Source organism: Acidovorax sp. SUPP3334, assembly GCF_030159055.1.
Lineage (GTDB): Bacteria > Pseudomonadota > Gammaproteobacteria > Burkholderiales > Burkholderiaceae_C > Paracidovorax.
In genome coordinates this window covers 53522-108612 of record NZ_BQXQ01000008.1, presented here as the reverse complement: position 1 = coordinate 108612, position 55091 = coordinate 53522, and the positions used below count along the sequence as shown (strand labels likewise).

The following is a 55091-nucleotide window of genomic DNA, read 5'->3' as shown; positions in this document are numbered from 1 at the left end:
CCGTGGCCCAGGCCCTCTCGGGCATCCAGGATGGCGCCACCGTGCTCATCGGCGGCTTCGGCACGGCCGGCATTCCCGGCGAACTGATCGATGGTTTGATCGAGCAGGGCGCACGCGACCTCACCGTGGTGAACAACAACGCCGGCAACGCCGACACGGGCCTGGCGGCGCTGCTCAAGGCGGGCCGGGTGCGCAAGATCATCTGCAGCTTTCCACGCCAGGTGGACAGCCACGTGTTCGACGGGCTGTACCGGTCCGGCCAACTGGAGCTGGAACTGGTGCCGCAGGGCAACCTGGCCGAGCGCCTGCGCGCGGCCGGGGCCGGCATCGGCGCCTTCTTCTGTCCGACCGGCTACGGCACCGAGCTCGCCAAGGGCAAGGAGTCGCGCGAGATCGGTGGCAGGCACTACGTGCTGGAGTACCCCATCCACGGCGATGTGGCGCTGATCAAGGCCGAGCGGGGCGACCGCTGGGGCAATCTCACCTACCGCATGTCCGCCCGCAACTTCGGTCCGGTGATGGCCACGGCCGCCAAGCGCACCGTGGCGACGGTGCACGACGTGGTGGAACTGGGCGCGCTCGACCCCGAGGCCATCGTCACGCCGGGCATCTACGTGAGCCATGTGGTGCGGATCGAGCGCGTCGCGACGCAGGCCGGTGGCTTCAAGAAATCGGCATGAAAATGGCATCCAGCGCAACAGTAGAAAGCGTGAATGGCTATCAAAAGCGTAGCAAAGATGAATTGGCCGCCCGCGTGGCGCAAGACATCCACGACGGCGCCTACGTCAACCTGGGCATCGGCCAGCCCACCCTGGTGGCCAACCACATTCCCGCCGGCCGCGAAGTCATCCTGCAAAGCGAGAACGGCATCCTTGGCATGGGCCCCGCGCCCACCCCGGGCCAGGAGGACTACGACCTCATCAACGCCGGCAAGCAGCCCGTGAGCCTGCTGCCGGGCGGCGCGTACTTCCACCATGCCGACAGCTTCGCCATGATGCGCGGCGGCCATCTGGACATCTGCGTCCTGGGGGCCTTTCAGGTGTCCGCCACGGGTGATCTGGCCAACTGGAGCACGGGCGAGCCCGGCGCCATTCCGGCCGTGGGCGGGGCCATGGACCTGGCCATCGGCGCCAAGCAGACGTGGGTGATGATGGATCTGCTCACCAAGCAGGGGCAGTCCAAGATCGTCGCTCAGTGCATCTATCCGCTCACCGGCATCGGCTGCGTCAAGCGCATCTACAGCGACCTGGCCACGCTGGCCTGCACGCCCGAGGGCCTGGTGCTCATCGACGCGGTGCCGGGCCTGGACCACGCCGAACTCGAACGCCTCGTGGGCCTGCCCATCCGGCCGGCACAAGCCTGACACCGGCCGCCGCAGCGCCTTTCCCGACACACACCCTGGAGACAACACCATGACGCAAGCCTTCATCTGCGACGCTATCCGCACGCCCTTCGGCCGTTACGCAGGCGCGCTGTCCAGCGTGCGCACCGACGACCTGGGCGCCATTCCCATCAAGGCGCTGATGGCGCGCAACCCCGGCGTGGACTGGGCGGTGGTGACCGACGTGCTCTACGGCTGCGCCAACCAGGCTGGCGAGGACAACCGCAACGTGGCCCGCATGGCCGCGCTGCTGGCCGGCCTGCCGATCGACGTGCCCGGCGCCACCATCAACCGCCTGTGCGGCTCTGGGCTGGACGCGGTGGGCACCGCCGCGCGCGCCATCAAGGCGGGCGAGGCGGGCCTGATGATCGCGGGCGGCGTGGAGAGCATGAGCCGCGCGCCGTTCGTCATGCCGAAGGCAGAAACCGCCTTCAGCCGCACCAATGCGGTGTACGACACCACCATCGGCTGGCGCTTCGTCAACAAGCTGATGAAGGCGCAGTACGGCGTCGATTCCATGCCCGAAACCGCCGAGAACGTGGCCGACGACTACCGCATCGAGCGCGAGGCGCAAGACCGCATGGCCCTTGCCAGCCAGTTGAAGGCCGTGGCCGCGCAGCAGGCCGGCCACCTGGTCCGCGAGATCACGCCCGTGCACGTGCCGCAGAAGAAGGGTGACCCCATCGTCGTCGACAAGGACGAGCACCCGCGTGAAACCAGCCTGGAGGCGCTGGCCAGCCTCAAGCCCGTGGTGCGCGAAGGCGGCACGGTCACGGCCGGCAACGCCAGCGGCGTGAACGACGGGGCCTGTGCGCTGCTGCTGGCCGATGAGGCCAGAGCCGCCAGGCACGGCCTGACCCCGAAGGCCCGCGTGGTCGGCATGGCCACCGCTGGCGTGGAGCCGCGCGTGATGGGCATCGGCCCGGCACCCGCCACGCAAAAAGTGCTGCAGCTCACCGGCCTCACGCTGGCGCAGATGGACGTGATCGAGCTGAACGAAGCCTTCGCCGCGCAAGGCATCGCCGTGTTGCGCCAGCTGGGCCTGCAGGACGAGGACGAGCGCGTCAACGCCTGGGGCGGCGCCATCGCCCTGGGCCACCCGCTGGGCGCCAGCGGTGCCCGCCTGGCCACCACGGCGGTCAACCGCCTGCACGCCACGGGCGGCCGCTACGCGCTGGCCACCATGTGCATCGGCGTGGGGCAGGGCATTGCCGTCGTGCTGGAACGCGTTTGACGGCGCTGGCCGATACCTTCAAGGAAGCCCTGTGTCCCTCTCTACCGTAACCACTGCCGCTGGCGCCTTCCGTGTGTGCATCGAAGGCCCTGAAGACGCTCCCGCGCTGGTGTTCTCCAACTCGCTGGGCACCACGCTGGACATGTGGGACGCTCAGGCAGCGCAGTTCTCCCGCACGCACCGCGTGCTGCGCTACGACACGCGGGGCCATGGCGGCTCTGCGGTGCCCCAGGGCCCTTACCGGATCGATCAGTTGGGCGGCGATGTCCTGGCCCTGCTGGACGCGCTGGGCATCGAGCGCGCAAGCTTCTGCGGCATCTCCATGGGCGGGCTGACCGGCCTTTGGCTGGGGGTGAACGCACCTGGCCGGCTGAGCGGTCTGGCCGTGGCCAACAGCGCGGCGAAGATCGGCGCGGCCGACGGATGGCTGGCCCGCGCCGCCCTGGTGCGCGAGAAGGGTTCGGCAGGCATGGCCGAACTGGCCGCATCGTCGCCCGCCCGGTGGTTCACGCAGGCCTTCGTCGCCGCGCAGCCCGAGGCGGTGCGCCGCGCGCAAGGCTGGATCGCCGGCATCGCCCCCGAAGGCTATGCCGCGTGCTGCGAAGCCCTGGCGCATGCCGACCTGCGCAGTGCCATCGGTGCCATCGACGTGCCCACGTTGCTGATCGCGGGGGCGTCCGATCCGGTGACCACCGTGGCCGACGCGCAAGCGATGCAGGCCGCGATCCCCGGCGCGCAGCGGGCGGACCTGCCTGCCTCGCACCTTTCCAACCTGGAGGCGCCCGAAGCCTTCGATGCCGCCCTGGCGGCCTTCCTGGCCGCCTGAGCCGATTGCCGCGCGAGACACCCTCCATGGATCAACAGCCTACGAATCCCCGCTGGCGGCACCGCCCCGAAGGCTCCACCTGGGGCGACTTCGGCCCCGACGATCAGTTGGGCCGCCTGAACCTGCTCACGCCCGAGAAGGTGCGCCAGGGCGTGGCCGAAGTGCATGAGGGACTGGCTTTCGCGCTGAGCCTGCCGCTGGACTACCCTGGCGGCAACGCCCTCAACCCCAACCGCTACCCGCCCGTGCTGCGGCCCACGCTGCGCAAGGGCCGCGTCAACTTCAACTGCCTGATGGGCGAGCTGGAGCCCGGCCGCACCGATGTGCTGTCGGACGACCTGGCCATTCTGTATCTGCAGTACTCCACCCAGTGGGACAGCCTGGCCCACGCCGGCTCGATGTTCGATGCCAACGGCGATGGCCTGCCCGAAGCGCTGTACTACAACGGCTACGCGGCGGGGCGCCACATCGTCGGCCCGCACGACGTGCGCGACACGGGCGTGCCGGCCTCGCCCGGTGCGCCGGGGGCGGCCACCAGCACTTCGGCCGCGCATGCCCTGGGCATCGAGGGCATGGCGCGCACGGGCGTGCAGGGCCGCGGCGTGATGATCGATCTGCGCGCGCACCTGGGCGACGCCCGCACGCTCGTCGGCTACGACACGCTGATGCGCGTGATGGATGCCGACGGCGTCACGGTGGAGGCGGGCGACATCGTCTGCCTGCACTCGGGTTTTGCCGACGTGCTGCTGGGCATGCGCCGCAACCCCGAGCCGGCCGTCATGGCGGGTGCCTGCGCCGTGCTGGACGGGCGCGACGAGCGGCTGCTGCAGTGGATCACCGACAGCCAGCTGGCCGCGATCGCCGCCGACAACTACGCGGTGGAGGCGCACCCGGCGCGCCCCGGCCCCGACTGCTGCGCGGCGTTGCCGCTGCACGAGCACTGCCTGTTCAAGCTCGGGGTTCACCTGGGCGAGTTGTGGCATCTCACACCGCTGGCCGAGTGGCTGCGCGCTCGCGGGCGCCACCGGTTCCTGCTGACGGCGCCGCCGCTGAATCTTCCCGGTGCCGTGGGTTCGCCCGTGACGCCGGTCGCCACGGTCTGAGCGCCGACGTTCGTTCCCGGTCACGGTTCGCTGGCGGCGCGCACCGCCCGGGAATCCAACACCGACCCCGCCGGGCGACCGGCATTTGCAATGTGCCGGCCCGCCTGGCACACGGAGACTGCTGTGCCTTTCATCATCGAAACCTTCGACAAGCCTCATCACCAGTCCGTGCGCCAGGCCACGCGCGCAGCGCACCTGGCGTTCCTGGACGAGCACAAGGCCTTGCTGCTGGCCTGCGGCGCCAAGCTCGCTGACGACGGCACCGACCTGGGCGGTGGCCTGTACGTGGTGGACCTGGACACGCGCGAGCAGGCGCAGCGCTTCATCGAGTCCGACCCGTTCCACGCTGCCGGCCTGTTCGAGCGCGTAGTGCTCACGCGCTGGCGCAAAGCCTACGTGGGCGGCGAGTGCCATCTCTGAGCGCCGGCCACTACACCTGCCGTGGCACGTGCCGTTGCGCATGTTCTCGCACCTGCCCGTGCGGTTCCGTTTTTCGATCCATCGCCTTTCGTTTTTCCCGGAGTGACCTTCCATGACCGCCATTTCATCGCGTGAGCGCGTTCTCATCACGGGCGGCGGCGCCGGCATCGGTGCCGCCACGGCCGAGCGGTGCCGCGCCGACGGCTTCGAGCCCGTCATCATCGACCGCGTGGTGGACCACGTGCCGGGCGGCATCCAGGCCGACCTGTCCAACACCGCCGACACCGCGCGGGCGCTGCAGCAGGCGCTGGCGGGTGGGCCCATCACGCGCCTGGTGAACAACGTGGGCATCGTGGTGCCCGCCGAAGCCGCCGAGCAGACCCTGGAGCAGTTCGATCTGGCCGTGGCGCTCAACCTGCGCTGCAGCCTGCAATGCATGCAGGCGCTGCTGCCGGGCATGCAGGCAGCGGGCTTCGGCCGCATCGTGAACATGTCCTCGCGCGCTGCTTTGGGCAAGGAACTGCGCACCGCGTACTCGGCCACCAAGGCCGGCCTGATCGGCATGACCCGCGTGTGGGCGCTGGAACTGGGCCGCCACGGCATCACGGCCAACGCCATCGGCCCCGGGCCCATCCGCACCGATCTGTTCGACCGCGCCAACCCGCCCGACGCGCCGCGCACCCAGGCCATCATCGATTCGGTGCCCGTCAAGCGCGTGGGAACGCCGGACGACGTGGCGCATGCCGTCGCCTATCTGCTCGATGCGCGCAGCGGCTTCGTCACCGGCCAGGTGCTGTACGTCTGCGGCGGCATGACCGTGGGCGTGGCGGGCCTGTAGCGCGCGGCCCCTTCCTTTCGTTTCTCTCCAAACCACACAATAAAGCAAAGAGACAGTCCCGATGTCGAAAATCACAGCCTTCTTCACCGAACTGATGCGGCGCTACCTGCCCGATCCGTTCGTCTTCGCGATCATGCTCACGCTGCTGACGATGGCGCTGGCCTTCGGGGTCGAAAACCGCCCGATCAACGACGTGGTGCAGGACTGGGGTAAGGGCTTTTGGAGCCTGCTGGCCTTCACCACGCAGATGGCGGTGATCCTGGTGATGGGCTACGTGCTGGCGGCCGCGCCCATCGTGGACCGGTTCCTGGACCGCATCGCCTCGCGGGTGCAGACGCCGCGCCAGGCCATCATCGTGGCCACCATCGTCGGCTGCGTGGGCAGCTACCTCAACTGGGGCTTCGGCCTCGTGATCGGCGGCATCATGGCGCGCAAGCTCGCGCTCAAGGTGAAGGGCGTGCACTACCCGCTGATCATCGCGGCGGCGTACACGGGCTTCACCATGTACAGCCTGGGATTTTCGGCGACCATTCCCGTGCTGATCTCGACCAAGGGCCACGCCTTCGAGGGCACCATGGGGCTGATCCCGCTCACGCAGACGATCTTCTCCGCGCCCATCCTGCTGACCAGCCTGGCCGTGCTGATCGCGCTGCCGCTGCTCAACGCCACCATGCACCCCAAGAAGGGCGAGCCCGTCGTCGAACTGGACCCGGCCACCGTGGCCGATGCCAGGCCCGCCGGCGCAGAAGGCCTGCTGGGCGACCAGAAGACGCTGGCCTGGCGCCTGAACAACAGCCGCGTGCTGAGCCTGCTGATCGGCCTGTGCGGCATGGCGTACGTGGCCATGCATTTCATGAAGGGCGGCAACCTCGACCTGAACATGATCAACTTCTTCATCCTGTTCCTCGGGGTGCTGCTGCTGGGCACGCCGATGAAGTACGTGGAGAAGGTCAACGAGGGCGTGAAGACCATCGGCGGGATCATCCTGCAGTTCCCGTTCTACGCCGGGATCATGGCGATCATGCATGGCTCGGGCCTGGTGGAGTCGATCGCGCACATGTTCGTGAGCGTGTCCACCGCCGACACGCTGCCGCTGTGGGGCCTGGTCAGCTCGTTCGTCATCAACTTCTTCGCGCCTTCGGGCGGTGGCCACTGGGTGCTGCAGGGCCCCTTCATGATCAACGCGGCCACCACGCTCGGCGCCTCGCAGGCGCAGACGGCCATGTCGGTGATGCTGGGCAACGGCTGGAACGATCTGGTGCAGCCGTTCTGGATCCTGCCGGCGCTGGCGCTGTCCAAGCTGAAGCTGAAAGACATCATGGGCTACACGGTGGTGTCCATGCTGCTGGTGGGCGCCATCTACGCCGTGACCATGCTGGTCTGGCCGCACCTCTGATCGCCGTGCTGTGGGCATCTTCCCTTCTTTTTTCCATTCCGTTTTCAAGGAGCAACCCATGCTGTTCATGGCTGAAATGACCGTGCAGATCCCGTCCACGCTGGCCCCGGAAGTGGCCGACGAGATCAAGCGCAAGGAAAAGGAATATTCGCAGCAGCTGCAGCGCAGCGGCAAGTGGCGCCACCTGTGGCGCGTCGTGGGCGAATACGCCAACGTGAGCATCTTCGACGTGGCCAGCAACGACGAGCTGCACGCCATCCTGAGCGGCCTGCCGCTGTTTCCGTACATGCAGATCAAGGTGACGCCGCTGGCCAACCACCCGTCGTCTGTCGTGCAGGAATAGACAGGCACGCTGCCGTTCCACCGCCGCAGGCGCACGACCGAGGAAACAAGACATGACCCCGTTCCGTTCGACCCCCCTTTCCGCCGCCCCTTTCCGCCGCCCCGTCCCGATCGGGTTCGCGCCGCGCGCTGCTGGCCGCCGCCGCTGGGGCCGCAGTGCCTGCCAGCGCCTTCGCGCAGGCGTTCCCGAACAAGCCCATCACCATCATCGTGCCGTTCGCGGCCGGGGGCACCACCGACATCCTGGCGCGCGTGATCGGCCAGGGCCTGTCCGCCGAACTGGGCCAGTCGGTGGTGGTGGACAACCGCGCCGGCGCAGGCGGCAACATCGGCGGGCAGATGGCCGCACGCGCGCCGGCCGACGGCTACACGCTCTTCATGGGCACGGCGGGCACGCACGCCATCAACGCCGCGCTGTACAAGAAGATGCCGTTCGATCCGGTGAAGGACTTCGCGCCGCTCACGCGCGTGGCCAACGTGCCCAATCTGCTGGTGGCCAACCCCAACCAGCCCTACAAGACGGTGCAGGAGCTGATCGCCTATGCCAAGGCCAATCCGGGCAAGGTGAACTTCGGTTCGTCCGGCAGCGGCAGCTCCATCCACCTGTCGGGCGAGCTGTGCAAGAGCCTGGCCAAGGTGGACATGCGGCACGTGCCCTACAAGGGCAGCGCCCCGGCCGTGACCGACCTGCTGGGCAACCAGATCGGCATCATGTTCGACAACATGCCCTCGGCCATCCAGCACGTGCGTTCCGGCAAGCTGCGCCCCATCGCCGTGACCACGGCCAAACGCTCGCCCGAGCTGCCCGATGTGCCGACCATCGCCGAGGCCGGGGTGCCCGGCTACGAGGCCACGTCGTGGTTCGGCATGTTCGCGCCGGCGGGCACGCCCGCGCCCATCGTGGCGCAGCTGAACAAGGCGCTGGTCAAGGTGCTGTCGCAGGCCGAAACGAAGAAGAAGCTGGCCGACCAGGGCGCCGAGCCGGTGAGCGAGACACCCGAGCAGTTCGCTGCCTTCATCCAGGCCGAAAGCGCCAAGTGGGGCAAGGTGGTGAAGGAATCCGGCGCCAGCGTGGATTGATCTGGCGTCCTCTCGGTTGCTATTGTTTTTATAGCTATATGCCTTAGTGGATATTGTGGTGGAGGCATATTTGACCAATATGCTTGTGCCGCGCTACTGCCAGGTTCAGCAGAACGCCTGGCGCTGGGATTTCAGCGCGTTGCGGTCGATGCTGGCGTGCAGCAGCTCCATGTCCTGCGCGCCCACGCCCCGCTCGGCGAAATGCTGCGGCCACCGGTCCACGGTGCGGGCCACTGTCTGGATCAGTTCCACAGCCCGGGCGCGCGTGAGGCCGAACTCGCTGAGATCGGTCAGCGCGTTTTCGAGGGTCGATTCCGCGCCGTGCCGGCCCACCCCCATGGCCTGGTAGCCCATGTTCTGCAGCGCAGGCACCACGTCGAACGCGGGTGACAGCTCGTAGTAACCGTCGAAGCCCAGCCGCAGGCAGTGGTTGCGCTCGTGGTCGTCCGTGTTGTCCATGAGGATGTTGAACACCATGCGCTGGAACAGCTCTTCGCGCTGGGCTTTGTGCCGGTCCGGGTGGGCCTGGCGCAGCAGCACCGTGGCCAGCGCACCGTAGCTTTCACCCAGGCCCGCCGCTGCCAGCGCGGTCTTGGCCGAAATGCAGTGCAGCCGCAGATTCAAGGTGCCGGTATCGAGCCGGTCGAAGCGCTGGATGGTCAACGCGTGGCGCGGTTTGCCGTGCGCATGCCGCGATGGCAGCGGCAGCACGCCGGTGGCGGCGACGCGGATGCCGGCCTGGGCTGCCAGCGTCATGGTGGCGTGCTCGATCAGCGGCGTGTCCACGGGGTCGTCCAGTTCGCTGAACTTGATCACGCAGGGGCCGCCATCGGTCTGCAGCAGGGCCTTGGGCCTTGCGCCGCCCAGCGTGACGCCGGGTTGTACCAGGCGCTGGATGTCCGGCGTGATGGGCGCTTGCGTCTGCACGTCTTCCACGGCCCGAACCAGCGACGGCAGGTCGCGCAACTGCGGATACGGCCCGATGCGCCGGGGAATGTAGCGTTCTGCCGAGGTCGAGAGGCCCAGAGCGCCGAACCGGTCGTCGCCCGCGAACAGCAGCATTTCCAGAATCGACAGGCGCGCGGGCCGGTCCACATGGCGGATGATGCGTTCGCCCCAGCGGTCCGGGCGGGCATCGTCGATGGCACCAGGGGCGCTGTCTTTTTGGCCTGCACTGAAGGTTTGCCCGGCAATGAGGGGAAGGTCTTCGCTCAGCGCGAACTCCCACCAATCCGCGGCATAGCTGAAGGTGGCGCAGTTGGGCACCAGGGCCGACAACGCGACGGAGCCCGTCAGCACGGGTGCGGCCGGGTTGACCAGCGTCCAGACGTGCAGAGTGTCTTGCGGAACATAAGAGCGCGGCAGCACTGAGGGCGCGCTCATGAACGGGCCTTCTTGTGCCCGGCGATCAAAGCCAGCAGGCCTGCGGCCGTGCTGTTGGCCGGGCGTTCCGCGGGGCTTGGCGGAACGGCCGGTTCGGAGCTTGCGCCCGCCGCGGTGCCATGGCGCGCGAAGACCGGTTCCGCTTCCCGGACGCTGGGTGCTCCCAGGGCCGGGTCGGCCTGCGGCACCGCCCCTTTCTCTGGAGTCTTGGCGATAGAGGCGATAGAGGCGATAGAGGCGATAGGGGCGATAGGGGCGATAGGGGCGATAGGGGCGATAGGGGCGATAGGGGCGATAGGGGCGCGGGGTGCGCGCGGGCGCGTTCTGGCGACCTCACGTTCCAGCGAGGCAAGGTCGTTCTGCGGCGCAATCAACTCGGCCAGGCCCTGTGCCTGGTTGATGAGCCACATGCACATCACATACGACGCCATCGCCACGGACGGGTCCCCCCGCTCTATGCGGGCCATGGTCGGCTGCGAGACGCCCAGCCGCTGGGCCCATTGCGCCTGCGTTTCCTTGCGGCGCTTGCGGGCGATGACGATGTTTTGCGCCAGTTGCTCGATCTGCTCCAGCACGGCCCGGGGGTAGGCTGCTGGCGGGGTGTTCTGTCTTGGCATTCATAGATGTTATTGAAAATGCCAAAAAATAGAAACCTATGAATTAGGTATTGGTCTGAATTCAAACAGGAATGCGTAAAAAATTCACATAGATAGGAAATAACGAAAATATTAAACATCTATGAATATAAAAAGCCAATTCGACTTTGTTGATGTCGGCAGACCGATGTAGCGCAGCGCAGGCGATCCGAGTGCGCTGGCTGGGCGCCAAAAGTGTCGGCGCCTCGCCCGTTTGGTGGCTATCGGCAGTTCATCACGCCTGCCGCCGGTTTTCAGAAGAAGTACGTCAGGCCCACGCTGAAGCTGCGCGGCAGGGCGGGCGACACCACGTTGGCGTTGATCGCGCCGTCGTAGTAGGCCTTGTCGAACACGTTCTTCACGCCCGCGGTGATGCGGTAGTTGGCGCCGGCATAGCCGATCGACAGGTCCGCCACGGTGTAGGCGGGCAGGGTGAAGGGGTACGAGCCGATCTGCTCGCTCACGTAGCGGGCACCGGCCCCCAGGGTGATCTGCGGCATCTGCGGCAGCTTGTAGGTGGCCCACAAAGCCAGCGTGTGGCGCGGCGTGAGGTTCAGCGGCAGGCCGACGATGGCGGCGTTGTTGTCGCGCGTGACCTTGGTGTCGGTGTCGGTGTCGGTGTCGGTGTAGGTGTCGGTGTAGGTGTAGGTGTAGGTGTAGGTGTAGGTGTAGGTGTAGGTGTAGGTGCCCGTCAGCTTCAGGCTGCGCAGCAGTTCGGCGCCCACTTCCAGCTCCAGCCCGCGCGCGCGTTGTTCGCCGGTCTGCACGCTGAAGCCGGTGTTGGCCGGGTCTGCCGTGGTGACGTTGCGGCGCTTGAGGTCGAAGAGCGCGAGGGCACCGGTCAAGCCCCCGTTCGGCGCCTCGTATTTGAGGCCCGCCTCCCACTGCTTGCCGGTCTCCGGCGCGAAGGGCGAGCCGCCGAAGCTGGTGCCCGACACGGGCAGGAACGATTCGCCGTAGCTGGTGTAGGCTGCCCAGCCGGGCGTGAACTCGTACACCAGCCCGGCCGACAAAGTGGTGGCGGAATCCTTCTGGCGCGTCTGCCGGTTGGCCAGGCGGTCGTCGATCTGGTTGTCGGACCAGTCGCGGCGCAGGCCGACCAGGGCGGTCCACTGCGGGTTGAGCTTGATCTGGTCCTGCGCATAAAGGCCCATCACGCTGAGCTTTTCAGGCGCGTTGCTCGTATAGGCCGCCGGGCAGGAAGTGGCCACGCCGTACACCGGGTTGAACACGTCGAGCGCGCCGATGGTGCAGCGCCGCTGGCCCTGCCAGCTGTGGCTGGTGCGTGCGTCCAGCCCGGTCACCAGGCGGTGCTGCACACCCAGGGCGGCGAACTGCGACAGCAGCGAGGTGTCGGTGGCCAGCATGTCGTCGTCCAGGTACTGGCGCGTGGCCTGGCGGTTCTGCAGGCGCTGGTTGGACTGCAGCGCCAGGTTGGAGACGAAGTTGCCGTTCCCCTTTTCGGATTCGTAGCGCACGTTCTGGCGCAGCGTCAGCTGTGGCGAGATGCGGTGCTCCAGCGCATAGCCGACCGAAGTGCTTTCGATGTCGTAGCCGCCGAAGCCCGGATCGCCCGTGTACAGGGTCGTGCGCACCGGGCCGTTGCGGTTGGGTCGCACCGTGCCGTAGGGCGTCATGCCCTGCTGGCGCAGCCAGTTGCTCTGGCTGTAGGTGGCGAAAAGCACCAGGTCGGTCTGCGGGCCCAGGTCCAGCGACAGCGACAGCGACAGCGAGGGCGAGGGCGCGATCCATCGGTCGCGCCGGTACACGAAGTCGGTCGGGTCGCCACTGTTCGACACCTGGGCGTTGATGCGGAACGCCGCCTTGCCCGATGCGTTCAACGGGCGGTTGATGTCGGCCTGCAACGTGCGCTGGGCGGCGAGTCCATGCGCCTGGCCAGCGCCATCGTCCGCACCGAGGTCAGCCGGGCGTTTGCGGTGGCCGGCCAGGAGCGCCTGGTGCAGGCCGCGCCCCTGGTGCCGGGCCCGGGCAAGCAGTGGCGCCGCAGCGGGAAGATTCACAGCCGCTGGAACCATGACCTGATGGACGGCCAGGTCGTTGACGCGGGTCAGCCGTTCAAGGTGCCCAATCCAGGCGGGTGCTTTGACCTGATGCAGTGCCCCCACGATCCCAAGGCGCCGCCCGAGCAGGTCATCCAGTGCGGGTGCGTGGCGCTGCCGTGGCTCAAGGGCTGGACGGTGATGACGGCGGGTGCCAAGCCCTTTACGGAGCGCGAGCTGCAGCTGGATGGGCGCAAGGCTGCACTCGACCAGGCGGCCAAGAAAGCGGGCCGGCGCAAGGAATGAAAACGCCCCGATCCGGCCGGCCGCGACAGCCGCTTGAACCCGATCCACTGCGGCACCCCCCCGGAAATCTCCCGAACGCCCCCCTGCTGGCCCGGTTAAAGCCCGGTTAAACACCTTGTTGCATCCTGGCCCCGTTTCCGCCTGAGGTTAGCATTCGCCCCCAACAAAAAACACGATCTCAAGGGAGATTGAATGAGTGCAGAACTTGCGGCCACGTTCTTCAACGTCGGCTACGGGCAGACCTTGGCCCAGTCCATGGACAAGAACCAGGTGGACGTCCTGGTGCTGACGCAGATTCAGTACATGAGCATCCTGCAGGACAAGGCCAGAAACAACGCGGCCCTGGAATTCAACCTGCGCAAGATGTTGTCCCAGTCCACGTTCGGGCAGTACTGGCAGAAGACCTTCAGCCCGAATGCCAGCGAGCCATGGGTCGGGCCGGTGGCGCAAGGCGCCAATGATGCGCTGGCCATTACCAAGACGCTGAATGCCATCGGCATGGCCGGGATCGGCAGCTACATCAAGACTACCGCGACCGGAACGTACATCATCATCAAAGGGTACTCGGCCCAGCGCAGCAGTGCTCTGCAGGGGACGCGGTATCTGGCGACCAACCCGAAAATGCTTCAGCTCGGTTTGGGCATGAAGAGCTTGCAGGGGATCGCCAAGGGCGGCTTCATTCTGGGCTTGGTCGTGTCCACAGGCCTGGAGGTAATGGACTTCATGTTCAACGACGAGAAGACCATGTACGACCTGGTGGGCGGTATCGGCGTGGAGGCCGTCAAGGGCGGGTTAGGCGCACTGGTGGCCTACGGAGCGGCTGCGTTTGTAGGCGCTTCGATGACTGCGGTTGCAGTGGTCCCTCTGGGTTTTATGGCGGTGGTTGCTCTTGGCACCGGGATCGGCCTCAACGTACTGGATCGTCGCTACAGCATCAAAGAGAAAGTGATCACAGCCCTCAAAATGCTGCCGGAACAGACGGCTCAGGGCATGTACTACATAGACACAACAGCCCAGTCATGGCAAGACGATCTGCGCAACGCCATCGAGCAAAAGAAGGTGGAGGCAGGGCGTGCCATCGACCGCAGCGTCCGGGACTGGCTTTGCCGAATCTCCTGCGGTAGATACTAGAAATGCCTGCTGGCAGGACCACGATCAAATGAACGACATTCACCAAATCCGCAAGAGTCTGCTGTGGGGCGTGCCGCTGTATTTGGGGTTAATTGCCGGCGCCTACCTGCTGACAGCCCATGAAATCCTGCCCACCATTGAGGCGATCACTTCCCAAGCGCCAGTGGTCCGAATTGCGCCTTCGCTCCAATTGATCCCGTTTATCGGCATCGCTTGCATCCTGGGCATTCTGGTTGCCAGCACCAGGGCCATTCCTTTGAGCGACAAGACCATCAAGCGCTTTGAACGTGCATTCATCGCCGCTGTCGCGGTGTGTGTAGCCGCTATGGTCTTGATACCCGTGACGTCTGTACTCCAACGCGTCTATATGCCCCGCAACGGGTATTCGATATGCACCGAGTTGAAAGACAACCCCACGCTGTGGTTCACCGACTGGGTGCGCGATCCAGCCTGGTGTGTCAAAGGCAAGAGCATGGATTGGGTGAACGAACAGGCGTCAACGCCGCACGTCAAGCCGTAGCCGCCTTGGCGCGCTTGGGTCGTTGGGGCGGCTGCCACCAAGGCGACAACCCGGCCGCCAGCGCGGCGCAGGCCAGTGCCATCTGCAGGGGTGGCTCCCCCACCAGGTGGCGCTTGTAGGTCGCCCAGGAGATGCCCAACTGCTGCGCGCGTGAGATATTGAGATTCCTTAATCCGATCCAGCTGTCTATGTTCGATGTCCAAAAAATCCGCAAAACCCTGGTGTGGGGTGTGCCGCTGTACCTGGGGTTGACGGTGGGATCTGTCTTGATGGTGGTCCACATGATCGTGCCCGCCATTGAGGGAGTCGCACAAAGGGTGCCTGCCGTTCGCATCTCCCCTTCCGCGCAGGTCGCGCCTTTTATCGGTATCTGCTGTGTCCTCGGAATCGTGGTCGCATCAATGCGCGCGGTGCCCTTCAGCGATGCACGGATCAAACCGTTTGAGCGGGCATTCATTGCCTCCATTGTGGCGGGCGGTCTTTCCATGTTGTTGATTCCCGTGACCGCAGCGGTGGTGCGTTTCAACATGCCGAGCCTGGGCTACTCAATATGCAGTGATCTCCAGGGGCATCCCACTCTCTGGTTCACCGATTGGGTGCGCGATCCAGCCTGGTGTGTCAAAGGCAAGAGCCTGGATTGGGTCAACGAGCAGGCGTCAACGCCGCACGTCAAGCCGTAGCCGCCTTGGCGCGCTTGGGTCGTTGGGGCGGCTGCCACCAAGGCGACAACCCGGCCGCCAGCGCGGCGCAGGCCAGTGCCATCTGCAGGGGCGGCGCCCCCACCAGGTGGCGCTTGTATGTCGCCCAGGAGATGCCCAACTGCTGCGCCGCTTCCTGCTGCGTGTAGCCCATGGCGGTCTGCCACGCGCGCAGATCGTCTGCAGTCATTTCTCAGCCAGGGCACCGCCCGGCGCCAGATAGTCGCGTTCGCCCGGCTGGGTGCCGTAGCGGTACGCATTGATCTGCCTGTTGTCGCGCGACATCAGCAAGAGGTGCGCTCCATCGAAGGGCTGACCGTAGAGCGCCCAGAACGCCGCCGCTGCAAAAGAGGGAGTCTGCGTGCGGGTATCGGGAAGCACCTCGCTGCCCCCGGTGCGTTGTTTGATGACATAGACACGGAAATCGATGTGCGGACGGCCGAGCCGGAAAGAGGTGCCGGCATTCGCGGGCTTTCAGCCGGCATTCGGCCTGCGTGCACCCGACGCGCGCGCACCCGCTGGCACGCGCGCAGTCTCGCGGCCGCCCTAGCCGCCTTGTGCCTGAAGCAGCAGTACCAGCGTTGAGAGCGCTGCCAGCAGCGGCCCGCGGTCGGCAGACCTCAGGTGGCTCCCAAGGCTTTCGAGCAGCGCGGCGCTGCGGTCCAGGCCGCTTTGCCGCAGCTGCAGCGCCTGGGATTGCGCGCGCGCGTCCAGCCCACCCGTCTGGTGACGCAGGCCCTGTCGCAGCCACTGGGCCAGCGATTGCAGGGTTTCGTCGAGCAGGGCCTGCAGGGGCGTGGGCGCGTCGGCGCAGGTGCGCAGCGCGAGCGGCTGGGCGGCTGGCGGCTCGATCTGCGGCACCACGGCGCGCTGGTGGGTGAGCAGGGCCAGCGGCTGCATGACCGCCTCGCCGCCGCGCAGCGCCACCGGCCCGGCCACCGCGCGCAGCGGCCCCCATTCGCCGGCCAGCGCGCGGGCCAGCGCGTCCACGGCGCCCGGCGCGGCCGCACGGTGCGGCAGCGCGAGGTGCAGTGCCGGCCCGGCGTCTTCCTGCTGCGGGTCCGCGATGCGCGCATGCAGCACCTGCGCAGCCGCATCCCACTCGCAGCCGTGCACCTGCATGCCGCCTTCCAGCGCCACCACATGCAGCGCGCCCGAAGCCCCGCTGGCAGCACCCGTGGCGGCCTGGCGCGGCTGCACGAAATCGGGAAGCGCGGCGCGCAGGCGATCGCGCAGCGATTGCACGCTGGCCTGGCGCAAGGGCGGGGCCAGTTCGTCCCAGGCAGTGGGCGAGAGCGGCATCACCCCGGTCTGGCGCGCCCCGGCGGTGATGTCGATGAGGCCGTTGGCGCGGCGCGTGGCGGTCTTGGTGATGACCTGCCCCGCCGCGATCTGCCGCAGCGGAAACCCCGCCACGCGCCGCCCGGCGAGGGCCTGCGCGGGGGCGTTGTCGCCTTCGCCGCGTGGCCACTGGCGTTCCAGCACCGTTACGGTCTGCGTGTCCGGATCGGCGAAGAGCACGTTGGCGCCTTCTGCGGCTGCGTCGGACCACAGCGCGGCGCCCAGCGAGACGAGCTTGATGTGGTCCAGCGCGACCTCGCCCTTCACGCCCGCGCCCAGGATCTGGCTGGCATGCAGCGCGGGGCGTGCGGCCCCCGTCCTGTCCGTGGCGGTGGCCTCGGCATGGGCTGCGGCGCGCGGGCGCGCCCACAGCTCGGCCGCTACGGCCAGCAGGCGCGCCGGGTCGTGCCGGCTGCTGCGGGCCTGCAGCGACTGCAGCTGCAGCCACAGCTCTGCGATGCCGTCGTCCACCCAGCGCCAGCCCAGGGCCTGCGCCTGCGCCCGCAAGGCCTCGAAGCGCGCGGCGAGGGCCATCGCGGGTTGGGCCGATCCGTCGAGCCACAGCGACAGCAGCACCGCATCGAGCGCCTCGCGCAGGCGCAGCGCTTCGGGGGACTGCAGGTGCGCGGGTGCCGCTGCCGTGTCGCTGCCGGCACCGGTTCCGGCACCGGCCTGGGCCGTGCCCGCGCGCGGTGGCACTTCCACCATGGCTTCTTCGCTGCCTGCGGGCAGATCGCCTGCGGCTCGGAAAGCCCACAGCGCCACCACGACATGCGCGCAGCCGCTGCCCTGCTGGCAGTCGCAGCGCGCATGCACGAGCGAGCTGCGCGAGAAGAACCGCACGGTGCACATCGGCAACCGGGCCGTGGGCGGTGCGGCGTGGCCCTGCCACGGCTGCACCGCCACCACGGGGCGCGAGGCCGCCAGCCGCGCGGCCTGATCCAGCACCGAGGGTGCCACGCTGGCCGCCACTGCCGCGTCGTCGAAATGCGCGGGGCTCCAGGGGCCTCCCGGGTCCGAGGGCTGCGCCGCGGCCGTGGACGCATCGGCCGCCGGGGTGCTCGCCGTGCCGTTCAGTCGTTGATAGGCCAGCACCAGCATGACGCGGTGGCGGCACATGCCGCTTGCGGCGCAGGTGCAGGCGGCATCGCGCAGCGTGCGGCCTGGCGGCAGGCGCGTGCGTGCGCCGTCGTCGAATTCCGCGCGCACGGTGCCGTCGGGCTCGGTCTCCAGCCGCGGCAGCACCCCGGCGGCCACGTCCTTTTGCGCGCGCTTGACGAAGCCCGCGTTGGCCAGCGCCATCAGCGCCTCGGGGGTGAGTTCGAGCAGGTCGGCCCGCAGCGGCGCGTTCATGCCTGCACCTTCTCGGCCAGCCAGCCCGCGAGCTGGCCCGGGGTCATGGCGCCGACCTGCGCGCCTTCTTTCACGAGGCGCGCGGCCATTTCTCGGTCGTAGGCGGGCTCGGCCTGCGCGTCCAGCGCGGCCAGGCCCAGCACCTTCGCGCCCGCGCCGGTCAGCGCCTTCACGCGGCGCACGAGTTCTCCGGGGTCGCCGCCTTCGTAGAAATCGCTGACCAGCACGACGATGGTGCGGGCCGGGTTGGCGACGAGCGATTGCGCATAGGCCACGGCCCGGGCGATGTCGGTGCCCCCGCCGAGCTGCACTTTCATGAGCAGCTCCACCGGGTCGGAGACATCGGCCGTGAGGTCCACCACCTGCGTGTCGAAGGCCACCAGCCGCGTGCGCATGCCGGGCAGCTGCCAAAGGCATGCGGCCATCACCGCGCTGTGGATGACGGAGTCCACCATCGAGCCGCTCTGGTCGATGAGCAGCACGATGTCCCACGGCTCGGCATGCCGGCGCGAGCGGCTGATGAAGACCGGCCGCTCCACATAGAGCTTGCCCCGGGCAGGGTCCCAGCGCCGCAGATTGGACTGCAGGGTGCGCCGGAAGTCGAAGTTGCGCGCCACTTTCATGCGCGAGCGGCGGCGCCGGTCGCGGCTGCCGCTGAAGGCCTGGCGCACTTCGGTGGCGAGCTTTTCCATGATGCGCCGCACCACCTCGGCCACGAGCCGGCGGGCGGCGGCCAGCACCTGCGGGTTCATGAGGTGCTTGGTGTGCAGCACCGCGCGCAGCAGCGATTCGGACGGCTCGATGCGCTCCAGCACCTCCAGGTTGGTCACCACTTCGTCGATGCCGTAGCGCTCCACCGCATCGCGTTCCAGGCGCTCGATCACTTCCTTGGGAAAGAGCGTGTGGATGGCGTTGATCCAGTCCGGCGTGCTGAGGGCCGAGGGCCCCAGGCCGGCGCTGCGCTCGCCGCGTTCGGTGCGGTCGCTGTCGCGGCCGTACAGCCATTCGAGCGCCGCATCGGCCGCCTGCGCGGCATCGCCGAGCGCGCCGCAAGCGGGTTCCGCCGGTTCGCCGAGCAAAAGGCGCCAGCGCTGCAGTGGGTCGGGAATGGTCAGCCGTGTCATGAAAGGGCTCCGGTGCCGGTGGCAATGCCCCACGCGGCCAGCCGCGCCGCCGCCGCGGCTTCGCCGGCGCGCGCGCGGGCCATCGCTTCGGGGGGCAGTGCGCCCTGGGGCGCGGCCGTGAGGGTGCGGCGCGGCAGGTGCTGCGCGCCGTGCAGCGACAGCACCTGCCCGGCCAGTTGGCCCCGCTCGCGCGGCGGCAGCCAGGCGAAGGCGGCCCGCAGCGCCGGCAGGGCCTGCACGAAGTCTTCGTCGTCCAGCGCCCGGATGCGGCGGTCCATGCCGGCTGCGAAGGCGGGTTCGGTGGCGAGCGCCTCGCGCGCCAGCGCCAGCAGGCCGGCGAGGGCGTCGCCCAGCGTGGCGGCGGTCATGGCGGCGAGCAGGTCCATGGCTTGCTCCACGCCGGCCTCGGGGGTGGCGGCATCGCCGCCCTGCGCGCCACCGCCCAGGCGGCCCGACAGCGCCAGCACCGCGCCGAGCGCCGCGCCGCGGCTGACCGGCGCCGCCTGCGGGTCAGCCGCCTTGCGCTGCCATACCGCTAGGGCGCGCGCGGGTTCCAGCGCGAGCGGATCGGGCGCACCGTCTTCCAGGTCGGCCAGCGTGTCGGCGACGATGCGCTGCAGCGCGCGGTGGCCGCGCAGATGGTCTTCGGTGTCGGCGGTGGCCACCGCGGCGGGGGCTTCGAGCAGCCAGAGCGCGCGGTCGAAGCCGGCCTCCACCGCGACGCGCAGCACGGGCGCACCGGCCATGCCGAGCATCTGGCCATGGCGCAGCAGCGTGTGCAGCAGGCCCAGCGCGGGGGCCAGCGCCTCGAACCGCGCCTCTTGCGCGATGGCGTCGCCGATGTCCCGCAGCAGTCCGCCGCTCAGCGCCGCGAGGCCCGCCCAGGCCGCGCGGTTCAGGCCCTCGGCCAGCGGCTCGATGCGCCCGCGTGCCTGGCGCAGGCGGTCTTCCAGGCGCGCCCGCGCGGCGTCTTCCAGCGTGGCGCCCCAGGCGCCCGCCTCAATGAGCGCCGCCTGCTGCTCCAGCGGTTCGCTGAGGCTCCAGCCCTCCGCGCGTTCGCCCGACAGCGCCAGCGCCGGGCCGCGCGTACGCACCACGCCCGGCAGTTGCAGCAGGGCGAGCCGGTGCAGCACGCGGCTGCGGGCGCGGTCGCCTTCCTGCAGCAGGTCGAGCGTGACGGTGCCGCGCAGCGGCAGGCCCTGCGCGGCCAGCTCGGCACGCACGGACGCGACCAGCGGTGGCTGCGGCGTGCCCGGTGCGAGGCGGCCCGCCGTGTCGCCGGCCAGCACGTCCATCGCCTGCACCAGCACCGGGTCGGTGCCGGCGCGCAGCGGGCCGCGGTAGGTCCAGGGCAGGGGGGCGTCGAGCGCCTCTTTCACCAGGGCGCCCGCCAATGCGTCCAGCCAGTCCGAGCGCAGCGGCTGCCGGTGCCCGCGCAGCCGCGCCAGCCCCAGTGCGCGCGCATGCACGGCCATCAGGTCGGCGGTGGAAGCGCTCAGCTGGCGCTCGCGCAGGCGCTGCATCACGCCGCGCAGCGCCTCGCGGGCCGCGCCCTCGGCCCCGTGTTCCCAGAGCCATTGGTAGTACTGCGGCGATGGCATGCCCGAGGCATAGCCTGCGAAGGCATCGAGCCGCCGGAAGGTGTAGGGCACGATGTAAGAGCCAAATCGTGCCGATGCCCTAGTGGTAATTGGGTGGTTTGCTATATTTTTTATAGTGCCTTCAGGGCCTTCCTCGGGCCGCGGCGTTTCCGGCTCGCTGGCTGGCATGTTGCGCCAGAGCCGCGAGAGCGCGGGGGCGTGGTAGCCGCCGCACACCACCAGCACCGGGCCCTGGTCCTGCGCCATGGCCCAGGCGATCCAGCGCGCCATCATCTGTTCGCGCGCCTGGTTGCCCAGCGAGCCCGTTTCCCCCTCGCCGCGCAGGTGGCCGAAGTACGTGGACAGGCGCAGCGCAAGCTCTTCGCCTTCCAACCCGGCCTGCGCATCCACCGGCCCCGCGTCTTCGAAGAGGTGGTCCCAGAGCGCGTCGCGGCCCTGCACCGAAAGATTCTCCGCCAGCGCGCGCTCATACGCCTCGGCCCGCGCCTGGTGCTCGGCATCGGCCGCATCGGCGTAGCGGTTTTCGAGATGGGCGAACGCGTCGTGCCAAGCGGGCAGGTCGATGAAGCGCACCTGCGCGCCGGCCTCCCGCCCGGCCTGCAGCGCCTGCCATTCGGGCGAGTGCTCGGCGAAGGGCGTCCACGATCCGCGGTGCGTATCGCCGCGTCCCAGGTAGCTGTAGATCGCGACCGGCAGGCGGTGCGGCAGGTAGAGCTCGTCCAGCCGGGCGTTGAAATCCGCGGGCCCCTCGATCAGCACGAACGCCGGCCGCAGCGCCCGGATGCGCGCCGCCACCAGCCGCGCACAGGCGGGGCTGTGGTGGCGCACGCCCAGGATGACGGGGTCGGCGTGCGGCGCCATGCCGGCCTTCACGGCAGCCGGTGGCGCGCTTCGTAGTACGCGCGCCAGTGCCCGCCCGTGCGCTTGGCGGCCTTTTGCTCGAAATAGCGGCGCAGCTTGGCGCGGTCGTCGGCGTTGTCCTTGACGATGGTGCCGGCGATGCAGTCCACGAGGTCGGCGGGCGAGCCCTCACGCTGCTCCAGGAACCAGGCGCGCACGCCCACCGCGTGGGCCACGTTCACGGCCTCGGCGGTGGACATCACGGCGCTGAGCCGGTCCATGGCCGCATCGGGCGGGGCCCCGCGCTGGCCGTCGGCCGGTGCGCCGCGCAGGTCGCGGAAGGTGGATACGAGCAGCTCCAGCACCGGCGCCGGCACGGCGTGCGGGATGCCGCTCTGCGCGAGCAATCGCGCGCTGGCGTCCTGCACGAGCGACAGCTCGCGGTCGAAGTCGAGGATCGGGAAGACGGTCTCGAAGTCGAAGCGGCGCTTGAGCGCGGCGCTCATCTCGTTCACGCCGCGGTCGCGCGTGTTCGCCGTGGCGATGATGTTGAAGCCCTCGCGGGCGTAGAGCATGGCGTGTTCGCCTGCCAGCTCGGGCACCGCCATCACGCGGTCCGAGAGCATGCCGAGCAGGCAGTCCTGCACCTCCAGCGGCGCGCGCGTGATCTCCTCGAACCGCACGATGCGCCCCTGCTGCATGCCCTGGTAGAGCGGCGCGGGCACGAGGGCGCGGGGGCTGGGGCCTTCGTTGATGAGCAGGGCGTAGTTCCAGCCGTACTTGATCTGGTCCTCGGTGGTCGAGGCGCCGCCCTGGATGGTCAGCGTGGACACGCCCGAAACGGCTGTGGCGAGCAGCTCCGACAGCAGCGACTTGGCCGTGCCGGGCTCGCCCACGAGCATCAGCCCGCGGCCCGTGGCCAGTGTCACCAGCATGCGCTCGATGCTTGCCACCGGCGCGACGATCTTGGGGGCGATGCCCAGCGCCGCATCGCCCAGGATGAAGGCCCGCGCGGCGCGCAGGCCCAGCGACCAGCCGGGCGGGCGCGGGTCGGCGTCCTGGGCGCGCAGGCGCTCCAGCTCTGCGGCATGGAGGATTTCGGAGGGCGGCCGCTGCAGCGGGACACCCGCGGTTGCGGCTTCGCCGGGAGGTGTTGTCTTGCGGGAGAGGGCCATGGGTGCGATCGGTCAGGGATGGGAATGCAGGGGGCAGCGATGCGTTGGCCGGTCAGGCGCGCAGTCCCTCCATGTCGCGGATCAGCTCGCTGGCGGAGATGGCGTCCAGGCGGCCGATGGGCTCGGCATTCTGCAACTCGCCCCAGGCCGATGGCTTGCCCACCTGCACGTCGCCCAGTTCCTGCTCGGGGTATTCATCCACCATGCCCACGATGATGCCGGGGTCCAGGTGCAGCTCGATCACGTGGGCGGCCCCGAGCGGCTTGGTGAAGTACCAGATGCCGCCGCCATCCTGCGCCTGCCCGCGGCGCCAGCCCTTGTTGACCAGGCCCAGCACGCGGCCCGTGGGCACCTTGGCCTTGGTCCAGCGCGATAGCTTGATGTCCGCCTTCTCCGCCTCGGTCAGCGTGTAGGTGTCGCGGCCGATCTGCGCGAATGGTTGCAGCAGCTCGTAGTCCGCGAAGATCTGGCCGAAGGCCGCGGCGTCTTCGGGCGACAGTTCCAGCGCATGCGGCACGCCGATGCGCACCTGGGCGCCCTCCGGGATGTCGAACGGATCGTCCTCGGCCGTGGTGGTGCTGCCGTCCTCCGCCACGCGAAAGCAGGCTGCAAGCCGGCCGCCGTAGCTGCCGCCATCCGGTACCTCGTACACGCCCCAGACCAGGCGCTGAACGATGTGGCGCACCAGCGGGTGGCCGGCCAGGAAGGTGCGGAACACCTGCGGCGTCCAGCGCCTGCGAGCGCACATGGCCACCTCCAGGCGCAGCAACTGCTGGCTGGCGATGGTGCGCGCATCCTTCTTGAGCAGCTTGAAGCGCTCCACCGCCTCCGACGAGAGCGCGGGGTCGTCGGTCTTCTTCGGCTTGGGCAGGTCCGGCAGGCGCGCGCCATCGCCGCCGTCCGCCGAGACCTCGCGCACATAGGGTTTCAGCGTCTCGTCGAAACCCACCTTGAAGGCCCGTGGGCCGAAGTCGAGCCGCAGCGTGCCCTGCGCATCCAGGCCCAGGTCGGGCGCGAGGCGGTCTTCCAGTTCCTCGGGGCTCAGGCCCCGCGCCTCGGCGATGGCGGCGATCTTCTCGCGCGCCTTGTCCTGCAGGCCCTTGAACTTGATCTTCTGCGCGATGCCGTTGAGCAGCATCAGCGCGACGTCGGTGCCGATCTGCGCGAGCACGTCCAGCCCCGTGACGGCGCGCGCATGGGCCGATTCGCCGGGCCAGGCGCGGATGAAGGGCGTGAGCCGGCGGGCGGTGTCGTCGGTGCCCAGCAGGCCCAGCGCGGTCAGCGCCCAGCCGTCCTTCGACGGGCCGCCCGCTTCGAGCCAGGCGCCGAACGCATCCCATGCGAAGTCGGCCAGCGAATCGGGCGTGCAGGCCTCGCGCACCAACGCGATGCCGGCATATACCTCTTCGCTCGTGGGGAAGGTCAGCATCTGGCCGAGCGCGTCGAGCGCTTCGTCGGGCAGCGCCTTGCCGCGGCCCGGGCCGTCCTGCAGCACCGGGCGCCGCCAGCCGCGCGGCTGCCAGAACTCGGGCAACTTGGCGCGCTTGGTCGGGAAGCGGTCCAGCGGGCTTTCGTCGAGCACGGTGCGCAGCGCCTGCAGGACCGCATCGTCACCGTAGCGGCCGGCCACCTCCAGCAGCATCGCCCCGTGGCCCTGCGCCTGCAGCAGCCGCAGGGCAGCGCCTGCGCAGTCGCGCGCCTCGCCGGCCTTGCCCAGGGCCGGCGCGATGAGCGCGCAGGCTGCGTGTTCGGGGTACTTCAGCAGCCAGGCGCGGCCGGTGTCGCGCGCGGTCTTGAGCTTGGCGAACGCGCGCGCGGCCGTGGGCGCGATCTCCACCGCACCGTAGTGCATCGCCCAGGCCAGGTTCTCGGCCGGTTTCGCGCGCACCATGGCGGCGAGCGCCGGCAGCGCGGGCAGGCCCAGCTTGGCGATGGCATGGCCCACGCCGTAGCCTTCGGCCTCGCCCGCCACGGCATTCCAGAACGGTACGGCCAGTGCCGGAGGCAGCGTGGCCACGGCCACGCAGTCGAAGGAATACCAGTAGTAGCGCTCGCGCTTGCGCTCGGCCAGCATGGCGCGCCACGCCGCGATCAGCGCATCCGCGTCTCCCGCCCGGATGGCGCGAGCGGCCTCTTCGCCCATCGTGGCGAGCTGTTTTTTCTTGTTCGCATCGAAGCCCAGCAGATCCACCATCTCCAGCACGTCCTGCGCCGCTTTGGCGAAGCGGTGGACCTGCCACGAGTTGAGACGCAGCGCCTCTTCGCGTTCGCCGGCCGCCCATTCCTCGACCGGGGCGAGCGGCAGCGGCTCCAGCGACAGCACCGCCGCGGCCTTGCGCGCGGTCTTGGCGAGCCAGGGCGGATCGGCAAGCACGGTCGGCAATTCTTCCCGTGCGGCCACCTCGGCGGGGCCGGTGAGCAGGGCCAGCTGCCGGTCCACGGCGGCCTGCGCGGCGGCATCCAGCCAGGGGCGCAGCATCGGTACGCTCTGCCCGTGCGCGCGCAGCAGGCGCGAGAGCATGGGCGTGAGCAGGCCGGCGTCCTTGCCGTCCGCGGCCACCAGCCGCGAGAGGGCCGCGATCGCCGCGAGCGGCCAGCGGTCCGCCGCCAGGGACAGACGAGCCAGTGCGCCCTTGGAGCTGCTGGCGGCCTTGGCCAGCGCATGCAAGGCCTCGGGCGTGCCGAGCGCGGCCAGCGCTTCGCCGGCAGCCTCCTCGGCGGCCCCACGTTCCAGCACCGCCACCGCGCCGGTGCCGCGTTCGCGCACGGCCGTCGCCACCATGCGCGTGTTGCCCCAAAAGCCTTCCGAATAGCCCAGCCGCGTCTTCGCGGCCAGCGCAAGCGCGGCGGGGTCGGTGGCCGTGAGCAGCAGCCAGTGCAGGGTGTCGGGCACTTCCTTATCGGCGGCGAGCCGGTGCGCGAGCGCGTCGGACACCGCAGGCCGGTCGGGCAGCAGCAGCGCCATCGCAGGCTGCCGGCTCGGATGCAGCGAGGGCAGGGCGGCTTCGATGCGGTCGGCACACGCTTCCCACTCGGCGTGCGGTGCGGCCGCGAGATGGCGGCGGAAGGCTTCCTCGCCCTGGCCCAGCGGCCCGCGCCATCCGTTGCTCATCGCGCGGGTGACGGTGGTGGACAGGTGCGCGCGGCGCTTCTTGGCAGTCGAGTCGTAATCGTTGGTCGTCTCCAGGCGCTGGGATGCCATCAGGATATCGACGGCCCCCGGCAGCCCGTACTGCGCCACGAGGTAGTTCACGATGGCGGCAGCCGGTTCGTTCTCGCCGTAGTAGCCCGAACTGGCCAGGGCCAGCGCGAGGAGTGCCGTGTCGGCCTCCGCATCGGCTTCGGCCGTGGGCCGGCTGAGGCGGTCGATGGTGCGCTGCAGCGGATCGCGCAGGGCCGCATCGGTGCTGGTCAGGTCGATGTGGAAGTCGCAGCTGCTGCGCACTTGCTGCCACGCCTGGGGCAGTGCAGCGGTTTTCACTGCCTGGGGGAAACGGCGCGAGGCGTAGGCCTCGCGCTCCATCTGGGGCGACAGGCGCACGGGGTCGCCCTGGGCCAGCCAGGGCGGCACCGCGCCGGTCTCGCCGTCACCGGCCGGGGCATCGGTGGGCGCTGCGGATGCTGCTGACGGCGCGGCCGCCACAGCCACAGCCGCCGCCGCTTCGGCGAGCAGGGCCTGGGCACGGGCCGGCGCTCGCTTGCCGACCTGCGCGGTCGAGCCCCAGCCCGTCAGCAGGCCTTCGGATTTCAGGCGCTCGAACGCCATCGATGCGCCCTGGTCGCTCACGCCGTGCTGGCGCTTGAGCACCGCGGCCGAGAACACGTCTTCCACCTTCACCGTGCCCTCGGCCAATTGCTTGCAAAAGGCCGCAAAAGCACGGTCGCACTGCGCGTCCAGGCTTTCTGGCGGTGCGGATGCCGGTGCAAAGCCGCTGGCAGCGGCGGCGGGCGCGGCACCGTCCGCCGCTGCCTGCCTGGAGGCGGCTTTTGGCGCGGCCGCCTTGGCAGGTGCTGGCGAGGCGCCGATGGCGGCACCCGGCGCCACGCCGACTTCGCTGTAGCCCTTGCCCGTTTTCTCGGTGACCAGCTTGGTCAGCGCCGCTGCAGCCTTCGCGGCGTCGGCGAACGATTTGGTCTGGCTCTGGCCGGCCGTGCCGATGCGGCCCCACCGGATGTTCAGGTCCGAGCCGGAGGGCTCGATCTCCCAGAATTTGCTGGAGTTTCCTTCGATCAGTTCGAAACGTCGCATGGGGTCGAGTGTCCTTTCGCAAACGGGTCTTTGGGGAATGGGCTGGCGGCTGCGGCATGGGCCTCGGCGCCGGTCGAAAAAAGGTCAGGCGCTGCCCGGTGGCAGGCCGGCGCGCTGCGTGGGCGGGGCATGGCCTTCGGCGTCTGCGGGGGTGTCCGCATCCGCTGCGGCGGATGCGGCTTCCTGCCGCTCCTTGGCCATCTGCTCCACCAGTTGCTGGCGGCCCTGCCGCCCTACGGCGATGAACTTCTCTTGGTCCTTGTGGTGCGGATACATGCGGTTGGCCAGGTCGATGTTGTGTTCGCGGAACCGGTCCGCCACGCGCAGAGCCTCTTGCGCCGGCAGGCCCATGAGTTCCAGCACCGTGCGGGCGGTCTTCAGGCTGGACTCGAACACCTCGCGCTCGACATGCTCCACGCCCAGATCGCGCAGCGCGTTCCAGTGGCTCACGTTGCGGGCCCGGGCCACGATTTTCAGCTGCGGAAAGTGAGCGCGCGCCAACGTGGCGATCCTAATGGACTGGCTCGCGTCGTCCACCGCGATGACCAGGATGCGGGCCTGCGCGGCCCCTGCGATGCGCAGCAGCTCCAGCCGCGTGGCGTCGCCGTAGAACACGCGATAGCCGAACGTGTGGGCCACCTCCAGCATCTCCACGCTGTGGTCCAGCACGGTGGTGGGCACGGCCTGCAGCAGCATGGTGCGCGCCACGATCTGCCCGTAGCGCCCGAAGCCCGCGATGATGACCGGCGCCTCCTGCGGCTCCGAGATCTTGGCCGCCGCTGGCACATCGGTCTTGAGCCGTGCATAGCGGCGCAGCAGCACGCGGTCCAGCAACACCAGCAGCAGCGGCGACAGCAGCATCGACAGCGCCACGGCGCCGATCAGCAGCGATGCGGTTTCGGCCGGCAGCGCACCCGCGGTCGATGCCGCCTGAAACACGACGAAGGCGAATTCGCCGCCCTGCGCCAGCAGCAGCGTCATCACGGGCCGCTCCTGGTACGGTGTGCCGGTCACCCGCGCCAGTGCATAGATCACCACGCCCTTGATGACCAGAAAACCGAGCAGCACCAGGGCCATCATCCCTGGCGAGCGCATCAAGACGCCGAAGTCGATGGACATGCCCACGGCCATGAAAAAGAGCCCGAGCAGCAGGCCCTTGAAGGGTTCGATGTCGGCCTCCAGCTCGCGCCTGTACTCGCTGTCGGCCAGCAGCACGCCCGCCAGGAAGGCGCCCAGCGCCATCGACAGGCCCACCAGCACCATCAGGTAGGCGATGCCCACCACCAGCAACAGCGACGCGGCGGTGAAGATCTCGGGCGTTTTGCTGCGCGCGATCCAGCGCAGCAGCGGCCGCAGCAACAGCCGCCCGCCCAGCACGATGCCCCCCACCACGCCGACGATCTTGGCCGCTTCCAGCAAAAGGTCGAAGGAGGAGTGGGACGCTGCCTGGCTGCTGGCGGCAGCGCCCAGCAGCGGCATCAGCGCCAGGATCGGAATGGCCGCCACGTCCTGGAACAGCAGGATCGAAAACGACTTCTGCCCGCTGTCGGTGTGCATCAGGTTGCGCTCGCTCAGCGACTGCAGCGCAATGGCCGTGGAAGACAGCGCCAGCCCCAGCGCGCCCACCAGCCCCACGCGCCACGGCAGACCGCAGGCCCAGGCCGCCAGCGACAGCAGCGCCGCGCAACCGAGCACCTGCGCGCTGCCCAGCCCGAAGATCGGCCGCCGCAGCGCCCACAGGCGGCTCGGCTGCAGTTCCAGCCCCACCAGGAACAGCATCAGCACCACGCCGAACTCGGCGAAATGCAGGATGTCCTGCACGCTGCTCACCAGGCCCAGCCCCCACGGCCCGATGGCGATGCCCGCTGCCAGGTAGCCGATGATCGCCCCCAGCCCCAGCGCCCGCGCGATCGGCACGGCGAGCACGGCTGCCCCGAGATAGAGAAAACCGTAGGTAAGCCAGGTGGGTGCGTGGGCCATTGGGGATCGAAAAAGGAATGAAAAACGTCGGGGCGGCGGCGAGGGCAGCCAGGCGGCCAGTCCATGACCGGGGCCTGTCGCCAAGCCATCCGTCCATTCTGGCATCGGTAAGATCGGCGGCCTCCCGTTCCTTGCATCTTCTTTCTTTTCGGTGGACCCATGGATCTGCACACCTGGCTGGCTTTTCTGGCGGCGGCTTGCCTCATCGCGATTTCGCCGGGTTCCGGCGCGGTGCTGTCGATGAGCCATGGCCTCTCTTACGGCGTGCGAAAGACCGGGGCCACCATCCTGGGCCTGCAACTGGGGCTGCTGCTGATACTGGTGATCGCCGGGGCGGGCGTGGGCTCGCTGCTGCTGGCCTCCGAGACGGCTTTCAGCGCGGTCAAGATCCTCGGCGCCTGCTATCTCATCTATGTCGGCGTGGTCCAGTGGCGCTCGGGCGAGGCCTCGCCGCTTCAAAGCGGCGAAACGGCGCCTGCCGGCTCCTGGCAAAAGCGCTGCCTCACCGGGTTTCTGACCAACGCCACCAACCCCAAGGGCATCATCTTCATGGTGGCCGTGCTGCCGCAGTTCATGACCGACGCGCGCCCGCTGTGGACGCAGCTGCTCGCCATGGCCGCCACCATGGTGGTGGTGGACATGGCGGTGATGCACGGCTACGCCGCTGGTGCCAGCGCCATGCGCCGCCTGCTGCGCAGCGCCCGTGCCATGCGGGCACAGAACCGCGTGTTCGGCGGGCTGCTGGTGGCCGTGGGCACGGGGCTTTTCTTCGTGAAGCGCGGCGCTCAGCACGGCTGAACGACAGGGCCAAGCCAAACACTGGGTTGAATGCTTGCTATTAAAAATATAGCTATATGCCCTAGTGAAATATGCGCTGGAAGGGTTTTTGATGCCCATGGTTCATTCCGGCCGCGGGTGGCGCTACCATCGCCACCGCCATCCCAACTTATGACACCGAGGAGCCGTGCATGCCAGTGATCGCAGTGGCCAATCCCAAGGGCGGCGTGGGCAAATCCACGCTCTCCACCAACATCGCAGGCTACTTCGCCAGCCAGGGCCACGCCGTGGTGCTGGGCGATGCCGACCCGCAGCAATCGTCCCGGCTGTGGCGGGGCCTGCGGTCCCCGGCCGTGCGCCCCATCGGCGACTGGCCCTTGCAGCCCGATGCCATCGGCCGCCCGCCCAAGGAGGCCAGCCATGCGGTGCTCGACACCCCGGCTGGCCTGCATGGCACGGCGCTCAAGGAAGTTCTCAAGCTGGCCGACAAGGTGATCGTGCCGCTGCAGGCGAGCGTGTTCGACATCTTCGCCATCCGCGGCTTTCTGGACGAGCTGGCCGAGAGCCGCCATGCCGCCAACACGCAGATCGGCATCGTCGGAATGCGCGTCGATGCCCGCACCATCGCCGCCGACAAGCTGAGCGAATTCGTCGAAAGCCTGGGCCTGCCGGTGCTGGGCCAGTTGCGCGACACGCAGAACTACATCCATCTGGCAGCGCAGGGCCTCTCGGTCTTCGACGTGTCGGCCAGCCGGGTCGCGCGCGACCTGGAGCAATGGCAGGGCATCTGCCGCTGGCTCGACCAGTAGCCGGTCGCCAGCGGTTCTCTGCACCATGCCGCTGTCGCGTGCCCGACAACGCGCGCGGCCTGCCCGGGCCTAAAGTGCGCGCATGAAAACCTTTCAGACGTATTCCGAAGTGGCGGCCTGCGTGGGCAGCGAGGTGGCGGTGACCGACTGGATCACCATCACCCAGGCGCAGATCGACCTGTTCGCCGAGGCCACGGGCGACCACCAGTGGATTCATGTCGATCCCGAACGGGCCGCGCAGGGGCCGTTCGGCGCGCCGATCGCGCACGGGTTTCTCACGCTGTCGCTCATCCCCCGGTTCTTCGAGTCGGCCTTTTCCATCGCCGGGGCCCGCATGGGGGTCAACTACGGACTCAACCGGGTGCGTTTCACGTCCCCCGTCCCGGTGGGCAGCCGCCTGCGGGCGCGGCTCACGCTGCAGGCCTGCGAGCCGGCGGCGCCGGACGGCATCCAGATGACCTGGCTGGTCGCCATCGAGCGCGAGGGGGCGGACAAACCAGCGTGCGTGGCCGAGTCGCTGACCCGCAACTACGGCGCTGCGCCGTAAGCCACCGCTCACTTGCGGGGTCAATGCCGGGTTCCTGATTTCCATGGAAAAAGGCCCGCAGGCGATATGCCTGCGGGCCTTTTTCTGGGGCATGGCGCGGTCGAGCCGGCCAGGCGGGGGAGCGATCAGTGGTCGCCGAAGCTGCGCTTGGACTTGGCAGCTGCCACGGTTTCGGCCTGCACTTCCTTGCGGGTCAGCACCGTTTCATTGCTGGAGATGGCCAGAGGCGCAGGAACGTCGTACCAGTCGCCAGCGCGGGGCAGGGTGCCGTTCTGGCGTGCTGCGACCAGGTCGGCCACCACGGCTTCGCGGGTCAGGCCGCTGGTGGCGGTGGGGGCAGCGGGGTAGTTGGAGCCGTCGCCTTCCACGCCGGAGGCGGCGTTGGCAGCGAAGGCGCTCAGGGCGATGGCGGCAGCGGTGGCGAAAGTGCGGTAGTCGTTCATGATGGTGTCCTTCATTGGTTGGTGTTTCCGGGCAAGGCTGGTCTTGTTGGGGGCCGGTCTTGTCCTGCCTCGGTGGGTCTGCCTTCAGGGCTTCCTCATCGATGGGTTGAACTGTACGCAGGGTTAACCCTTTGAAAAACAGCACTCTGGGCAATGAATAATTAACGAAATCGAAATAATCGCGGCCCTTGAAATGCCGTCATTCCTGAAATGGATAGATTGCTGACGATGCGCGTGTTCCAGTCCGTGGTGGACGAGGGCGGCTTTGCGGCAGCCGCGCGCGCCATGGATCTGTCTGCGGCGGCCGTCACGCGGCTGATCGCCGACCTGGAGAGCCACATCGGTGCCCGGCTGCTGCAGCGCACCACCCGCCGGGTGTCGCTCACCGATGCGGGCGAGGCCTATCTGGCGCGGGTGCGCACCATCCTCGCCGACGTGAAGGAGGCCTTTGCGGCCGCGCAGGCCCACACGTCCGAGATCGCAGGCGTGCTGCGATTGCACGCATCCCCCGATGCTGGCGGTGCACATCCTCGCACCGCTGGTGGAGGGGTTTCACCGGGCGTATCCGCGCGTGACGCTGGACATCCATGTGGACTCGTCGATGGAGCCGCCCGTCGGCAGCTTCGACATCACCTTGCTCAGCGACGATGCCGTGCTGGGTGCCAATGTGATCACCCGGCCGATCGTTCGCTCCGACAGCGTGGTCTGCGCCTCGCCCGCCTATCTGCAGCGCCACGGCATGCCGCAGTCGCCTGAAGACCTTGCCCTGCACCAGTGCCTGCTGCGGCGCCGCAGCGACACCAAGTCAGGGGTGATGCGGCTCTTCGATCCCCGGCAGGCGCAACGGGCGATGGACATCGAAGTGCAGCCGGTCTGCGTGGCCAACCACATCGACACCCTGCTGCGGGCGGCGCTCGATGGTGCGGGCCTGACTTCGCTGCCCGTCGATCTGGCTGCGCCCTACCTGCGCAACGGGCAGCTTGTGCGGGTGCTGGCGCCCTGGACTGCCGGCCGGTTCACGCTGTACGCGGCATTTCCCCGCCGCAAGTTCATGCCTGCGCGCACCCGTGCGTTTCTGGACTTCATGAGCGCGCACACCAAGCAGTCGGTCGAAGAGGCGTTGCAGGCTCCGTGCCCGATGGCCCAGACACCCGCCGCTTGACGCATCACGCCTGACTGGCGGGCTGGCGCAACGCGTCAAAGAAAGCTGTTTTGCCGCCAGGCTTCATACACCGTGACGGCCACGGCATTGGACAGATTCAGGCTGCGCTGGCCTGGAACCATCGGCAGGCGAAGCTGCTGCGCTGGCGGAAACGATTCCCGCAGTTCGGGTGGCAGGCCGCGCGTCTCGGCGCCGAACACCAGCCAGTCGCCTGCCTTGAAGCTGGTCTCATACACCGTGAGCGTGGCGTGCGTGGTCATCGCGAACATGCGGGTCGCATCGGGCTCGGCATCGCGCAGGAAAGCGGTCCAGCCCGCATGGCGCTGCACCTCGGCGTACTCGTGGTAGTCGAGTCCCGCCCGCTTCATCAGGCGGTCTTCCATGGAAAAACCCAATGGCTCGATCAGGTGCAGCCGGCACGCGGTGTTGGCCGCCAGGCGGATCACGTTGCCGGTGTTGGGCGGGATCTCGGGTTCGACAAGAACGATATGAAACATGGCGGCTATTGTCGGCATCCCCGCTGGGAGCGGCGGAAAAGCTCGTAAATAAAAGTATCGGCGGCAGCGATCCGGCGATCAATGGGCATCGGTGCGGGCAACGACCAACGCCGTGATGTGCGCGGCACCTGCTTCCCGCAGCACACGGGCGGCGGCATGCAGCGTGGCGCCGGTGGTCATCACGTCATCCACCAGAACGATCCGGCGGCCGGCCACCCGGGCGGAGCGTGCCGGCTCCAGCGCGAACGCCCCGCGCAGGTTGCGCAGGCGGTCCTTGCGGGGCAGGCTGCTCTGGGCTTCGGTGGCACGGGTGCGCAGCAAGGTGGCCCCATCCGCCTTGGCCGGCGACAGAGCGCGGGCCAGCAGAGCGGCCTGGTTGAAGCCGCGCGTCTGCAGGCGTTCTCGCGACAGCGGCACGGAAACAAGGTAGTCCGCCGCTTCGATGGCGGGCTCGACCCAGGGCGTGCTGCGCAGCAGCGTGGCCAGAGGCGGCGCCCAGCCGGGGTCCGCCCGGAACTTGAAATCGGCCAGCGCTTGCGCCCACGGATAGCCATATCCCACTGCGGCCACGCACGCATCCAGCGGTGGCGGGTCCAGAAGGCATTGGCCGCAGCGCGCGATGCCGGCTGAAACGGGGAGGGCGCAGGTCTGGCAGCGTGGCTGGGGCTGTGCGAACCGCGTGGCACAGGCTTCGCAGATGCGCCGTGCCGGCCAGGCATGGCAGACGGCGCACTGGCTGGGCACGGCGCTCAGTGCCGTGCCGATCCAGTGCGATATCCCTGCAAGGTGCCTATGGAGCATCGACTCAATATACTCGCCGCGACCCTTCTTTCCTCCCATGCCAGAGCACCTTCCCCCCACCATCGACCCAGCCGCCGCAGCGCGCTGGCACGAAGCGGCTCCGGCCCTGTCTCCCTGGCTGCACGAGGAGGTCGCCCGGCGCATGGATGAGCGGCTGCAGTGGATCCGGCAGGCGCCGGCCGCATGGTGCGACTGGGACCCGGTGCGGGGCGGCCTTCAGGGCCATGCGCTGGTGCGCCAGCGCTACCCGCAAGCCCAGTGCCAGGTCGTGGAAACCGCCGCGCGGCTGCAGCCCGTGGCCGAGCAGGCACTGGCATCGCCCTGGTGGAGCCCCTCGCGCTGGGGCGGCCGGGCCCCGCGCTTCGGCGTGCCGGCGGACGGTGGCGTCAACCTGGTGTGGGCCAACATGGCCCTGCACATGGCTGCGGACCCGCAGCGCCTGATCGGCCAGTGGCACCGGGCGCTTGCCGTGGACGGCTACCTCATGTTCTCCTGCCTGGGCCCTGACACCGTGCGCGAGTTGCATGCGCTGTATGCCGAGCTGGGCTGGCCGCCTGCCGGCCATGCGATGACCGACATGCACGACTGGGGCGACATGCTGGTGCAGGCAGGGTTCGCCGAGCCGGTGATGGACATGGAACACATCACCCTGACATTCGCCACCCCCGCGCGGTTGCTGCAGGAGTTGCGCGAACTGGGCTGCAATCTGCATCCCGCCCGCTTCCCGGCGCTGCGCGGGCGGCGCTGGCGCGAAAGGCTCGAACAGGCGCTGGCCGACCGGCTGTCCGATCCCCGGCAGGGCGGCCAGTTGGCGCTGACGTTCGAGATCGTCTATGGGCATGCCTTCAAGCCAGCGCCGCGTTTGCGCGTGAGCGAGAGCAGCGCCGTGTCTCTGCAGGATATGCGCGCCATGCTTCAGGGGGCTAAAAAGCCTGGGGCTTGAGGGTGTTTTCCCGGGGTGGGGCCGTCCCTGACCCCCGTCAACGGCACGCTACAATTCTTTGCGGTTGCAGATCCGGAACTTCGGACGCGCGGCGCGATCCACGCGGCCCCTTTTGAGAGATCGCCTGTTGCGGCAGAGCCTACAGGCCGCCTCATGGTTTGTACGGGGCTGTGCCTGCAATGCCTCCGTGGGCCTTGCAATCGGACCTCGGGAACGGCATGCTGCACGGTGCAAGGCACGCGCCAACCCGCGTACGCCTTGGGGTCAGGAGACAAAAAGCGAAGCACCGGCGGTGCTTCGTATTCGATGAAACCGGGTTCATGTGGAACCCAGGCGAGCAAAGGGCTGGGGCATTGCGCCGGAGCCCGGGCACGGTCTGGATGTTGGAATTCGCATGGCTTTGTGCGCCGCCCGACCCCACGCGGGGGCGCCCAGGGATTGGTTAATTGAGGCTTAGAAGTGAGAACTATGAAGAGCATTTCCAACAAGCTGGCTTCTTTGCTGCTGATGGCGGGTGCATGGGTGGGCACCGCAGCCCAGGCCGTGCAGGATCTTCCCGGTGGCCCGGCCGTCAACCAACTGAATCTGGCGCCTCCGGTCACCCGCATTGCCGAGGAGCAGCAGTTCCTGCACTGGATGATGCTCATCATCTGCACGGTGATCTTCATCGCCGTGTTCGCGGTGATGTTCTATTCGATCTGGAAGCACCGCAAATCGCGCGGCGCCAAGCCGGCCAATTTCCATGAATCCGTGACGGTCGAAGTCATCTGGACCATCGTTCCCTTCATCATCGTGATCCTCATGGCGCTGCCCGCCACCAAGGTGCTGGTCGCGCAGAAGGACACCACCAACGCCGACCTGACCATCAAGGTCACCGGCTACCAGTGGAAGTGGGGCTACGACTACATCACCGGCGAAGGCCAGGGCCTGGCTTACATCGCCACTCTGGACAGCAGCCACCGCCGGATGTCCGACAGCGGCAACGTGGCCAACGCGCCCGCCGACTACCTGCTCAAGGTGGACAACCCCCTGGTCGTGCCGGTCGGCAAGAAGGTGCGGGTGATCACCACCGCCAATGACGTCATCCACTCGTTCATGGTGCCGGCCTTCGGCATCAAGCAGGACGCCATTCCCGGCTTTGTGCGCGACACGTGGTTCCGTGCCGACAAGGTGGGCGACTACTACGGCCAGTGCGCCGAGCTGTGCGGCAAGGAGCACGCCTACATGCCCATCCACGTGAAGGTCGTGTCTGCCGCCGACTACACCCAGTGGGTGGCGGGCGAGAAGAAGAAGGCGGCCGCGAAGGCGGACGACCCGAACAAGGTCTGGACGCTGCAGGACATCCTGCCGCGCGGCGAGAAGGTGTATGCCGCCAACTGCGCGGCCTGCCATCAGGCCAACGGAAAGGGCGCGGGCCCCATCAAGCCGCTGGACGGGTCGGCCATCGTGAAGAGCGACGACCACACCCAGCAGATCCATACCGTGCTCAAGGGGGCGGCCAACGGCGCCATGCCTTCGTGGGCGCAGTTGAGCGACACCGACCTGGCCGCGGTGGTGAGCTACACCAAGAATGCTTGGTCCAACAAGACGGGGCAGATCGTGCAGCCGTCCGAGATCCTGGCCCAGCGTGGCAAATAGCCACCCACGCCCCAACGCATTGAGGAATCCAAGATGAGCGCAGTTCTCGACAACCACGGTCACGCGGGCGGCCACGCACACGACAGCCACGGTGAACACCACCACCACGGCCCCACGGGCTGGCGTCGCTGGGTGTTCGCCACCAACCACAAGGACATCGGCACGCTGTACCTGCTGTTCTCGTTCACCATGCTGATGGTGGGCGGCATCCTGGCGCTGCTGATCCGTGCCGAGCTGTTCAAGCCCGGCCTGCAACTGGTGAACCCCGAGCTCTTCAACCAGCTCACCACCATGCACGGCCTGATCATGGTGTTCGGCGCCATCATGCCGGCGTTCGTGGGCTTTGCGAACTGGATGATTCCGCTGCAGATCGGCGCCTCCGACATGGCGTTCGCGCGCATGAACAACTTCAGCTTCTGGCTGATGATCCCTGCGGCCATCATGCTGGTCACGTCGTTCCTGATGCCCGGCGGCGCGCCGGCAGCCGGCTGGACGCTGTATGCACCGCTTACCTTGCAGATGGGGCCGTCGATGGATGCAGGCATCTTCGCGATGCACATCCTGGGGGCTTCGTCCATCATGGGCTCGATCAACATCATCGTGACCATCCTGAACATGCGCGCGCCCGGCATGACGCTGATGAAGATGCCCATGTTCGCGTGGACCTGGCTCATCACCGCCTACCTGCTGATCGCCGTGATGCCCGTGCTGGCCGGCGCCATCACCATGACGCTGACCGACCGCCACTTCGGCACCAGCTTCTTCAACCCCGCTGGCGGCGGCGACCCGGTGATGTACCAGCACATCTTCTGGTTCTTCGGCCACCCCGAGGTGTACATCATGATCTTGCCGGCCTTCGGCATCATCAGCCAGATCGTGCCGGCGTTCTCGCGCAAGCGGCTCTTCGGCTACGCCTCCATGGTGTATGCCACCTCGTCCATCGCCATCCTGTCGTTCATCGTGTGGGCCCACCACATGTTCACGACCGGCATGCCGGTGACCGGGCAGCTTTTCTTCATGTACGCCACCATGCTGATCTCGGTGCCCACGGCCGTGAAGATCTTCAACTGGATCGCCACCATGTGGCGCGGCTCCATGACGTTCGAAACCCCGATGCTTTTCGCCGTGGGCTTCATCTTCGTGTTCACCATGGGCGGCTTCACCGGCCTGATCCTGTCGATGGCCCCCATCGACATCCAGCTGCAGGACACCTATTACGTGGTGGCCCACTTCCACTACGTGCTGGTGGCCGGCTCGCTGTTCTCCATGTTCGCCGCCTACTACTACTGGGCGCCCAAGTGGACCGGCGTGATGTACAGCGAAACCCGCGGTCGCATCCATTTCTGGGGTTCGCTCATCACGTTCAACGTGACGTTCTTCCCGATGCACTTCCTGGGCCTGGCGGGCATGCCGCGCCGCTACGCCGACTACCCCATGCAGTTCGCCGACTTCAACATGCTGGCCTCCATCGGCGCATTCGGCTTCGGCCTGATGCAGGTGTACTTCTTCCTGTTCGTCGTGGTGCCTGCAATGCGCGGCAAGGGCGAAGTGGCGCCGCAGCGGCCTTGGGAAGGGGCCGAGGGCCTGGAGTGGGAAGTGCCATCGCCCGCGCCTTTCCACACCTACGAAACGCCGCCGAAGCTGGATGCGTCGGCCACCCGCGTGATCGGTTGAGAAGGACCATTCGATGACCCCCGAGCAAAAGAAGGCCAACCTGCGCATGGCGCTGATCCTGGCATCGGTGGCCATCGCCTTTTTCGTCGGCTTCCTGGTGAAGATGGCCTGGCTGGCCCGCTGAAGGACCGAGAACGCCATGGGCATGCTGCGCACTGAAAACGCCAAGATGGTGGGCAAGCTGGCCGTGATTTCGATCGGCATGTTCGCCTTCGGCTATGTGCTCATTCCCATCTACAAGCACATCTGCGAGATGACGGGCATCAACATCCTCTCGCTGGCCGAGCGGCAGGTGCCCGGCAACGGCGTGGCCGGCCGCGACGTGAAGGTGCCCGCGAACACGCAGGTGGACAGGAGCCGCACGATCACGGTGGAGTTCGATGCGAATGCGCGCGGCCCGTGGGACTTCAAGCCCGCGCAGCGCTCCATTCAAGTGCATCCGGGCGAGCTGGCCACGGTGATGTACGAGTTCCAGAACATTCAGAACCGCCGCATGGCCGCGCAGGCGATTCCCAGCTACGCGCCGCGGCAGGCGGCAGCGCACTTCAACAAGCTGGAGTGCTTCTGCTTCAACCAGTACACGCTGGAGCCCGGAGAGAAAAAGCAGTGGCCCGTGGCGTTCGTGATCGACCCCCGGCTGTCCAAGGACGTGACCACGATCACCCTGTCCTATACCTTCTTCGAAGTGGGCGGCAAAACGCCGCCTGCGCCCACGGGACCGACCGCCGCGTTGCCCGCAAGCGCGCTGCAAGGGGCCGGATCATGAGCGCGCGCGATCCCGGTGCATCGCCCGCGCGCCGCAAAGGCTCGCTGCTGCGCACGGTGCGCGCGGTGGCGTGGTCGTTCATCGGTTTGCGCAAGGGCTCGGAATACCAGCAGGACATCGAGCGGCTGAACCCCATCCACATCATCGTGGTCGGCCTGGCCGCGGCGCTGCTGCTGGTGGTCGGGCTGATCGCGCTGGTCAACTGGGTCGTCTGACGGACGGCCGCAGACGAGACGGATACACGGATAACAACGATTTGAGATTCAGGAGCTGACATGAGTGCATCTACCCCCGGCACCACCCCGTATTACTACGTGCCCGCCGAATCGCGCCATCCGGTGATGGCGGCGGCTGGACTGTTCTTCGTGATCCTCGGCGCAGGCCAGTGGGTCAACGGGCACGATTGGGGCAAGTATTCGCTGGCCCTGGGCATGGTGTGGTGGCTTTTCGTGCTGTACCAGTGGTTCCGCGACGCCGTTCGCGAGAGCGAAGGCGGCCTGTACGGCCACAAGATCGACCTCTCGTACCGCTGGAGCATGAGCTGGTTCATCTTCTCGGAAGTGATGTTCTTCGGTGCCTTCTTCACCGCCCTGTGGTGGGCGCGTTCGCACTCGGTGCCTGCGCTCGGAAGCCTCGACAACGCACTGCTGTGGCCCGATTTCAAGGCCGTGTGGCCGAGCATGGCGGCCGGCATGACCGCATCGCCCGCCGGCATCGTGGAGCCCTTCCAGACGGTCGGCCCGTTCTGGCTGCCGACGATCAACACGGCGCTGCTGCTCACCTCCGGTGTCACATTGACCATTGCGCACCACGCGCTGCGTGAAAACCACCGCGGCAAGACCATCGCCTTCATGTGGGCCACCGTGCTGCTGGGCATCGTGTTCCTGTGCGTTCAGGGCTACGAGTACTACCACCTGTACACGGAACTGAACCTCAAGCTCAGCTCCGGCGTCTTCGGCTCCACCTTCTTCATGCTGACGGGATTTCACGGTTTCCACGTGTTCATCGGCATGCTGATGCTGCTGTTCATCACGCTGCGGCTGCAAAAGGGCCACTTCACCCCGGAAAAGCATTTCGGCTTCGAAGGCGCCGCCTGGTACTGGCACTTCGTGGACGTGGTGTGGCTGGGCCTGTACGTGCTGGTGTATTGGCTCTGAGCGGCTTCGAAACCGCTGACGAAAAAAGCGCCGCGGGGCGCTTTTTTCATAGTGGCGCCGGGCTGCGGGCGGCGCCAGCCCGAAGCTTGAATGGCCTGGCGCCGCTGACCGTTCAGCGGGTGACCGGCAGCCCTGTGGGTTGGATGTATCCCAGCTTCCACGCCGCCAGCAGGCAGAGGAAGAGCAGAATCGACAGCCCCACGCGAACGGCGAGCGCGCGGGCCATGTGGCCGCTGCGGGCCTTGTCGTTGCGGCCGTTGCGCATCATGAAGAACAGCGCAGATCCGAGGCTCGCCAGAATGGCCAGGAAGGCCAGCACCACCACGTATTTCATGGAGCGCATTATCCCGTGACATTGGCAAGAAGCCCACTGGGCTGGCGATTCTGGCTGGTCAGCCTGGCGGCGATCCTGGCGATGGCGGCGACGGCGTCGCTCGGGCGCTGGCAGCTTTCCCGCGCCGCCCAGAAGGAAGCCTTGCAAGCCGCGATCGACGAGCGCGCCGCACGGCCGCCGCTGGAGGGCGCCACCCTGGCGGCGCTGCCCCCAGGCACCGGGGCGGACGATCCGCTGGTGCACCGCCGCGTGGTACTGCGCGGCCGATGGCTGCCCGAGCACACCGTGTTCCTGGACAACCGGCAGATGCAAGGCCGGCCCGGCTTTTTCGTGCTCACGCCCCTGCAGTTGCAGGGCAGCAGCACCGCCGTGCTGGTGCAGCGCGGCTGGGTGCCGCGCAATTTCCAGGACCGGACACAGCTGCCCGAAATCGCCACGCCAGCCGGCGAAGTCGAAGTGCCGGGACGCATCGCGGCACCGCCTTCGCGGCTCTACGAAATCGGCCCCACCGGCAGCGCCGAGGGGTCTTCCCGCATCCGGCAAAATCTGGACCTCGCGGCCTATCGCGGCGAGACCCGTCTGGCACTGGCGCCGCTCACGGTGCTGCAGACCGGTGCCGCGGGCGACGGGCTGCTGCGCGATTGGCCCGTGATCGACGCCGGGGTCGAAAAACACTACGGCTACGCCTTCCAATGGTTCGGGCTTTGCGGCCTGGTGGCAATTCTCTATGTCTGGTTCCAACTCATCCGACGCTTCCTTCGCCCACGCCGCCAGCCAGCCGCCTGACGCGCCCGATGGCGCCCATCCGCTGGGCCTCACGGTGCACAGCCTGCCTGCGGCGGGCGGCGCGATGGCGGCCGTGCAGCAGTCCCGCCAGGGGCGCTGGAAGATGCTGGCCGTGTTTTTGGTGTGCGCGGCCCCCGTGATCGCCTCGTACTTCACTTACTACGTGCTGCGGCCCGAAGGGCGCCGCAATTTCGGCGAGCTCATCGATCCGCAGCGCGCCATGCCAGCCGGCCTGGCGGCGACGGGCCTCGATGGCACCACCGGCCGGCTCGACCAGTTGCAGGGCCAGTGGCTGCTGGTGAGCGTTGCTCCCGGCGCCTGTGCCGCACCCTGCCAGAACCACCTGTACCTGCAGCGCCAATTGCGCGAGAGCCTGGGCAAGGACAAGGATCGCCTCGACTGGGTCTGGCTCGTCACCGACGCCACCGCACCGCCCCCCGAAATCCAGCCGGGCCTGCAGAAAGCCCAGGTGCTGCGCGTGGACGCGCAGGCGCTCGCCGGGTGGCTCGCGCCAGCGGCGGGCCATGCGATCAGCGACCACCTTTACGTGGTCGATCCCATGGGCCACTGGATGATGCGTTTCCCCGCCAGCCTGGACGCGGCCGGTGCGGCCAAGGCCAAGCGCGACCTGGAGCGGCTGATGCGCGCCTCGGCCTCGTGGGACCAGCCCGGCCGCTCGTCGGGAACGCCGTGATGCCGGACGCCCAGCCGCTGTACGACCTGGCTCCGCTCGCCCGCATGGTGCTGCTGGGGGCGGTGATCGCGCTCGGGCCCCTGGCGTGGGTGTGGCTGCGCAACCGCGGCAGCTCGCGCGTGCGGCGCCTCCAGGCGCTCACGGTGCTGACGTTGTTCCTCACCTTCGACCTGGTGCTGTTCGGCGCCTTCACGCGGCTCACCGATTCGGGCCTGGGCTGCCCCGATTGGCCGGGCTGCTACGGCAACGCGAGCCCGCTGGGCGCGCACGCCGAAATCTCCGCCGCCCAACAGGCCATGCCGACCGGCCCGGTCACGCACGGCAAGGCCTGGGTGGAGATGATCCATCGCTACCTGGCCAGCGGCGTGGGCATGCTCATCATTGCGCTGACGGTCGGTGCCTGGTGGCAGCGGTTTCGCGCTGCCCGGCACCAGGGCCCTGCGCCTGCCATGAGCCCCTGGTGGCCCACCGTCACCCTGGTGTGGGTCTGCCTGCAGGGCGCGTTCGGTGCGCTCACGGTGACCATGAAGCTGTTTCCCGCCATCGTCACGCTGCACTTGATCGGCGGGCTGGTGCTGCTGGCACTGCTTTGCGTACAGGCCGTGCGCGAGACCCGCGCCGCACGCGGCCTGCAGCCCGTGCCGTTGAGCCGTGGCCTGCGCGGCCTGCTGGTGGCGACGACCGTGCTGCTGGCCGTGCAGATCGTGCTGGGCGGATGGGTGAGCACGAACTATGCGGTGCTCGCGTGCACCACTTTCCCCACCTGCCAGGGCAGTTGGTGGCCTGACATGGCGTTCGGCCAGGGCTTTCAGGTCTGGCGGCCGCTGGGCCTGCTGCAAGATGGCACCCACATCACTTTCGCCGGCCTGACGGCCATTCACTATGCCCACCGGCTGGCCGCGTATGCGGTGCTGCTGGCGCTCGGGCTGCTGGCCTGGCGCCTGCACCGCGCCGGGCAGTTGCCTGCCCAGGCGCGGTGGCTGGCCGGATTGGCATTGATGCAGTTCGCCACCGGGCTCTCCAACGTGGTGCTGGACTGGCCGCTGGTCGCTGCCGTGCTGCACACCGGCGGCGCGGCGGCGCTGGTGCTGGTGCTGACCTGGGCGCTTGCCGCGAGCCGTTCCCTGGGTGCCGTGCACCCTGCCGCAGCCGGTGCCAAGACAACCGCGCCCCGAGGCGCAACGAGAATCTCCGCATGAGCGCTGCCCCCGCCCCCGCTGCCCCCCACTATTCGACGCCGTCCCGCATGGCGCAGTTCTATGCCCTGACCAAGCCGCGCGTGGTCCAGCTCATCGTGTTCTGCGCATTCATCGGCATGGTGCTGGCCGTGCCCGGCATGCCCAGCGGCGTGCAGTGGGCGCACATGGCGGTCGCCTGCGCCGGCATCTGGCTCGTCGCGGGGGCGGCCGCTGCGTTCAACTGCATCGTGGAGCAGGGCATCGACGCCAAGATGAAGCGCACCGCCTGGCGCCCCACCGCCAAGGGCGAGTTGTCCAACACGCAGACCCTGCTGTTCTCGGCGCTGCTGTGCGCGGCCGGCTCGGTGGTGCTCTACCTGTGGGTGAACCCGCTCACCATGTGGCTGACCTTCGCCACCTTCGTCGGCTATGCGGTGGTGTACACGGTGATCCTCAAGCCGCTCACGCCGCAGAACATCGTGATCGGCGGGGCTTCGGGCGCCATGCCGCCGGTGCTCGGCTGGTCGTCGATGACGGGCGATGTGGCGCCGGAAGCGCTCATTCTTTTCCTCATCATCTTCCTGTGGACGCCACCGCACTTCTGGGCCCTGGCGCTCTACCGCGTGGAGGACTACCGCAAGTCGGGCCTGCCCATGCTGCCCGTCACGCACGGCAATGAATTCACGCGGCTGCAAGTCTTTCTGTACACGCTGATCCTGTTCGCAGGGTGCCTCATGCCCTTCGTGTACGGCATGAGTTCGTGGATCTACCTGGCGGCTGCGGTGGTGCTGAGCGCTGGCTTTTGCGCCTACGGATTCCGGTTGTGGCGCAACTATTCGGACGCGCTCGCCCGCCGGACCTTCCGCTTTTCCCTCATCCACCTGAGCCTGCTTTTCGCCGCGCTGCTGGTGGACCACTATGTGCTGTGATCGCCATGAACAAACGCAATGCTCTTAAAAATATAGCTGGAAGCGCTTTGCTGATAAGTGCTGGAGGCCTGCTGGCTGCATGCTCCAAGAAGGGCCCGGAGTTCCGGGGCGTGGACATCACGGGTGCCGACTACGCCAAAGACCTGCCCTTGCCGGACCACAACGGCCAGCAGCGCCACCTCAAGGATTTCGCGGGCAAGGTCGTGGTCGTGTTCTTCGGCTACACGCAATGCCCCGACGTGTGCCCCACCTCGATGGTGGAGCTGGCGGAGGTCAAGCGTTCGCTGGGCAAGGACGGCGACCGGCTCCAGGGCATCTTCGTCACCGTGGACCCCGAGCGGGACACCCCCGAAGTGTTGAAGGCCTACATGGCCAACTTCGACCCGACCTTTCTGGCATTGCGCGGCAGCCCCGAGCAGCTGGCTGCCGTCGCCAAGGACTTCAAGATCTATTACAAGAAGGTCGACGGCAAGACCCCCACGAGCTACACCATGGACCACTCGGCCGGCAGCTACGTGTACGACCCCGCTGGCCGGCTGCGCGTGTACAACCGCTACGGCAGCGGTGCGCAGGCGCTGGCCGCCGACGTGCAGGCGTTGCTGAACGAGGGCTGAGCCAGTGCGGCAGCCAGGCCGGTCGTGCGTGCGGCCGGCGCCGGGTGCATGGCCATTGCCTGTGCCGCTGAAACAGGTGTTTCGGCCCCTCGTGCCAACCCAGCAAGGCGCGGCCGCGCGATGGCGCAGTGCCAGCGGTCCTGCCGGGCCAATCCACCTGCACGTTCGATGTGCGCAAGCCCCCGCGCCACCGTCTCGTGCGTCGTGGCCAGCAGCGATGCCAGCAGCGCCTGCGTCGGCAGCCGAACCAGAGAACTGCGCTGCAAGTCGGCCAGCAGCAGCAGGGCGCCGGCCAGGCGTGCCGTGGCGCGGCGCACCCGCAGCAGCCGGGACCAGTCGGCCAGTTGCGCCTGGGCCCTGGCGTGTTCTTGTGACAGCGCGTGCAGCAAGCCCGTCAGGGCCGGGCCGCCGTGCCCTGCAGTCAGCGCGGCCGCAGGCATCTCGCACAGCCGACCGTCGGCCACGGCGGTGGCGGACAGCGCCATGGGCGCCGCGAAAAGGGGCGTCGTACCCAGCGCCTGACCGCAACCCGCCATGCCCACAGGCAAGTCCTGACCATCGGTGCCCCGGCGGTGCAGTAGCACCGTTCCGATCTTGACGATCTGCAGCACTGGCACCGCCCGGCCTTCGAGCGTCAGCCGCTCGCCCTTGCGGAAACGCCGCTCCACCAGGCCGCAGGCCCGCTGCACCTCCCAAGGCGCGCGGCCGAGCAGGCAATGCGATCGGCAAGCGCAGGACTGGCAAAGGGGAATGGCGCTGCCGGTGCTGAGAGCGATGTCTGGAGCCGATCGAAGGGTATGCATGAAAAAAGGCTCCACCGCAATATCCACTAAGGCATATTGCTATGAAAAATATAGCAAAGTGACAGCCGTGGATGGATGCCATGGCATGGCAACCGCCGCACTTCAGGCGTAGGCCACCTCACCGTGCCGGCCCTCGATGCGCTCGCCTGCCGACAGCGACATCAGCAGCAGGGCGATCTTCTCGTGCAGGATGACCGTCTGCTGATTGCCCGCGTCCACCATGTGCCGGCGCAGTGCTTCGCGCACGGCGGGCTCGCCAGTCACGTCGATGACGATGTCCACGGTGCTGCCGTGCTCGGTCAGCAGGTCCGTGAAGCGGGTCGTCACCGGAATGCCTCGGCTGCGCGCCAGCGCAATGCCGGGCAGCGAAAGGTCCAGGTCCGCCACGCCGAGCAGCGTGACGAACGGCGCCGCCAGCAACTGCTGGAGCAAGGGGGTGCCGGTATGGCCGGCGCCGATGACGACGATGCGAAAGGGCTGCATGGCACGCCTTGGTGGTGTGAAAGGCGCCAGTCTGCCGGCCCCGCGCCTGGCCAGGCATGATCTGCATCAACATCGGTGGCCGCGCCGGGTACGCAGCCCGGTGGGATCGATCAGTCCGCGCGAATCCCCTGCGTCCGGATCACGCGGGCCATGAGCGCGGTGTCGGCCTGGATGCGGTTGGCCAGCCCCTGCGCCGAGGTGCCGGCCACCTGCCAGCCCTGCTGAAAGAGCTTGGCGCGGATTTCGGGACTGCGGGCGATCTCGGCGATCAACGCGGACAGCCGGGCCTGTACCTCAGCAGGCATCGTGGCCGGAGCGGCGAAGGCGTTCCAGATTTCCAGGTTCAGATCGGTCACGCCGGCTTCGGCCAGGCTGGGAACGCCCGGCACCAGCGTGCTGCGTCCGGCGGAGGTGACGCCGATGAGGCGCAGCTTGCCGGTGCGCTCCTGCGACAGCGCCAGCGCCGGTGGCAGCAGGGCCATCTGCAACTGGCCGCCCAGCATGCCCGTGGCCACCTGCGGGTAACCGGGGTAGGGCACATGCACCGGCGCAATGCCGGCGCGGGCCTTGAGCAGTTCCGTGCCCAGGTGCCCCACGGTGCCCACGCCGGGCGTGCCGTAGCTCCAGCGGTTGCCGGCCTTGCGTGCCGCGTCGAGGAACGCGCGGGCATCGGCATCGGCGGGCACGTCCGGCTGCGCGGAGGGGGCGGTCAACACCAGGGGCGAGGTGCCGATGAGGCTCAGCGGCGCCAGATCTTTTTGCGGGTCATACGGCACCGCCGGATTGAGCAGCCTGGCGATCGTCAGGTTGCCGTTGATGAACAAGCCGATGGTGTGGCCGTCCGTGGCTTTCGCCACGGCATCGGCACCGATGTTGCCGCCCGCGCCCACCTTGTTTTCCACGATCACCGGATGGCCCAGCGCCTGCGCCAGCGGCTCGGAGAACGTGCGCGCCGTCAGATCGGGCGAGGAGCCCGGCGGAAAGCCCACGATGATGCGCAGCGGCTTGCTCGGCCATCCTGGCGTGGCCGGTGCTTTGGCTGCCGGCTGCGCCGATGCCGTGCCCAGCGCACCAGCGAGCGACAAAGCCACCATGAACGTACGGCGGTGGAGAGCAGCAAAAATCATGGGATCGTGTCCTTGGGGTGGAAGCGGCGGGCCGGGCGCCCGCGCACAAAGAAAAAGCGCGCAATCCACCAGGATTTGCGCGCTCGTGATTATCGCCATGCCACCCTTCGGCGGCACCGCCGGTCCGTCAGGCGTATTCGACCAGGGCCTTCTTCATCTTCTTCATGGCGGCCACTTCGATCTGGCGGATGCGCTCGGCACTCACGCCGTACACGGCTGCCAGTTCATGCAGCGTCATGCCGCCCGAACCATCGTCGTTCACCTTCAGCCAGCGCTCTTCCACGATGCGGCGGCTGCGTTCGTCCAGGCCCGACAGCGCGGTGGCGATGCCATCGGTGGCGAGGACATCGCGCTGGCGCGACTCGATCATGGCGGTCGGCTCGTGTGCGCCGTCGGCCAGGTAGGCGATGGGGCCGTAAGCCTGTTCACCGTCATCGGACGGCGAAGGGTCCAGCATCACGTCGCCGCCCGACAGGCGGGTTTCCATCTCGATCACCTCTTCGCGCTTGACGTTGAGATGCCGCGCCACGGCGTCGATCTCGCGCTCGGACAGCGTGTCTCGGTGGGTGGCGGCATCGGCTGCGGCAGCGTCGGCCTTGAAGCCCTGCTTCATCGAGCGCAGATTGAAGAACAGCTTGCGCTGCGACTTGGTCGTCGCCACCTTGACCATGCGCCAATTCTTGAGGATGTACTCATGAATTTCCGCCTTGATCCAGTGCATGGCGTAACTCACCAGGCGCACGTTCTGATCGGGGTCGAAGCGCTTGACGGCCTTCATCAGGCCGACATTGCCTTCTTGGATCAGGTCGCCGTGGGGCAGGCCGTAGCCGAGATATTGGCGGGCGATGGACACGACCAGACGCAAGTGCGACATCACCATGCGGCCCGCCGCATCCACGTCGTTGTTTTCCTTGAGTTGGCGCGCGTACGTGCGTTCTTCTTCCGCCGTCAGCAGCGGAAGGCGGTTGACCGCCGAAATGTAGGCGTCCAGGTTGCCCAAGGGGGGGATGAGCGCCCAAGGATTGGCGGGAGCCAGAGCAGTCGCTGCGATGCCAGATTGAAGCGTCATTCCAGAGATCCTTTCTTCCATGTCATTCATGTTAGCACTCAGTAAGAGGGAGTGCTAAGGGACTGGTTCCCGCCATTTCGTAGGACAGGGTGGATGAGTCCTTGAAGAAAAATTATGGGGCCGTGCAGGTTCCATAACGATTCGCTGCTATGAAAAAAGCAGCGAAAAAATCAAAAAACTTCGTTTCGTGAACAATCAATTCACCGGATGGCACCAATTCGGGCTGCCTCGAAGCGCCTGCCTCTCCTTGCCTGGGGTCGGGAGAGGCAGGCCAGGGGCGTCAGGTCAGCAGCGCCTGTGCGAATTCCTTGGCATTGAACGTTTCCAGGTCTTCGAGTTTTTCGCCCACGCCGATGAAATACACGGGAATCGGCCGTTCCTGGGCGATGGCGGCCAGCACGCCGCCCTTGGCCGTTCCGTCCAGCTTGGTCACGATGAGCCCGGTGAGCTGCAGGGCGTCGTCGAAAGAGCGTACCTGGGCCAGGGCGTTCTGCCCGGTGTTGCCGTCGATCACCAGCAGCACCTCGTGCGGAGCCGTGGCGTCCGCCTTGGTCACCACGCGTTTGATTTTCTGCAGCTCCTGCATGAGGTGCAACTGGGTCGGAAGGCGCCCGGCCGTGTCCACCAGCACCACATCCTTGCCGCGCGCCTTGCCGGCGGTCACGGCGTCGAAGCTCACCGCTGCGGGGTCGCCCCCTTCCTGGCTCACGATCTCGACCGTGTTGCGGTCAGCCCAGACGCCGAGCTGTTCGCGCGCCGCCGCGCGGAACGTGTCCGCCGCGGCCAGCAGCACGGCGGCGCCTTCGTTGGCCAGGTGCTTGGTCAGCTTGCCGATGGACGTGGTCTTGCCCGCGCCGTTGACCCCCGCGACCATGATCACGGTCGGCGTATGGCGGCCGATGACCAGGGATTTCTCCAGCGGGCGCAGCAGATCGGCCAAAGCATCGGCCAGCAGGGCTTTGACGGCGGCGGGGTCCGTCGTCTTGGTGTCCTTCACGCGGCGCTTGAGGTCCTCCAGCAGGTGCTGCGTGGCCTTGACGCCGGTGTCGGCCATGAGCAGCGCCTCTTCCAGTTCTTCATAGAGCGCGTCGTTGATCTGCGTGCCGGTGAAGACGGTGGCGATGCTGCTGCCGGTCTTGCGCAGGCCGTTCTTCAGGCGGTTGAGCCATCCCTTGCGTTCCGCTTCCACGGGTGCCGAGTCCGCCGCTGGGGCTGGCACGGGTGCGGGGATCGGCGCGGGCGCAGGAACCGCAGGGGGCGGCGGGAATGGCGCAGGTGCCGACACCTTGAAGGCGACCGGCGCAGGGGCCTGAACAGGGGCGACCGGCGTTGGTGGTGCTGGTGCTGGTGCTGGTGCCAAGGCAGGAGGGGCGACCTGCACGGGTTGCGCGACCGGCATGGCAGGGGCCGCAGGCGCCGCCGGAGCCGGTGGTGCTACCGGTACAGGCATCGCGACCGGCGCGGACGACAGGGCTGCTGGGGCTGGCGGCGGCACCGGGACCGGGGCTGGCACCGATACCTCCACCGGCGCCTTCGCTGCGAAAGGATTTCGCAGCCAGCCGAAGCCCCCGGAAGGCGCAGGCGTGCCGGCGGGTGCCGCAGCAGGCGCCGGCGGCGCGCTGGAGGGCGGGGTTGCGGGCACGGGGACGGCTGGCGCAGCCTCCGTGGAAAGGGGGGCTTGCGGCTCGGTGGGGGAAGCGGGCTTTTTCTTGAAAAAACTGAACATTGGAAGGTTCTTAGAATCGCATCCATTCTATGAAACGCGCTATCACCCTTCTGGGCCTGCTGGCCTGCGTGCACGCCGGGGCCCAAACCCCGCCGTCCGCACCCCCCTCGCTCCCCCCTTCGGCCCAGGACACGCAGGCGCAACGCCCTGCGTCCACAGGGGTTCGGCAGTTCACCTTGAAGAACGGAATGCAGCTCATCGTGCAGCCCGACCGCAGGGCGCCCACGGCGGTGCACATGGTCTGGCTGCGGGTCGGTGCGATGGACGAGGTGGATGGCACCTCCGGCGTCGCCCACGCACTGGAGCACATGATGTTCAAGGGCTCCAAGACCGTGCCCCCGGGTGAGTTCTCGCGCCGCGTGGCCGCTTTGGGCGGGCAGGAAAACGCCTTCACCAGCCGCGACTACACCGGCTACTACCAGCAGATTCCCGCGAACCGGCTGGAAGACGTGATGAAGCTGGAGGCCGACCGCTTCGCCAACAACCAGTGGCCCGATGCCGAGTTCAAGCGCGAGATCGAGGTGGTCAAGGAAGAGCGCCGCATGCGCACTGAAGACCAGCCGCGGGCCGCGCTCATCGAGCAGCTTTATGCCGCGACCTTCATCGCCTCGACCTACCGCCGTCCCGTCGTCGGCTGGATGAGCGATCTGGATGCGATGACCGCTGACGACGTGCGGGCCTTCCACCGGCAGTGGTACGTGCCGGCCAACGCCGTGATCGTGGTGGCCGGCGACGTGGAGCCCGACAAGGTCCTCGTGCTCGCCGAAAAATACTACGGTCGCATTCCCGTGCGCGCGGTACCGGCGCGCAAACCCCGCCTAGAGCCCGTACAGCAGGGCATCCGCCGCATCGCCTACAAGGCCCCAGCCGAGCAGGCCTACGTGGCCCTGGCGTTTCGCGTGCCCAGCATCGAGCGGCTCGAAGGCATGGCCGACAGCGACCGCGATGCGCTCTCGCTGCTGGCGCTGTCGGCCGTGCTCAGCGGCTACGACGGCGCACGGCTGGAGCGCGCCTTGAGCCAGGGCCCCGACCGCGTGGCCGACAGCTCGGACAGCTCCGCATCCGTCGTGGGCCGCGGCCCCAGCGTTTTCCTGCTGACCGGCGTGCCGGCCCCCGGCAAGACCCCGCAGCAGGTCGAGGACGCCCTGCGCGCCGAGGTCGCCCGCATCGCCCGCGAAGGCGTGAGCGAGGCCGAACTGGCCCGCGTGAAGACGCAGTGGGCGGCCTCCACCATCTACCAGCGCGATTCGCTGCAAAGCCAGGCCAGCGACCTGGGCAGCAACTGGGTGCAGGGTTTTCCGCCCGACGCCGATGCGCGCCTCATCGCCCTGCTGCGCGCGGTCACCCCCGCGCAGGTGCAATCGGTGGCGGCCCGCTACTTCGGCGACGACCAGCTCACCGTGGGCACGCTGCTGCCGCAACCCCTGGCCCCCGGCGCGAAGCGCGCCGCACCCGCGGCCGGTGCCGACGGGCGGATGCATTGAGAACGCGCAGGAACCCACCCATGAAAACCATTCGACGACTTTCTGCGCGTGCCTGCCTCGCCTTTGCCGGCGCCTTGTGCCTGGCGCACCCCGCCTGGGCGCTCTTGCCCATCCAGCACTGGACGGAGCCCAGTGGCGCCCGTGTCTGGCTGGTGGAGAGCCCCGCCATCCCCATGGTCGATGTGCAGGTGGACTTTGACGCGGGCGCACGCCGCGATCCGGCCGAGCAGGCCGGCCTCGCGAGCGCCGTGGCGTCCATGTCGTCCAAGGGCGTGCGCGCCCAGGGCAGCGAACCGGCCATGGATGAAAACGCGCTGGGCGAAGCCTGGGCGGACCTCGGCGCGAGCTTCGAAGCAGCGGCCGACCGCGATGGCCTGAGCTTTTCGCTGCGCTCGCTCACAGAGCCCGACCTGCTGGACCACGCCGCACGCCTGGCGGCCCGGCAACTGGCCCAGCCGAGCTTTCCGCAAGACATCTGGCAGCGTGAACGATCGCGTTGGGAAGCCGCCCTGAAAGAGGCGGAGACCCGCCCCGGCACAGCGGCGGCCAAGGCCTTCGGCAGCGCGATGTACGGCACCCATCCGTACGGCCAGCGCGCCACGCCCGAGACGCTGGGCCGCATCGCGGTCGCCGACATGCAGGCCTATCACGACCATTACGTCGAAACCTGCAGGGCGCGCGTGAGCATCGTGGGTGCCGTCACCCGGGCGCAGGCCCAGGCGCTGGTGAAGACGCTGCTGTCGCAGATGCCCTCTCGCGATCCCGCCACCTGCCAACCGCTGCCGCCGGTGGCGGAGGTACAGGCGCTGACCGCACCGGTGCAGCAGGACATTCCCTTCGCTTCGGCGCAGGCGCACGTGCTGATCGGGCAACCGGGCTTTGCGCGGCGCGATCCGGATTTTCTGGCGCTGCTGGTGGGCAACCACATCCTGGGTGGCGGCGGCTTCACTTCGCTGCTGACCAGCGAGGTGCGCGAAAAGCGCGGCCTGAGCTACAGCGTGTACAGCCAGTTCTCGCCGGGCTTGAACACCGGCGCTTTCCTGATCGGTTTGCAGACGCGCCCCGACCAGGCCGCGCAAGCGGTGAAGGTGTCGCGCGACGTCATCGCCCGCTTCGTCGCCCAGGGCCCGACCGAGGCCCAGTTGCGTGCCGCCAAGGACAACCTCATCGGCGGCTTCGCCCTGCGCATCGACAGCAATCGCAAGCTGTTGGCGAATGTCGTCAACATCGCCTGGAACGACCTGCCTCTGGATTACCTGGAGCACTGGACCGACCGGGTGCAGGCCCTCACCGCAGCCGACGTTCGCGCCGCCATGGCCCGCAAGCTGCAACCCGATCGCATGGTCACCGTCGTGGTCGGAGGCAAGCAGTGAGCCGGCCCGCACGCCGCGCGGCACCCGCAGTGCCGGCCCCCGCCGCTCGAAAGCCCGCCGCAAAGGGCGCGGGGGAGGTCCGCATCATCGGTGGCCAATGGAAGCGCACCCGCCTTCCGGTGGCCCAGCGACCCGGCCTGCGCCCGACGCCGGACCGCGTTCGCGAAACGCTCTTCAACTGGCTGGGGCAGGACTTGAGCGGCTGGCGCTGTCTCGACGCTTTCGCCGGCACCGGCGCTCTCGGATTCGAGGCTGCCTCGCGCGGCGCGGCGGCGGTGCAGCTGGTCGAAAACGATCCCGCCCTGGTGGACCAACTGCACACGCTGCAACAGCGCCTGCACGCGATGGCCGTGCGTGTGCAAAAGGGCGATGGCATCGCGGCGCTGCGCCACTGCGCGCCCGGCAGCCTGCATCTCGTGTTCCTGGACCCGCCTTTCGACAGCCCCCTGTTCGAGCCGGCGTTGGCTGCCGCCGCTCAGGCCGTCGCCGCAGCGGACGGCTTCATCTACCTGGAGGCGCCACAGGCCTGGGACGAGGCAGCGCTGGCCACCCTGGGGCTGGTGGTTCACCGCCATCTCAAGGCGGGCGCGGTCCACGCCCACCTGCTGAAAAAACAGTGACGCTATTGAATTGATAGCTATATCCCCTAGAGGAATATGCGCTGGAGGCCTTTTTGGCTTGAAGCTCTCATAGCTGCCGGTTCCTTTGGAGCGGGTTTTCGGTCCACTGCATAATCCGCCCCTGCGCCCGCTGAACCGCGTGTGCCCCCCTGCCGCCAAACCGCAAAGGAGCGACCACGCCATGGCCCAGAACGTCCTCGCCATTTATCCGGGTACCTTCGATCCCATCACGCTGGGCCATGAAGACGTTGTGCGCCGCGCCACGCAGCTCTTTGGCCGGGTGATCGTGGCGGTGGCTGCCGGGCACCACAAGAAGACCCTGTTCAATCTCGAAGAGCGCATCGAGATGGTTCGCGAAGCGGTCCGCGCATACCCGCAGGTTCAGGTGGAAACCTTCTCCGGCCTGCTCCGCGACTTCGTGGTCGAGCGGGGCGGAAAAGCCATGGTGCGCGGCCTGCGCGCCGTGACCGATTTCGACTACGAGTTCCAGCTGGCGGGCATGAACCGCAGCCTCATGCCCGAGGTGGAAACCGTCTTTCTCACGCCGAGCGACAAGTTCCAGTTCATCAGCAGCACCTTCGTGCGCGAAATCGCCCTGCTGGGCGGCGAGGTGGACAAGTTCGTCTCGGCGGAGGTGTCCGAACGGCTGGCCGTCAAGGTCCGCGCTTTATCGTCCTGACCCGCTTTTGGCCGCGTAGCCTGCCACGGGGCTGACGTGCCTCAGTGGGCCGGCAGCACGCCCCGCGCCGACTGCACCACCTCGTGCACGAATCGCAGCTTGGCCAGCGCCCCGGACGACAGGGCGAACGGATAGGCGTCCTGCTGGCCCAGGCTGCGGTTCAGGCTGTTGAGCAGCAGCGTGAGGGGCACCCATTCGCTCACCATGGCGTCGAAATCCGGTAAGCGCATCGCGAACGGGTCGTTCATGGTGTAGCGCCGGGCCGCGCCGGCCTTCGGCTTCGGAATTTGCAGGCCTGTGTGGTAGCTGGAGGCCGTCTCCAGCAGGTCCACCATGTGCAGGTAGTGCGCCCAGGTCTCGGCCCAGTCTTCCCAGGGGTGGGCGGTGGCGTAGGCGCTCACATGGTCGTCGCCCCAGTCCCGAAGGTGCGGGCTGCTGGCGTAGTAGGCCTGCAGCGCGGCGCCGTAGTCTTGCCGCTCGTCGCCGAAAACGGCGCGGAAATTGTCGAGCTTGCCCTGGTCGCGCAGCAGCCGGTCCCAGTAGAAATGTCCGGACTCGTGCCGCAGGTGGCCGATCAAGGTGCGATAGGGTTCGTGCAGGGCCAGCCTGCGCCGGGCCCGCTCGTCATCGTCGGCTTCGGCGATGTTGAGCGTGATCGTGCCGCCGGAGTGCCCGGTGATGACCGGATACCCAGGCTGGTCGGCCAGGAACTCGAAGTTGGGGCTATCCCCAGCGGGCGCCGGCTCCAGCCCCAGTTTGGCCAGCGTGTAGTAAAGCTGGCGCTTGGCGTGCTCGATCTGTTTCCACCGGCGCAGGTTGGCCGGCTCGGACAGGTCGGGAAGGGTGCGCGTTTGCCGGCACGAAACGCACAGGCTGTGCGGGTCATCGGCGGTCAGCGCGAAATTGCAGGCGCGGTGGGCCGAGCGGTGGTGGCACAGGCGGTACAGCGGTTGTGCGCTACCGCGTGCCGAGTCAGCCACCCTTTCCCAGAGGTCCGAATCGTCACGCAGGCCGGACACGGC

The 55091-nt window shown here is 68.1% G+C and carries 56 protein-coding genes and 1 pseudogene (2 of these 57 running past the window's edge); 35 read left to right on the top strand and 22 right to left on the bottom strand.

Annotation, left to right across the window (positions count from 1 at the left end; genetic code table 11):
- The 10 genes from AVHM3334_RS06425 to AVHM3334_RS06380 form a co-directional block, all read left to right on the top strand.
- Positions 1-680, top strand: partial view of a 3-oxoacid CoA-transferase subunit A gene (locus AVHM3334_RS06425; RefSeq protein WP_284410660.1) — the 3' portion only. It extends 22 nt beyond the left edge of the window; only the last 680 of its 702 coding nucleotides appear in the window; its start codon lies beyond the left edge, outside the window; the stop codon is at positions 678-680.
- A 29-nt stretch (positions 681-709) separates the two neighbouring features.
- Positions 710-1363: a 3-oxoacid CoA-transferase subunit B gene (locus AVHM3334_RS06420; RefSeq protein ID WP_284410725.1), complete on the top strand. Its 654-nt coding sequence runs from the start codon at positions 710-712 to the stop codon at positions 1361-1363.
- Positions 1364-1412: 49 nt separating this feature from the next.
- A complete protein-coding gene (pcaF, locus tag AVHM3334_RS06415; RefSeq protein ID WP_284410659.1) occupies positions 1413-2615 on the top strand; it encodes a 3-oxoadipyl-CoA thiolase in 1203 nt (400 codons plus the stop codon).
- Positions 2616-2646: 31 nt separating this feature from the next.
- Positions 2647-3441 carry a 3-oxoadipate enol-lactonase gene (gene pcaD, locus AVHM3334_RS06410; protein ID WP_284410657.1) on the top strand — a complete coding sequence of 265 codons (795 nt, stop codon included), beginning with the start codon at positions 2647-2649 and terminating at the stop codon, positions 3439-3441.
- A gap of 26 nt (positions 3442-3467) precedes the next feature.
- Positions 3468-4544 carry a cyclase family protein gene (locus tag AVHM3334_RS06405; protein ID WP_284410654.1) on the top strand — a complete coding sequence of 359 codons (1077 nt, stop codon included), beginning with the start codon at positions 3468-3470 and terminating at the stop codon, positions 4542-4544.
- A 123-nt stretch (positions 4545-4667) separates the two neighbouring features.
- Complete coding sequence (locus AVHM3334_RS06400) at positions 4668-4964, top strand: YciI family protein (RefSeq protein WP_284410652.1); 297 nt, start codon at positions 4668-4670, stop codon at positions 4962-4964.
- Positions 4965-5076: 112 nt separating this feature from the next.
- Positions 5077-5802 (top strand): SDR family NAD(P)-dependent oxidoreductase, encoded by a 726-nt coding sequence (locus AVHM3334_RS06395; RefSeq protein WP_284410650.1) that lies wholly within the window; start codon positions 5077-5079, stop codon positions 5800-5802.
- Between the two features lie 61 nt (positions 5803-5863).
- Complete coding sequence (locus AVHM3334_RS06390) at positions 5864-7198, top strand: short-chain fatty acid transporter (protein ID WP_284410648.1); 1335 nt, start codon at positions 5864-5866, stop codon at positions 7196-7198.
- 58 nt (positions 7199-7256) lie between these two features.
- A complete protein-coding gene (catC, locus tag AVHM3334_RS06385; protein WP_284410647.1) occupies positions 7257-7541 on the top strand; it encodes a muconolactone Delta-isomerase in 285 nt (94 codons plus the stop codon).
- A gap of 155 nt (positions 7542-7696) precedes the next feature.
- On the top strand, positions 7697-8620 hold the full coding sequence (locus AVHM3334_RS06380) for a Bug family tripartite tricarboxylate transporter substrate binding protein (protein ID WP_284410645.1): 924 nt from the start codon (positions 7697-7699) through the stop codon (positions 8618-8620).
- 105 nt (positions 8621-8725) lie between these two features.
- Here AVHM3334_RS06380 and AVHM3334_RS06375 read toward each other — a convergent pair whose 3' ends face one another.
- From AVHM3334_RS06375 to AVHM3334_RS06365, 3 genes are all read right to left on the bottom strand, one after another.
- On the bottom strand, positions 8726-10003 hold the full coding sequence (locus AVHM3334_RS06375) for a type II toxin-antitoxin system HipA family toxin (RefSeq protein WP_284410643.1): 1278 nt from the start codon (positions 10001-10003) through the stop codon (positions 8726-8728).
- Positions 10000-10620 carry a helix-turn-helix transcriptional regulator gene (locus AVHM3334_RS06370; protein ID WP_284410641.1) on the bottom strand — a complete coding sequence of 207 codons (621 nt, stop codon included), beginning with the start codon at positions 10618-10620 and terminating at the stop codon, positions 10000-10002. Before AVHM3334_RS06370 ends, AVHM3334_RS06375 begins: the two co-directional genes overlap by 4 nt.
- A gap of 272 nt (positions 10621-10892) precedes the next feature.
- The gene (locus tag AVHM3334_RS06365) at positions 10893-12503 is read right to left on the bottom strand and encodes a TonB-dependent receptor (protein WP_502869867.1); all 1611 of its coding nucleotides are present in this window, start codon (positions 12501-12503) and stop codon (positions 10893-10895) included.
- Positions 12504-12524: 21 nt separating this feature from the next.
- Between AVHM3334_RS06365 and AVHM3334_RS06360 the strand changes: the two genes are divergently transcribed.
- The 3 genes from AVHM3334_RS06360 (at position 12525) to AVHM3334_RS06350 (ending at position 14595) form a co-directional block, all read left to right on the top strand.
- Positions 12525-12944, top strand: coding sequence for a putative phage head morphogenesis protein (locus AVHM3334_RS06360; protein WP_284410726.1), 420 nt, complete (start codon positions 12525-12527; stop codon positions 12942-12944).
- Between the two features lie 192 nt (positions 12945-13136).
- Positions 13137-14075 carry a hypothetical protein gene (locus tag AVHM3334_RS06355; RefSeq protein WP_284410639.1) on the top strand — a complete coding sequence of 313 codons (939 nt, stop codon included), beginning with the start codon at positions 13137-13139 and terminating at the stop codon, positions 14073-14075.
- 28 nt (positions 14076-14103) lie between these two features.
- Positions 14104-14595, top strand: coding sequence for a hypothetical protein (locus AVHM3334_RS06350; protein ID WP_284410637.1), 492 nt, complete (start codon positions 14104-14106; stop codon positions 14593-14595).
- Here AVHM3334_RS06350 and AVHM3334_RS06345 read toward each other — a convergent pair.
- Positions 14585-14734, bottom strand: coding sequence for a hypothetical protein (locus AVHM3334_RS06345; protein ID WP_284410635.1), 150 nt, complete (start codon positions 14732-14734; stop codon positions 14585-14587). The genes AVHM3334_RS06350 and AVHM3334_RS06345 overlap by 11 nt on opposite strands.
- Before the next feature lie 49 nt (positions 14735-14783).
- Between AVHM3334_RS06345 and AVHM3334_RS06340 the strand changes: the two genes are divergently transcribed.
- Entirely contained in the window at positions 14784-15275 is a 492-nt protein-coding gene (locus AVHM3334_RS06340; protein ID WP_284410634.1) for a hypothetical protein, read from the top strand.
- Here AVHM3334_RS06340 and AVHM3334_RS06335 read toward each other — a convergent pair.
- The 8 genes from AVHM3334_RS06335 to kefC all read right to left on the bottom strand — a co-directional run bounded on the left by AVHM3334_RS06335 (position 15265) and on the right by kefC (position 28956).
- The gene (locus AVHM3334_RS06335) at positions 15265-15483 is read right to left on the bottom strand and encodes a hypothetical protein (protein WP_284410632.1); all 219 of its coding nucleotides are present in this window, start codon (positions 15481-15483) and stop codon (positions 15265-15267) included. The two genes, AVHM3334_RS06340 and AVHM3334_RS06335, sit on opposite strands and share 11 nt — an antisense overlap.
- Complete coding sequence (locus tag AVHM3334_RS06330) at positions 15480-15674, bottom strand: hypothetical protein (RefSeq protein ID WP_284410630.1); 195 nt, start codon at positions 15672-15674, stop codon at positions 15480-15482. The genes AVHM3334_RS06335 and AVHM3334_RS06330 overlap by 4 nt, the downstream gene beginning before the upstream one ends.
- A gap of 165 nt (positions 15675-15839) precedes the next feature.
- Complete coding sequence (locus tag AVHM3334_RS06325) at positions 15840-17987, bottom strand: YehQ family protein (protein ID WP_284410629.1); 2148 nt, start codon at positions 17985-17987, stop codon at positions 15840-15842.
- Positions 17984-19111, bottom strand: coding sequence for a vWA domain-containing protein (locus AVHM3334_RS06320; RefSeq protein WP_284410627.1), 1128 nt, complete (start codon positions 19109-19111; stop codon positions 17984-17986). Before AVHM3334_RS06320 ends, AVHM3334_RS06325 begins: the two co-directional genes overlap by 4 nt.
- Complete coding sequence (locus AVHM3334_RS06315) at positions 19108-21573, bottom strand: DUF5682 family protein (RefSeq protein ID WP_284410626.1); 2466 nt, start codon at positions 21571-21573, stop codon at positions 19108-19110. The genes AVHM3334_RS06320 and AVHM3334_RS06315 overlap by 4 nt, the downstream gene beginning before the upstream one ends.
- Before the next feature lie 8 nt (positions 21574-21581).
- Complete coding sequence (locus AVHM3334_RS06310; protein ID WP_284410624.1) at positions 21582-22727, bottom strand: ATP-binding protein; 1146 nt, start codon at positions 22725-22727, stop codon at positions 21582-21584.
- A 52-nt stretch (positions 22728-22779) separates the two neighbouring features.
- The gene (locus AVHM3334_RS06305; RefSeq protein WP_284410622.1) at positions 22780-26976 is read right to left on the bottom strand and encodes a DUF4132 domain-containing protein; all 4197 of its coding nucleotides are present in this window, start codon (positions 26974-26976) and stop codon (positions 22780-22782) included.
- 84 nt (positions 26977-27060) lie between these two features.
- Complete coding sequence (gene kefC / locus AVHM3334_RS06300; RefSeq protein ID WP_284410620.1) at positions 27061-28956, bottom strand: glutathione-regulated potassium-efflux system protein KefC; 1896 nt, start codon at positions 28954-28956, stop codon at positions 27061-27063.
- A 159-nt stretch (positions 28957-29115) separates the two neighbouring features.
- On the opposite strand from kefC, the gene AVHM3334_RS06295 reads away from it, so the two are divergent.
- The 3 genes from AVHM3334_RS06295 to AVHM3334_RS06285 all read left to right on the top strand — a co-directional run bounded on the left by AVHM3334_RS06295 (position 29116) and on the right by AVHM3334_RS06285 (position 31089).
- The gene (locus tag AVHM3334_RS06295; protein ID WP_284410618.1) at positions 29116-29754 is read left to right on the top strand and encodes a LysE family transporter; all 639 of its coding nucleotides are present in this window, start codon (positions 29116-29118) and stop codon (positions 29752-29754) included.
- 170 nt (positions 29755-29924) lie between these two features.
- On the top strand, positions 29925-30542 hold the full coding sequence (locus AVHM3334_RS06290) for a nucleotide-binding protein (protein ID WP_284410616.1): 618 nt from the start codon (positions 29925-29927) through the stop codon (positions 30540-30542).
- An 82-nt stretch (positions 30543-30624) separates the two neighbouring features.
- A complete protein-coding gene (locus AVHM3334_RS06285) occupies positions 30625-31089 on the top strand; it encodes a MaoC family dehydratase (protein ID WP_284410613.1) in 465 nt (154 codons plus the stop codon).
- Positions 31090-31214: 125 nt separating this feature from the next.
- Here the strand turns inward: AVHM3334_RS06285 and AVHM3334_RS06280 are convergent, their stop codons facing one another.
- Complete coding sequence (locus AVHM3334_RS06280) at positions 31215-31547, bottom strand: DUF4148 domain-containing protein (RefSeq protein WP_284410612.1); 333 nt, start codon at positions 31545-31547, stop codon at positions 31215-31217.
- A gap of 195 nt (positions 31548-31742) precedes the next feature.
- On the opposite strand from AVHM3334_RS06280, the pseudogene AVHM3334_RS23870 reads away from it, so the two are divergent.
- Positions 31743-31871: pseudogene (locus tag AVHM3334_RS23870) on the top strand (helix-turn-helix domain-containing protein); the annotation flags it as partial.
- A gap of 172 nt (positions 31872-32043) precedes the next feature.
- Complete coding sequence (locus tag AVHM3334_RS06275; protein ID WP_349816612.1) at positions 32044-32694, top strand: substrate binding domain-containing protein; 651 nt, start codon at positions 32044-32046, stop codon at positions 32692-32694.
- A 35-nt stretch (positions 32695-32729) separates the two neighbouring features.
- Here AVHM3334_RS06275 and trmL read toward each other — a convergent pair whose 3' ends face one another.
- Both trmL and AVHM3334_RS06265 read right to left on the bottom strand, forming a co-directional pair.
- Entirely contained in the window at positions 32730-33191 is a 462-nt protein-coding gene (gene trmL / locus AVHM3334_RS06270) for a tRNA (uridine(34)/cytosine(34)/5-carboxymethylaminomethyluridine(34)-2'-O)-methyltransferase TrmL (RefSeq protein WP_284410611.1), read from the bottom strand.
- Between the two features lie 78 nt (positions 33192-33269).
- Entirely contained in the window at positions 33270-33992 is a 723-nt protein-coding gene (locus AVHM3334_RS06265) for a ComF family protein (RefSeq protein WP_284410610.1), read from the bottom strand.
- A 37-nt stretch (positions 33993-34029) separates the two neighbouring features.
- Here AVHM3334_RS06265 and AVHM3334_RS06260 point away from each other — a divergent pair, with 37 nt between their 5' ends.
- The 7 genes from AVHM3334_RS06260 to AVHM3334_RS06230 all read left to right on the top strand — a co-directional run bounded on the left by AVHM3334_RS06260 (position 34030) and on the right by AVHM3334_RS06230 (position 40170).
- Positions 34030-34935 carry a biotin synthase gene (locus AVHM3334_RS06260; RefSeq protein ID WP_284410608.1) on the top strand — a complete coding sequence of 302 codons (906 nt, stop codon included), beginning with the start codon at positions 34030-34032 and terminating at the stop codon, positions 34933-34935.
- 468 nt (positions 34936-35403) lie between these two features.
- Entirely contained in the window at positions 35404-36573 is a 1170-nt protein-coding gene (gene coxB, locus AVHM3334_RS06255; RefSeq protein WP_284410605.1) for a cytochrome c oxidase subunit II, read from the top strand.
- A 33-nt stretch (positions 36574-36606) separates the two neighbouring features.
- Entirely contained in the window at positions 36607-38247 is a 1641-nt protein-coding gene (gene ctaD / locus AVHM3334_RS06250) for a cytochrome c oxidase subunit I (protein ID WP_284410603.1), read from the top strand.
- Between the two features lie 13 nt (positions 38248-38260).
- Positions 38261-38371 carry a cytochrome oxidase small assembly protein gene (locus tag AVHM3334_RS06245; RefSeq protein WP_284410601.1) on the top strand — a complete coding sequence of 37 codons (111 nt, stop codon included), beginning with the start codon at positions 38261-38263 and terminating at the stop codon, positions 38369-38371.
- Positions 38372-38392: 21 nt separating this feature from the next.
- A complete protein-coding gene (locus AVHM3334_RS06240; protein ID WP_502869870.1) occupies positions 38393-39013 on the top strand; it encodes a cytochrome c oxidase assembly protein in 621 nt (206 codons plus the stop codon).
- Entirely contained in the window at positions 39010-39228 is a 219-nt protein-coding gene (locus AVHM3334_RS06235; RefSeq protein WP_284410597.1) for a DUF2970 domain-containing protein, read from the top strand. The genes AVHM3334_RS06240 and AVHM3334_RS06235 overlap by 4 nt, the downstream gene beginning before the upstream one ends.
- A gap of 60 nt (positions 39229-39288) precedes the next feature.
- Entirely contained in the window at positions 39289-40170 is an 882-nt protein-coding gene (locus tag AVHM3334_RS06230; RefSeq protein ID WP_284410596.1) for a cytochrome c oxidase subunit 3, read from the top strand.
- Positions 40171-40282: 112 nt separating this feature from the next.
- On the opposite strand, the gene AVHM3334_RS06225 is transcribed toward AVHM3334_RS06230, so the two are convergent.
- Positions 40283-40513, bottom strand: coding sequence for a twin transmembrane helix small protein (locus AVHM3334_RS06225; RefSeq protein WP_284410594.1), 231 nt, complete (start codon positions 40511-40513; stop codon positions 40283-40285).
- 6 nt (positions 40514-40519) lie between these two features.
- On the opposite strand from AVHM3334_RS06225, the gene AVHM3334_RS06220 reads away from it, so the two are divergent.
- Genes AVHM3334_RS06220 through AVHM3334_RS06200 form a run of 5 tightly spaced genes read left to right on the top strand, consistent with a single transcriptional unit; the run spans position 40520 to position 44705 of the window.
- A complete protein-coding gene (locus tag AVHM3334_RS06220; protein ID WP_284410592.1) occupies positions 40520-41290 on the top strand; it encodes an SURF1 family protein in 771 nt (256 codons plus the stop codon).
- Positions 41232-41984: a redox-active disulfide-containing membrane protein gene (locus AVHM3334_RS06215; RefSeq protein ID WP_284410590.1), complete on the top strand. Its 753-nt coding sequence runs from the start codon at positions 41232-41234 to the stop codon at positions 41982-41984. Before AVHM3334_RS06220 ends, AVHM3334_RS06215 begins: the two co-directional genes overlap by 59 nt.
- A complete protein-coding gene (locus AVHM3334_RS06210; RefSeq protein ID WP_284410589.1) occupies positions 41984-43183 on the top strand; it encodes a COX15/CtaA family protein in 1200 nt (399 codons plus the stop codon). Before AVHM3334_RS06215 ends, AVHM3334_RS06210 begins: the two co-directional genes overlap by 1 nt.
- Entirely contained in the window at positions 43180-44091 is a 912-nt protein-coding gene (gene cyoE, locus AVHM3334_RS06205) for a heme o synthase (protein WP_284410587.1), read from the top strand. Before AVHM3334_RS06210 ends, cyoE begins: the two co-directional genes overlap by 4 nt.
- Before the next feature lie 5 nt (positions 44092-44096).
- Positions 44097-44705, top strand: a complete 609-nt coding sequence (locus AVHM3334_RS06200) for an SCO family protein (protein ID WP_284410585.1) — start codon at positions 44097-44099, stop codon at positions 44703-44705.
- Here the strand turns inward: AVHM3334_RS06200 and AVHM3334_RS06195 are convergent.
- The 5 genes from AVHM3334_RS06195 to ftsY form a co-directional block, all read right to left on the bottom strand.
- Positions 44645-45508 (bottom strand): Crp/Fnr family transcriptional regulator, encoded by an 864-nt coding sequence (locus AVHM3334_RS06195; protein WP_284410583.1) that lies wholly within the window; start codon positions 45506-45508, stop codon positions 44645-44647. The two genes, AVHM3334_RS06200 and AVHM3334_RS06195, sit on opposite strands and share 61 nt — an antisense overlap.
- A gap of 102 nt (positions 45509-45610) precedes the next feature.
- Entirely contained in the window at positions 45611-45991 is a 381-nt protein-coding gene (locus tag AVHM3334_RS06190) for an oxidoreductase (RefSeq protein WP_284410581.1), read from the bottom strand.
- 110 nt (positions 45992-46101) lie between these two features.
- Positions 46102-47118, bottom strand: a complete 1017-nt coding sequence (locus AVHM3334_RS06185) for a Bug family tripartite tricarboxylate transporter substrate binding protein (RefSeq protein ID WP_284410579.1) — start codon at positions 47116-47118, stop codon at positions 46102-46104.
- Positions 47119-47245: 127 nt separating this feature from the next.
- The gene (rpoH, locus tag AVHM3334_RS06180) at positions 47246-48187 is read right to left on the bottom strand and encodes an RNA polymerase sigma factor RpoH (RefSeq protein WP_284410575.1); all 942 of its coding nucleotides are present in this window, start codon (positions 48185-48187) and stop codon (positions 47246-47248) included.
- A 280-nt stretch (positions 48188-48467) separates the two neighbouring features.
- A complete protein-coding gene (ftsY, locus tag AVHM3334_RS06175) occupies positions 48468-49586 on the bottom strand; it encodes a signal recognition particle-docking protein FtsY (RefSeq protein WP_284410573.1) in 1119 nt (372 codons plus the stop codon).
- Between the two features lie 356 nt (positions 49587-49942).
- Between ftsY and AVHM3334_RS06170 the strand changes: the two genes are divergently transcribed.
- The 4 genes from AVHM3334_RS06170 (at position 49943) to coaD (ending at position 54069) form a co-directional block, all read left to right on the top strand.
- Positions 49943-51397, top strand: a complete 1455-nt coding sequence (locus AVHM3334_RS06170; RefSeq protein WP_284410571.1) for a M16 family metallopeptidase — start codon at positions 49943-49945, stop codon at positions 51395-51397.
- A gap of 20 nt (positions 51398-51417) precedes the next feature.
- Positions 51418-52770, top strand: a complete 1353-nt coding sequence (locus AVHM3334_RS06165) for a M16 family metallopeptidase (RefSeq protein WP_284410569.1) — start codon at positions 51418-51420, stop codon at positions 52768-52770.
- Between the two features lie 29 nt (positions 52771-52799).
- Positions 52800-53390 (top strand): 16S rRNA (guanine(966)-N(2))-methyltransferase RsmD, encoded by a 591-nt coding sequence (gene rsmD, locus AVHM3334_RS06160; protein WP_284410722.1) that lies wholly within the window; start codon positions 52800-52802, stop codon positions 53388-53390.
- 181 nt (positions 53391-53571) lie between these two features.
- Entirely contained in the window at positions 53572-54069 is a 498-nt protein-coding gene (coaD, locus tag AVHM3334_RS06155; protein ID WP_092741517.1) for a pantetheine-phosphate adenylyltransferase, read from the top strand.
- Positions 54070-54110: 41 nt separating this feature from the next.
- Here coaD and AVHM3334_RS06150 read toward each other — a convergent pair whose 3' ends face one another.
- Positions 54111-55091: the 3' portion of a zinc-binding metallopeptidase family protein gene (locus tag AVHM3334_RS06150; protein WP_284410566.1), read on the bottom strand. 123 nt of this gene lie beyond the right edge of the window; the window shows 981 of its 1104 coding nt (coding positions 124-1104); the start codon falls outside the window, past its right edge — the gene reads right to left on this strand; its stop codon occupies positions 54111-54113.

Coding starts and splice junctions, on each gene's coding strand:
- AVHM3334_RS06390 (WP_284410648.1), top strand. CDS start 5,864: ATGTCGAAAATCACAGCCTTCTTCACCGAACTGATGCGGCGCTACCTG.
- ftsY (WP_284410573.1), bottom strand. CDS start 49,586: ATGCCGGTCGCGCAACCCGTGCAGGTCGCCCCTCCTGCCTTGGCACCA.
- AVHM3334_RS06395 (WP_284410650.1), top strand. CDS start 5,077: ATGACCGCCATTTCATCGCGTGAGCGCGTTCTCATCACGGGCGGCGGC.
- AVHM3334_RS06265 (WP_284410610.1), bottom strand. CDS start 33,992: ATGCTCCATAGGCACCTTGCAGGGATATCGCACTGGATCGGCACGGCA.
- AVHM3334_RS06240 (WP_502869870.1), top strand. CDS start 38,393: ATGCTGCGCACTGAAAACGCCAAGATGGTGGGCAAGCTGGCCGTGATT.
- AVHM3334_RS06370 (WP_284410641.1), bottom strand. CDS start 10,620: ATGCCAAGACAGAACACCCCGCCAGCAGCCTACCCCCGGGCCGTGCTG.
- AVHM3334_RS06215 (WP_284410590.1), top strand. CDS start 41,232: ATGTCTGGTTCCAACTCATCCGACGCTTCCTTCGCCCACGCCGCCAGC.
- AVHM3334_RS06325 (WP_284410629.1), bottom strand. CDS start 17,987: ATGAACGCGCCGCTGCGGGCCGACCTGCTCGAACTCACCCCCGAGGCG.
- AVHM3334_RS06310 (WP_284410624.1), bottom strand. CDS start 22,727: ATGGCCCTCTCCCGCAAGACAACACCTCCCGGCGAAGCCGCAACCGCG.
- AVHM3334_RS06305 (WP_284410622.1), bottom strand. CDS start 26,976: ATGCGACGTTTCGAACTGATCGAAGGAAACTCCAGCAAATTCTGGGAG.
- AVHM3334_RS06315 (WP_284410626.1), bottom strand. CDS start 21,573: ATGGCGCCGCACGCCGACCCCGTCATCCTGGGCGTGCGCCACCACAGC.
- AVHM3334_RS06405 (WP_284410654.1), top strand. CDS start 3,468: ATGGATCAACAGCCTACGAATCCCCGCTGGCGGCACCGCCCCGAAGGC.
- AVHM3334_RS06375 (WP_284410643.1), bottom strand. CDS start 10,003: ATGAGCGCGCCCTCAGTGCTGCCGCGCTCTTATGTTCCGCAAGACACT.
- AVHM3334_RS06280 (WP_284410612.1), bottom strand. CDS start 31,547: ATGAAGGACACCATCATGAACGACTACCGCACTTTCGCCACCGCTGCC.
- AVHM3334_RS06340 (WP_284410634.1), top strand. CDS start 14,784: ATGTTCGATGTCCAAAAAATCCGCAAAACCCTGGTGTGGGGTGTGCCG.
- AVHM3334_RS06190 (WP_284410581.1), bottom strand. CDS start 45,991: ATGCAGCCCTTTCGCATCGTCGTCATCGGCGCCGGCCATACCGGCACC.
- AVHM3334_RS06355 (WP_284410639.1), top strand. CDS start 13,137: ATGAGTGCAGAACTTGCGGCCACGTTCTTCAACGTCGGCTACGGGCAG.
- rpoH (WP_284410575.1), bottom strand. CDS start 48,187: ATGACGCTTCAATCTGGCATCGCAGCGACTGCTCTGGCTCCCGCCAAT.
- AVHM3334_RS06165 (WP_284410569.1), top strand. CDS start 51,418: ATGAAAACCATTCGACGACTTTCTGCGCGTGCCTGCCTCGCCTTTGCC.
- AVHM3334_RS06210 (WP_284410589.1), top strand. CDS start 41,984: ATGCCGGACGCCCAGCCGCTGTACGACCTGGCTCCGCTCGCCCGCATG.
- AVHM3334_RS06185 (WP_284410579.1), bottom strand. CDS start 47,118: ATGATTTTTGCTGCTCTCCACCGCCGTACGTTCATGGTGGCTTTGTCG.
- AVHM3334_RS06235 (WP_284410597.1), top strand. CDS start 39,010: ATGAGCGCGCGCGATCCCGGTGCATCGCCCGCGCGCCGCAAAGGCTCG.
- AVHM3334_RS06225 (WP_284410594.1), bottom strand. CDS start 40,513: ATGCGCTCCATGAAATACGTGGTGGTGCTGGCCTTCCTGGCCATTCTG.
- cyoE (WP_284410587.1), top strand. CDS start 43,180: ATGAGCGCTGCCCCCGCCCCCGCTGCCCCCCACTATTCGACGCCGTCC.
- coaD (WP_092741517.1), top strand. CDS start 53,572: ATGGCCCAGAACGTCCTCGCCATTTATCCGGGTACCTTCGATCCCATC.
- AVHM3334_RS06195 (WP_284410583.1), bottom strand. CDS start 45,508: ATGCATACCCTTCGATCGGCTCCAGACATCGCTCTCAGCACCGGCAGC.
- AVHM3334_RS06245 (WP_284410601.1), top strand. CDS start 38,261: ATGACCCCCGAGCAAAAGAAGGCCAACCTGCGCATGGCGCTGATCCTG.
- AVHM3334_RS06230 (WP_284410596.1), top strand. CDS start 39,289: ATGAGTGCATCTACCCCCGGCACCACCCCGTATTACTACGTGCCCGCC.
- AVHM3334_RS06260 (WP_284410608.1), top strand. CDS start 34,030: ATGCCAGAGCACCTTCCCCCCACCATCGACCCAGCCGCCGCAGCGCGC.
- AVHM3334_RS06320 (WP_284410627.1), bottom strand. CDS start 19,111: ATGACACGGCTGACCATTCCCGACCCACTGCAGCGCTGGCGCCTTTTG.
- AVHM3334_RS06360 (WP_284410726.1), top strand. CDS start 12,525: ATGCGCCTGGCCAGCGCCATCGTCCGCACCGAGGTCAGCCGGGCGTTT.
- AVHM3334_RS06295 (WP_284410618.1), top strand. CDS start 29,116: ATGGATCTGCACACCTGGCTGGCTTTTCTGGCGGCGGCTTGCCTCATC.
- coxB (WP_284410605.1), top strand. CDS start 35,404: ATGAAGAGCATTTCCAACAAGCTGGCTTCTTTGCTGCTGATGGCGGGT.
- catC (WP_284410647.1), top strand. CDS start 7,257: ATGCTGTTCATGGCTGAAATGACCGTGCAGATCCCGTCCACGCTGGCC.
- kefC (WP_284410620.1), bottom strand. CDS start 28,956: ATGGCCCACGCACCCACCTGGCTTACCTACGGTTTTCTCTATCTCGGG.
- AVHM3334_RS06170 (WP_284410571.1), top strand. CDS start 49,943: ATGAAACGCGCTATCACCCTTCTGGGCCTGCTGGCCTGCGTGCACGCC.
- AVHM3334_RS06275 (WP_349816612.1), top strand. CDS start 32,044: ATGCTGGCGGTGCACATCCTCGCACCGCTGGTGGAGGGGTTTCACCGG.
- AVHM3334_RS06285 (WP_284410613.1), top strand. CDS start 30,625: ATGAAAACCTTTCAGACGTATTCCGAAGTGGCGGCCTGCGTGGGCAGC.
- AVHM3334_RS06290 (WP_284410616.1), top strand. CDS start 29,925: ATGCCAGTGATCGCAGTGGCCAATCCCAAGGGCGGCGTGGGCAAATCC.
- AVHM3334_RS06200 (WP_284410585.1), top strand. CDS start 44,097: ATGAACAAACGCAATGCTCTTAAAAATATAGCTGGAAGCGCTTTGCTG.
- ctaD (WP_284410603.1), top strand. CDS start 36,607: ATGAGCGCAGTTCTCGACAACCACGGTCACGCGGGCGGCCACGCACAC.
- AVHM3334_RS06335 (WP_284410632.1), bottom strand. CDS start 15,483: ATGACTGCAGACGATCTGCGCGCGTGGCAGACCGCCATGGGCTACACG.
- trmL (WP_284410611.1), bottom strand. CDS start 33,191: ATGTTTCATATCGTTCTTGTCGAACCCGAGATCCCGCCCAACACCGGC.
- pcaF (WP_284410659.1), top strand. CDS start 1,413: ATGACGCAAGCCTTCATCTGCGACGCTATCCGCACGCCCTTCGGCCGT.
- AVHM3334_RS06350 (WP_284410637.1), top strand. CDS start 14,104: ATGAACGACATTCACCAAATCCGCAAGAGTCTGCTGTGGGGCGTGCCG.